The 57671-nt window shown below is 61.3% G+C and carries 50 protein-coding genes and 6 pseudogenes (1 of these 56 cut by a window edge); 15 read left to right on the top strand and 41 right to left on the bottom strand.

All coding sequences use genetic code 11. From position 1 onward, the window contains the following. Positions 1 to 427: 427 nt before the first annotated feature. Positions 428 to 2074, top strand: a complete 1647-nt coding sequence (locus NKH54_RS20080) for an MFS transporter (RefSeq protein WP_023704122.1) — start codon at positions 428 to 430, stop codon at positions 2072 to 2074. A 408-nt stretch (positions 2075 to 2482) separates the two neighbouring features. Here the strand turns inward: NKH54_RS20080 and NKH54_RS20085 are convergent. From NKH54_RS20085 to NKH54_RS20140, 11 genes and pseudogenes are all read right to left on the bottom strand, one after another. Next, positions 2483 to 2877: pseudogene (locus tag NKH54_RS20085) on the bottom strand (nodulation factor fucose acetyltransferase NolL); the annotation flags it as partial. A gap of 1289 nt (positions 2878 to 4166) precedes the next feature. Next, positions 4167 to 6134, bottom strand: coding sequence for a relaxase/mobilization nuclease RlxS (gene rlxS, locus NKH54_RS20095; protein ID WP_353028779.1), 1968 nt, complete (start codon positions 6132 to 6134; stop codon positions 4167 to 4169). A gap of 186 nt (positions 6135 to 6320) precedes the next feature. After that, positions 6321 to 7007, bottom strand: coding sequence for a lytic transglycosylase domain-containing protein (locus NKH54_RS20100; RefSeq protein WP_023704126.1), 687 nt, complete (start codon positions 7005 to 7007; stop codon positions 6321 to 6323). Continuing rightward, positions 6995 to 7543 carry a S26 family signal peptidase gene (locus NKH54_RS20105; RefSeq protein ID WP_023750576.1) on the bottom strand — a complete coding sequence of 183 codons (549 nt, stop codon included), beginning with the start codon at positions 7541 to 7543 and terminating at the stop codon, positions 6995 to 6997. The genes NKH54_RS20100 and NKH54_RS20105 overlap by 13 nt, the downstream gene beginning before the upstream one ends. After that, positions 7540 to 7809: a helix-turn-helix transcriptional regulator gene (locus tag NKH54_RS20110; RefSeq protein WP_023672373.1), complete on the bottom strand. Its 270-nt coding sequence runs from the start codon at positions 7807 to 7809 to the stop codon at positions 7540 to 7542. Before NKH54_RS20110 ends, NKH54_RS20105 begins: the two co-directional genes overlap by 4 nt. Before the next feature lie 171 nt (positions 7810 to 7980). Further along, on the bottom strand, positions 7981 to 8304 hold the full coding sequence (locus tag NKH54_RS20115) for a DUF736 domain-containing protein (protein ID WP_023747246.1): 324 nt from the start codon (positions 8302 to 8304) through the stop codon (positions 7981 to 7983). Positions 8305 to 8852: 548 nt separating this feature from the next. Beyond that, the gene (locus tag NKH54_RS20120) at positions 8853 to 9458 is read right to left on the bottom strand and encodes a hypothetical protein (RefSeq protein WP_353028780.1); all 606 of its coding nucleotides are present in this window, start codon (positions 9456 to 9458) and stop codon (positions 8853 to 8855) included. Continuing rightward, positions 9413 to 10573, bottom strand: coding sequence for a ParB/RepB/Spo0J family partition protein (locus NKH54_RS20125; protein ID WP_353028781.1), 1161 nt, complete (start codon positions 10571 to 10573; stop codon positions 9413 to 9415). The genes NKH54_RS20120 and NKH54_RS20125 overlap by 46 nt, the downstream gene beginning before the upstream one ends. A 79-nt stretch (positions 10574 to 10652) precedes the next feature. Further along, positions 10653 to 11071, bottom strand: a pseudogene (locus tag NKH54_RS20130) (DUF2958 domain-containing protein). 246 nt (positions 11072 to 11317) lie between these two features. After that, positions 11318 to 12280, bottom strand: a complete 963-nt coding sequence (locus NKH54_RS20135) for an ArdC family protein (RefSeq protein WP_023753774.1) — start codon at positions 12278 to 12280, stop codon at positions 11318 to 11320. A gap of 539 nt (positions 12281 to 12819) precedes the next feature. Next, positions 12820 to 13053, bottom strand: a complete 234-nt coding sequence (locus NKH54_RS20140) for a helix-turn-helix domain-containing protein (RefSeq protein WP_023708050.1) — start codon at positions 13051 to 13053, stop codon at positions 12820 to 12822. A 104-nt stretch (positions 13054 to 13157) separates the two neighbouring features. Between NKH54_RS20140 and NKH54_RS20145 the strand changes: the two genes are divergently transcribed. Then, entirely contained in the window at positions 13158 to 13439 is a 282-nt protein-coding gene (locus NKH54_RS20145) for a DNA -binding domain-containing protein (RefSeq protein WP_081726268.1), read from the top strand. Between the two features lie 94 nt (positions 13440 to 13533). Here NKH54_RS20145 and NKH54_RS20150 read toward each other — a convergent pair whose 3' ends face one another. From NKH54_RS20150 to NKH54_RS20210, 13 genes are all read right to left on the bottom strand, one after another. Continuing rightward, positions 13534 to 15444 (bottom strand): putative bifunctional diguanylate cyclase/phosphodiesterase, encoded by a 1911-nt coding sequence (locus tag NKH54_RS20150; protein ID WP_352539092.1) that lies wholly within the window; start codon positions 15442 to 15444, stop codon positions 13534 to 13536. Between the two features lie 293 nt (positions 15445 to 15737). Then, positions 15738 to 16919: a 5-demethoxyubiquinol-8 5-hydroxylase UbiM gene (gene ubiM / locus NKH54_RS20155; RefSeq protein ID WP_023808102.1), complete on the bottom strand. Its 1182-nt coding sequence runs from the start codon at positions 16917 to 16919 to the stop codon at positions 15738 to 15740. Between the two features lie 416 nt (positions 16920 to 17335). Beyond that, positions 17336 to 17452: a cbb3-type cytochrome oxidase assembly protein CcoS gene (gene ccoS / locus NKH54_RS20160; protein ID WP_352886926.1), complete on the bottom strand. Its 117-nt coding sequence runs from the start codon at positions 17450 to 17452 to the stop codon at positions 17336 to 17338. Between the two features lie 101 nt (positions 17453 to 17553). Next, positions 17554 to 18321, bottom strand: a complete 768-nt coding sequence (locus tag NKH54_RS20165; protein ID WP_352539093.1) for a CBS domain-containing protein — start codon at positions 18319 to 18321, stop codon at positions 17554 to 17556. 66 nt (positions 18322 to 18387) lie between these two features. Beyond that, complete coding sequence (gene ccoS, locus NKH54_RS20170; RefSeq protein WP_023697810.1) at positions 18388 to 18558, bottom strand: cbb3-type cytochrome oxidase assembly protein CcoS; 171 nt, start codon at positions 18556 to 18558, stop codon at positions 18388 to 18390. Next, positions 18555 to 20843, bottom strand: a complete 2289-nt coding sequence (locus NKH54_RS20175) for a cation-translocating P-type ATPase (RefSeq protein WP_352539094.1) — start codon at positions 20841 to 20843, stop codon at positions 18555 to 18557. Before NKH54_RS20175 ends, ccoS (NKH54_RS20170) begins: the two co-directional genes overlap by 4 nt. Next, the gene (locus NKH54_RS20180; RefSeq protein WP_352539095.1) at positions 20840 to 21337 is read right to left on the bottom strand and encodes a FixH family protein; all 498 of its coding nucleotides are present in this window, start codon (positions 21335 to 21337) and stop codon (positions 20840 to 20842) included. Before NKH54_RS20180 ends, NKH54_RS20175 begins: the two co-directional genes overlap by 4 nt. Continuing rightward, positions 21334 to 22893 carry a cytochrome c oxidase accessory protein CcoG gene (gene ccoG, locus NKH54_RS20185; RefSeq protein ID WP_352713632.1) on the bottom strand — a complete coding sequence of 520 codons (1560 nt, stop codon included), beginning with the start codon at positions 22891 to 22893 and terminating at the stop codon, positions 21334 to 21336. Before ccoG ends, NKH54_RS20180 begins: the two co-directional genes overlap by 4 nt. 128 nt (positions 22894 to 23021) lie before the next feature. After that, positions 23022 to 23885, bottom strand: coding sequence for a cytochrome-c oxidase, cbb3-type subunit III (ccoP, locus tag NKH54_RS20190; RefSeq protein WP_023707014.1), 864 nt, complete (start codon positions 23883 to 23885; stop codon positions 23022 to 23024). 2 nt (positions 23886 to 23887) lie between these two features. Then, positions 23888 to 24037: a CcoQ/FixQ family Cbb3-type cytochrome c oxidase assembly chaperone gene (locus NKH54_RS20195; RefSeq protein WP_023707015.1), complete on the bottom strand. Its 150-nt coding sequence runs from the start codon at positions 24035 to 24037 to the stop codon at positions 23888 to 23890. 11 nt (positions 24038 to 24048) lie between these two features. Further along, entirely contained in the window at positions 24049 to 24780 is a 732-nt protein-coding gene (gene ccoO / locus NKH54_RS20200; RefSeq protein WP_023716338.1) for a cytochrome-c oxidase, cbb3-type subunit II, read from the bottom strand. Between the two features lie 11 nt (positions 24781 to 24791). Then, entirely contained in the window at positions 24792 to 26402 is a 1611-nt protein-coding gene (gene ccoN, locus NKH54_RS20205) for a cytochrome-c oxidase, cbb3-type subunit I (RefSeq protein ID WP_023750566.1), read from the bottom strand. A gap of 554 nt (positions 26403 to 26956) precedes the next feature. After that, complete coding sequence (locus NKH54_RS20210; RefSeq protein WP_023708062.1) at positions 26957 to 27703, bottom strand: Crp/Fnr family transcriptional regulator; 747 nt, start codon at positions 27701 to 27703, stop codon at positions 26957 to 26959. Positions 27704 to 27855: 152 nt separating this feature from the next. Here NKH54_RS20210 and hemN point away from each other — a divergent pair, with 152 nt between their 5' ends. After that, positions 27856 to 29205, top strand: coding sequence for an oxygen-independent coproporphyrinogen III oxidase (hemN, locus tag NKH54_RS20215; RefSeq protein WP_023750565.1), 1350 nt, complete (start codon positions 27856 to 27858; stop codon positions 29203 to 29205). Between the two features lie 236 nt (positions 29206 to 29441). On the opposite strand, the gene queE is transcribed toward hemN, so the two are convergent. The 3 genes from queE to queC are packed head-to-tail and all read right to left on the bottom strand — an operon-like array spanning position 29442 to position 31227. Beyond that, positions 29442 to 30176, bottom strand: coding sequence for a 7-carboxy-7-deazaguanine synthase QueE (gene queE, locus NKH54_RS20220; RefSeq protein WP_023708064.1), 735 nt, complete (start codon positions 30174 to 30176; stop codon positions 29442 to 29444). Continuing rightward, positions 30173 to 30529, bottom strand: coding sequence for a 6-carboxytetrahydropterin synthase QueD (gene queD / locus NKH54_RS20225; RefSeq protein WP_353028782.1), 357 nt, complete (start codon positions 30527 to 30529; stop codon positions 30173 to 30175). The genes queE and queD overlap by 4 nt, the downstream gene beginning before the upstream one ends. Continuing rightward, positions 30529 to 31227: a 7-cyano-7-deazaguanine synthase QueC gene (gene queC / locus NKH54_RS20230; protein WP_023708066.1), complete on the bottom strand. Its 699-nt coding sequence runs from the start codon at positions 31225 to 31227 to the stop codon at positions 30529 to 30531. The genes queD and queC overlap by 1 nt, the downstream gene beginning before the upstream one ends. Before the next feature lie 561 nt (positions 31228 to 31788). Here queC and NKH54_RS20235 point away from each other — a divergent pair. Further along, a complete protein-coding gene (locus NKH54_RS20235; RefSeq protein ID WP_023673549.1) occupies positions 31789 to 32178 on the top strand; it encodes a hypothetical protein in 390 nt (129 codons plus the stop codon). A 56-nt stretch (positions 32179 to 32234) separates the two neighbouring features. Beyond that, positions 32235 to 32399, top strand: coding sequence for a hypothetical protein (locus NKH54_RS20240; protein ID WP_023708068.1), 165 nt, complete (start codon positions 32235 to 32237; stop codon positions 32397 to 32399). 186 nt (positions 32400 to 32585) lie between these two features. On the opposite strand, the pseudogene NKH54_RS20245 reads toward NKH54_RS20240, so the two are convergent. Next, positions 32586 to 33535, bottom strand: a pseudogene (locus tag NKH54_RS20245) (IS1380 family transposase); the annotation flags it as partial. A 96-nt stretch (positions 33536 to 33631) separates the two neighbouring features. After that, a pseudogene (locus NKH54_RS20250) lies at positions 33632 to 33733 on the bottom strand (LysR family transcriptional regulator); the annotation flags it as partial. A 573-nt stretch (positions 33734 to 34306) separates the two neighbouring features. Here NKH54_RS20250 and NKH54_RS20255 point away from each other — a divergent pair. Beyond that, on the top strand, positions 34307 to 34582 hold the full coding sequence (locus NKH54_RS20255; RefSeq protein WP_023673543.1) for an acyl carrier protein: 276 nt from the start codon (positions 34307 to 34309) through the stop codon (positions 34580 to 34582). Beyond that, entirely contained in the window at positions 34583 to 35788 is a 1206-nt protein-coding gene (locus tag NKH54_RS20260) for a beta-ketoacyl-[acyl-carrier-protein] synthase family protein (protein ID WP_031196279.1), read from the top strand. Here the strand turns inward: NKH54_RS20260 and NKH54_RS32525 are convergent. The 5 genes and pseudogenes from NKH54_RS32525 to bluB form a co-directional block, all read right to left on the bottom strand. After that, a pseudogene (locus NKH54_RS32525) lies at positions 35775 to 35939 on the bottom strand (LysR family transcriptional regulator); the annotation flags it as partial. The gene NKH54_RS20260 and the pseudogene NKH54_RS32525 sit on opposite strands and share 14 nt — an antisense overlap. 168 nt (positions 35940 to 36107) lie before the next feature. Beyond that, a pseudogene (locus tag NKH54_RS20265) lies at positions 36108 to 36982 on the bottom strand (IS1380 family transposase); the annotation flags it as partial. A 700-nt stretch (positions 36983 to 37682) separates the two neighbouring features. Further along, a complete protein-coding gene (locus NKH54_RS20270; protein ID WP_031197535.1) occupies positions 37683 to 37937 on the bottom strand; it encodes a helix-turn-helix domain-containing protein in 255 nt (84 codons plus the stop codon). A gap of 451 nt (positions 37938 to 38388) precedes the next feature. Then, positions 38389 to 40209, bottom strand: a complete 1821-nt coding sequence (glmS, locus tag NKH54_RS20275; protein ID WP_352498951.1) for a glutamine--fructose-6-phosphate transaminase (isomerizing) — start codon at positions 40207 to 40209, stop codon at positions 38389 to 38391. 881 nt (positions 40210 to 41090) lie between these two features. Continuing rightward, positions 41091 to 41726 carry a 5,6-dimethylbenzimidazole synthase gene (gene bluB / locus NKH54_RS20280; protein WP_023690605.1) on the bottom strand — a complete coding sequence of 212 codons (636 nt, stop codon included), beginning with the start codon at positions 41724 to 41726 and terminating at the stop codon, positions 41091 to 41093. A 2153-nt stretch (positions 41727 to 43879) separates the two neighbouring features. Here bluB and NKH54_RS20285 point away from each other — a divergent pair. Next, on the top strand, positions 43880 to 44635 hold the full coding sequence (locus NKH54_RS20285; RefSeq protein ID WP_023706251.1) for a Crp/Fnr family transcriptional regulator: 756 nt from the start codon (positions 43880 to 43882) through the stop codon (positions 44633 to 44635). A 538-nt stretch (positions 44636 to 45173) separates the two neighbouring features. Here the strand turns inward: NKH54_RS20285 and NKH54_RS20290 are convergent. From NKH54_RS20290 to panB, 7 genes are all read right to left on the bottom strand, one after another. Continuing rightward, positions 45174 to 46148: a hypothetical protein gene (locus NKH54_RS20290; RefSeq protein WP_023708080.1), complete on the bottom strand. Its 975-nt coding sequence runs from the start codon at positions 46146 to 46148 to the stop codon at positions 45174 to 45176. Positions 46149 to 46318: 170 nt separating this feature from the next. Further along, positions 46319 to 46729, bottom strand: a complete 411-nt coding sequence (locus NKH54_RS20295; protein WP_023673629.1) for a DUF2285 domain-containing protein — start codon at positions 46727 to 46729, stop codon at positions 46319 to 46321. A gap of 58 nt (positions 46730 to 46787) precedes the next feature. Continuing rightward, on the bottom strand, positions 46788 to 47162 hold the full coding sequence (locus tag NKH54_RS20300) for a transcriptional regulator domain-containing protein (RefSeq protein ID WP_352498917.1): 375 nt from the start codon (positions 47160 to 47162) through the stop codon (positions 46788 to 46790). Positions 47163 to 47184: 22 nt separating this feature from the next. Further along, entirely contained in the window at positions 47185 to 47817 is a 633-nt protein-coding gene (locus NKH54_RS20305; RefSeq protein WP_023707030.1) for an acyl-homoserine-lactone synthase, read from the bottom strand. Positions 47818 to 47909: 92 nt separating this feature from the next. Beyond that, positions 47910 to 48635: a LuxR family transcriptional regulator gene (locus tag NKH54_RS20310; protein WP_023673631.1), complete on the bottom strand. Its 726-nt coding sequence runs from the start codon at positions 48633 to 48635 to the stop codon at positions 47910 to 47912. Positions 48636 to 48728: 93 nt separating this feature from the next. Next, positions 48729 to 49592 (bottom strand): pantoate--beta-alanine ligase, encoded by an 864-nt coding sequence (gene panC, locus NKH54_RS20315; RefSeq protein ID WP_023740408.1) that lies wholly within the window; start codon positions 49590 to 49592, stop codon positions 48729 to 48731. Continuing rightward, entirely contained in the window at positions 49589 to 50449 is an 861-nt protein-coding gene (gene panB, locus NKH54_RS20320) for a 3-methyl-2-oxobutanoate hydroxymethyltransferase (protein WP_023707031.1), read from the bottom strand. Before panB ends, panC begins: the two co-directional genes overlap by 4 nt. 162 nt (positions 50450 to 50611) lie before the next feature. On the opposite strand from panB, the gene NKH54_RS20325 reads away from it, so the two are divergent. The 7 genes from NKH54_RS20325 to bioD all read left to right on the top strand — a co-directional run. Further along, on the top strand, positions 50612 to 51580 hold the full coding sequence (locus NKH54_RS20325) for an NUDIX hydrolase (protein WP_023673634.1): 969 nt from the start codon (positions 50612 to 50614) through the stop codon (positions 51578 to 51580). Positions 51581 to 51647: 67 nt separating this feature from the next. After that, positions 51648 to 52622 carry a quinolinate synthase NadA gene (nadA, locus tag NKH54_RS20330; RefSeq protein WP_023673635.1) on the top strand — a complete coding sequence of 325 codons (975 nt, stop codon included), beginning with the start codon at positions 51648 to 51650 and terminating at the stop codon, positions 52620 to 52622. Next, entirely contained in the window at positions 52619 to 54160 is a 1542-nt protein-coding gene (locus NKH54_RS20335; protein ID WP_023750561.1) for an L-aspartate oxidase, read from the top strand. Before nadA ends, NKH54_RS20335 begins: the two co-directional genes overlap by 4 nt. Then, positions 54160 to 55014 (top strand): carboxylating nicotinate-nucleotide diphosphorylase, encoded by an 855-nt coding sequence (gene nadC / locus NKH54_RS20340; RefSeq protein WP_353028783.1) that lies wholly within the window; start codon positions 54160 to 54162, stop codon positions 55012 to 55014. Before NKH54_RS20335 ends, nadC begins: the two co-directional genes overlap by 1 nt. Positions 55015 to 55102: 88 nt before the next feature. Further along, a complete protein-coding gene (bioB, locus tag NKH54_RS20345; protein WP_353028784.1) occupies positions 55103 to 56110 on the top strand; it encodes a biotin synthase BioB in 1008 nt (335 codons plus the stop codon). Beyond that, positions 56107 to 57258: an 8-amino-7-oxononanoate synthase gene (locus NKH54_RS20350; protein WP_023673639.1), complete on the top strand. Its 1152-nt coding sequence runs from the start codon at positions 56107 to 56109 to the stop codon at positions 57256 to 57258. Before bioB ends, NKH54_RS20350 begins: the two co-directional genes overlap by 4 nt. After that, positions 57255 to 57671: the 5' portion of a dethiobiotin synthase gene (gene bioD, locus NKH54_RS20355; RefSeq protein WP_023673640.1), read on the top strand. 219 nt of this gene lie beyond the right edge of the window; 417 of the gene's 636 nt are visible here — the first part of the coding sequence; it begins with the start codon at positions 57255 to 57257; its stop codon lies off the right edge, out of view. Before NKH54_RS20350 ends, bioD begins: the two co-directional genes overlap by 4 nt.

The raw sequence follows: 57671 nt of genomic DNA on the forward strand, positions 1-57671 counted from the left end.
GTCTCGGGCGTGGTGGTCGCCTGGGTGATGAACGTCTTCGGGTTTCCGGACGATGGCCACGCGCTCGACCGGATAGCGGAAATACCCAGATTTGCCGTTGACCTACTGCTGCTCGACCTCGTCGGAGATCGCGGTCAACAGATGGGATGGATGTGCTGGCACTACGGCAGTTTGACAAGCCGGCCATCGGGGCGCTAGCACCGTCCAAAGCCAAGAGTCGCAGGGCAGAACTGACCGCACCCAGCGGGCTGCGGGACCCATCAGCTAACGGCCAGGTTGGTACCTCAAGGCGCATCAGCACCATGGATGTCACATTGTCCTTGTTGCGAGCGCGATTTCGGAACTTCGTTGTGACGCAGTCTGTGCACAGAGCGCACCGCTGTAAGCAAATGAGCGGACGAACGACACCCAGTGGAGGAGAGAAGTGATGCGGCGTCAAGATCCTCCGCGCTTTGCGGCAAACACACTGATCCCTCTTCACAACCCGGTCTTTCGTTCTATCTGGACAGCCACGCAGATATCCAGCCTTGGCTGGCTGGTGCAGAGCGTGGCTATAAGCTGGCTCATGGCGACGATTTCAGCCTCCGATCTAATGGTTGCGCTCGTACAGGCTGCATCGACACTGCCCGCGTTCTTCTTGTCGATCCTTGCTGGAGCCATTGCAGACAGCTTCAGCCGCCGCGGCGTGATGCTTGCCGGACACTGCCTTATCGCACTGGCATCCACGGCGCTGGCACTCGCAGTGGGACTGGGCTTTGTTAGTCCATGGCTGATCCTGGGACTGAGTTTCTTGGCCGGATGCGGCTTTGCCTTGAACGATCCAGCATGGCACGCGTCGGTAGGCGATATCCTGGAAAAGCGCGACATACCCGCCGCAGTGACGCTGATGTCGGTGGGCTACAACGTGGTTCGGAGCATAGGACCGGCGCTGGGCGGTGTAATCTTAGCTTTGCTAGGCCCCCTTACGGCTTTCGCCCTCGCTGCGCTGAGTGACTTGGTCCCGTTGAGCGCTGTTCTGCGCTCAAAGTGGCAAGTTCGCTTTTCGCCTCTTCCGCGCGAGCGGATGACTACGGCCATTCATGATGGCATGCGATTCACGGCAATATCCTCAGAGATCAGAGTGGCGATTGTGCGTGCAACCCTATTCGGGCTGTCAAGCATCTCGATCCTTGCTCTGCTCCCCCTCCTGGTTCGCGACCAGCTGGCGGGAGGGCCAATTGTTTACGGGGTGCTATTGGCTGGCTTCGGCACAGGCGCCTTCATAGCCGGCATTGGCAGCAGCTACTTGAGACGCATTACGTCCCAGAACCGATTGATCACGCTCGCATCCGTTGCTTGCGCAACGTGTTGCCTTTTGATGGCCCTCACATCGTCGGTGGCTGTGGCGGCGATCGCGCTTGCAATCGGTGGCGCTGGCTGGGTTGTCACCTGGACCGGAACCGACGTGTGTGTGCAGTTGGCAAGCCCAAGGTGGGTCGTTGGTCGGACCCTGTCCATCTATTACGCCCTGACCTACGGCGGCATGGCAGCGGGCAGCTGGATCTGGGGTGCTGTCGCGCAGTACTATTCGCTGACGTGGGCTTTGGAAGGTGCTGCCGCGGCACTGTTGCTGGTCGCGGCTGTGGGAAAGCTATTGCCAGTGCGGCTATGGGAGGAATCGGATCAAGCGGCCGTCGACTTCAGGCCACCAGAACTGGCCCTCCCTTTGAAACCCAGGAGCGGTCCGATCGTGATCAAGGTGGAGTACTCGATACCCGAGGAGAGTATCGATGAATTTCTGAGCTGCATGCGCGAAAGGCGGCGCGTTCAGAGCCGCGCCGGTGCGCGGGACTGGACCCTCCAGCGCGACCTTCAGAAGTCGACGCTTTGGACCGAGACATTCCGCACGCCGACATGGACGGACTATCTTCGTCTAAACCATCGGCTGACGGTGAATGACAGGGAGGTAGGCGAGCGCCTTGCCGCTCTGCACATGGGTGATTCTCCGCCTCGCATCTCACTTTCAATCGAGCGGTCGACAAGCCCCGCCCCCGGCAGCCAAGTCCAGCCTGTGCCTTTTGTATCGCGCCCGTGAGATAACCAAGACTTGTCTGGGCTTGGACACGGAACGAGCTACTCCTTGATTTGTCGAGCCTGCCCGGATTGCAAATCGTTCCGGCCGGTTAGGCGAGCATGAGAATTCGCGCGGCAATTATGTCAATCACGGGTCCCATGTTCAGCCCGCCCCCCCTCTGCCGCCAGATCGGCTTGAGCACGGATTCAGGTCGCCCGTCCTTTGCATAGCGGCGGGCAACGAATAGCAAGGGGGCGGAGGGTATCCCCGTCTGCGAAGCGGGCAGAGGAGGAATCCGCAAGGCGGGTTGCTGGGGAGAGGGGTCGCGCGCCTCTTTCCGCCTCACTTAGAAAACGTGCGGCCAAGCACGTTCATGTCGGCCGTGGGCGGCCGCAACAATTGCCTACAAGGCGCAAGCGTCGTCACATATTAAGCGTAGCCGCGCGACAACCATCCGTGGTCACGCGCAATCCTGCGAATTGTCAAGCGGAGACAACGATCGCGGCACCAAGCAAAGTGGCGAACCCGATTCTGCTCGGGAGATCCCAAAGCTCTCCGAACCCTATTAGATCCATGAAGCGAAACACGGCGCCCTGAAGCAGGTAAAGCAGCAGTGTGCTCTGACCAAGCTCCACCGCAACAAAGCGAGCTACGCGAGTTGAATGGCCAACTCTCCAGCATAGGAACATAAGCTGCATTGTGACTGCAGAAGTTGCTACGGAGCCAATGAACATCAGCAACACTTGTCTCGCCGACTCTCCGTCGTAGATCGAAACGAGATTGTTGTAGACGTAAGTCTCCCTTCCCCAAACAAGAAAGCACACTCACGGCGTGCCGAGCAGCTTGGCCAAGGAGCCGCACTGGGGCCTCCGGAGTGAGTGTTATCGCTCAAGCAGCCACGTCGGCGCGGCCTAAAATCTTCGATGAGCGCGTCAGGAGAGCGTCGATCTCCACATTTCTTCCAGGAGATCGTCCCCACATCATCATGGCCACGGCTCTAACGGGCTGGTGCCCTCCCTTTCCCGTTTTTTGTCTCGATGCTCGGTTGCGCCGCCCGCCGGGGCAAGGCAAAAAAATCGTCGAGGCTGAGCCCCCACTGCGGCTTCGGCGAAATATTCATCCACGGGTTCGCATCACCGCGGGCAGCGGGCGAGTTCGTCGATAGGAGTGCGGATGGAAGTAGGCGATGCACATCGTCACCAGCGGCTCAGATTGTGTGAGGTCCACGGCTCGCTGGTTTCCGCCGACGACGGCGCGGACGGCATCGGTATGCGCAGAGCGGGTCCGTCGGCTTGGCGTCAGTTTCGGGGCAAGGGGCTATTGCTGGTCGCGCGGCGCTGAGTTGGGCGGAAGGATCGACGGCGCAACCCGGGGCTCCCGCGCGACGAGCAGGTTTTTCTCCCGGTCTGACCTGGCCTCGACTCCAGATGTCGCGATGACCGACGTGGCCGGCGCGATTGAACGGGTCTCATGCCCAAAGCTGCCTCGGTGCCCAGTAGCGGCACCGCATGACCCACCCGGCGCTGCTCGAAGTAAACCGCGGCCAGCCAACATCCGAAGGTGCGCCAGACCCGATGTCGCGGCGGCCTGATGGCTCCGGCGCCGTGCCGCGGCAGAAAGCTGCCGATCTCGTCTGGCATGGTCGCTGACCGCATCGTCACCCGGGCCATCGCAGCGACTTTTCTCCGTTACAAAGTCCCCGCGGGACGGACTGCCAGTTCACGCCAGGGCCAACAGCACCCGCAGGGGCGACCGCCGCGTCTGCCGGTCCTGCGAGTAGAATAAGATCGGGAAGTGCGGCTTCATCCTCGATGCCAGAGCTCGCTTCGCCGTACCGCGGCCGCCATAGCCCCTTGCGCTATCACGAGTCAGCCCACCTTTCTAGCTGGCAGCCATCGGGAGCCGATCCGCAACCACAGGGCGGCACCTGTCGGCCCGGCTTCCGTGTCAACGCAGAACATGATGCATATTCCCAGCGCTTTTTGACAGAGCGAACTACAAAATGCAGAACACTGACTCTCCGCCAAATGAATGCTGCGAGCAAGCAGCAGGCGGAGGAACTCCGTCTGGGCTGAGTACCTGTTTCAACGTGAACAAATAAATTGTAGCCAGTTCACGAAACGCCAGGCCCGCTCCTCTGCCGTCCGATCGTCCAGGAAATCCCCTCGGCGCGCACCACGCCAGACACCTCCTTGCCGATATGATGCTCAAGCACCGGCCGCCAGGGCACCAGCGTGAACTCGCGCGATTTCTCGATGACAGCGTATTTTCCGCCGGCGAGCTCGACGCAGCGGCGCAGCGTACCGTCTATTGGATTGCCATGCTGCGCTTCAGAATACGAGAGCCCGAGTTCGTCCGAGAGCTGACTGGCAACACGGTTCAGCTCTCGTTGGCGCAGCATTGAAAGCATGTTGGCGCGATAGATGACCCGATCCTGCGCATCATGGGCAAGACCTTGCGCGATCAGCCACTGCTGTCGGCGGGCCTGGACCTGACGTACTTCTCGACCGAAGCCAGAGTCGCGCAAGGACTCAGGGTGGGCTGATACCAGCTCCTGGTCGATCCAGGTGGCGCCGTCAAAGCCTACTTGGCTCTCCAGCGGCATTGATGAGAGCTTGTCGACGACAACAGGCTGGGCCCTCGCTCGTTGACGCTCGTAATCCGCGACGCGGTTGAGATGGTCGGGCGCGACTGTCCATGTGCCGTCCGGCTCGCGCTCGACGCCACCGGTCGCACGGCGGATCGCCTCCAGTCGCCGCACGTGCGTTTCGGCAAAGCGTTCGGTGGCCGAGGGGTCATGCTTGAGATGGATATCGATGCTGTAGCGCCCGTCGTTGACCGTGGCGATGCCGGCAATTGTGCGGTCGACTTTTCTTGGCCCGGTGTCCCTCGGCCTGATCCGCACTATGCAGCCTTCTTGTGTCGGTTGGGTGGCCTCGCCTTTGCCGATATCAAAATAGTGGCTTTTGCCGTCCACGCCGTCGACGACGAGGTAATGGCGGTCAGTGATTTCGTCGGCCAGCCCGCGCCCGACGACACGTCCGACCACGGTTTGGGCCGACCCGTCGGATCGATCGTGGATAAGATAGTCGGCGGCACTGCGGACGAGCCCCTTGCCGGTCAGCTCGCGATGGATGGTCTTGACAATGTCGCCGCGCTCGCCGATGCGGCGTAGCGTGGCTTCGAGATCATCCTCCAGGCGCCAGCGACCCGAAGGCATCTCCTCGGCGAGGCCCATCCGCTCGAGCTTGCGCAGGCGGCCCTGGTGCAGCGTCTGGCGAAAGGTGTCTCGGCTGGCTGGTGAGACATGCCCCTCGTCGCGCATGCGCATCAGCTGCCGGTCGATGCTGGTGAAGCGTTCCTGCTCCATCTCCTGGCGCAAGCGCTGCTCGATCTCGCGGTCGGTGCGCGGGCCAAGGTCGAGGCTAACCAGTTCGGCTGCGCGCTCGCGCAGGCCAGAGGAGATGTAGTCCCGCGCGATGACGAGGTTTTCGCCGTGATCGTCCCTGCCGCGCACGATGATGTGGGTGTGAGGATGGCCGGTGTTGAAATGGTCGACGGCCACCCAGTCTAGCCTGGTGCCGAGGTCTTGTTCCATTTGCGCCATGAGGCGCCGGGTGAGCAGCTTCAGGTCATCATACTCGATACCGTCTTCAGGGGCGACGATGAAGCGGAACTGATGACGGTCACCGTTCGCGCGATCGAGAAAGGCCCTGCCGTCCGCGTGGTCTTTGTCGGCAGCGTAGAGCTCGCCACGCTCGCCTTCCCGGGTGACGCCGTCGCGCTGGAGGTAGCGGAGGTGCGCACGAGCTCCGTCGACTCCCTTGCCGGCCAGCTTGACGATGCGTGCCTTGACGACTGCGCGCCGCTGCCGAAACGCCGCGTGGCGGTCGCGTGCTCTAAGAACGGCGGCAGCAGCCCCGCCGCGCCCCACCCGGCTTCCGATGAAGCGGCTGCCGCGTCCGCTCCTGCCGCCTGCTCGGTTGACCGCGGCCTGGACCTGGCCAGCGTAGCGTTTGCCCGCCTTCGAGCCGCGCGAGCCAATTTTGCCGAGCCTCGGCGTGAATTCGTCATCCTGCATGCGGCCTCCGATGAACCAGCAGCAAAATCAGAGGCTTGCGCGCCAGACCCTCCTGGACCCGCAGGCAACCTCCCGGGAAAACGATGTGCAGACAAACACTTCGCCGCCTCAGGAGGCGATGCCTTTATCTTGCCTTCCGCGGACCTGCCTCCCTGCCCCCCGCCCGAACCGCGGTAGCCGCTGCCCTCACCTGCGATCCGGCCGGCCTGACCTTGCTCGCTCCGATCCGAGCGGCACCAGGAGGTGGCCATTCGGGCCGGTCACGGAAACACCGTTTCGGAGGAAAAACAGCGACTGCCCGGAAGGGATTCCCGGCGCGCTTTTGGAACGGGATTTGTCGGTGAGCGCGTCCATATCGGCGGCCGAAATGCCCGCCGCCTTGACCTCTTCCAGATACGAAACCGTCTCGCTGGGCAGTGGCCGCCCACGCTGCAAATGCTGTTCGTAGCGCTCCGGCCCGGCGTTATAGGCTGCAAACAGGCCTGGAAATCCGAAGCGGTCATACATGGCGCGCAGATAGGCAGTGCCTGCCAGAATGTTGTCGCGAGGGTCGTGCGGGGCGGCTCCCAGGCCAAGCTCTGCGCGCAACTCCTCGTAGGTGCCTGGCATCACCTGCATCAGGCCAATGGCACCGGCGCTCGACGTGACCGGCCGTCCATTGAGCCTTGTCTGCCCCCGGCTTTCGGCATCCATGACGGCATAAATCCAAGTCTGTGGAATGCTGAAACGCCGGCTTGCTTCGGCTACGAAGGGCTGCCATCTTGCAAGCTGCGGACTATGGGAGATGACGACCGGCTTCGTGTTGGTCGCCGCGGAACAGGAGCATGGTGCGAGAGACACCATGCCCAGCATCAGGAGGGTCACTCGGTCCATAGCGGCACGAGCCTCCCGATGATATTTTCGGTCGGCACCGGCCCGAAATAGCGGCTGTCGAACGAGCGATTTTTATCGCTGCCGAGTAGGAAAACCTCGGCATCGGCGAGCTTTCGGCAGGCATTCCACCAAGGCAGCGGACGGTGCTGCGTGTCGGTTGCAAGCCGGCGCGCGACAATCTCGCCGCCGATGATGATGGCGTCGCCGAAGGCGCAGACATGCTCGCCAGGCAGCGCGGCAAGGTGCTTGACCATGGGCACGTTGCTGGGCAGATAGAAGCGTTCGGCGGCCAGATCGACGACCGGTCTTGGCGGGCGGACGAGTACGAGATCACCAAGAGCCGGCGATCCGGACGCGACGCGATAGAGGCCGACCGGCGCACTCGCCGAGGCGTTCCAGACCAGCCAGGGCGATGGTTTGCCGAAGGCGGCGAAGCCGATCAGGGCAAGGCCCATCGTGGCCACGGCGATCGTCTTGCGCGCCCGAATGCGCCGCAGATGGCTGCCGATCAGATGGATGGTGGGACGCCGGCTCATGAGCGGCCTCCCTCGCCGGCCGAGCCGGAATCGTGCCCGCCGTCCTCGGGCCCGGTCTCCTGCGCGTGCCCCTTCGACCAATCGTCGAGTTCGTCGATGTGATAGCGGACATAGCGGCCGTGTTTGCGGAATTGCGGGCCGCCGCCTTTGAGGCGCATCTTCTCCAGCGTGCGCTGGGACAGCCCGATATAGAAGGCCGCCTGCGCGGTATTGAGAAACGGACTGCCCTTCTTGGCGCGGGCTGCGCGTTCGTTTTCGTCGTCCATGATGATCCTCGTTTCGCTACGGACAAGCGAAGGCGAGGATCGGCGAGCGAGATCGTTTTGGGGACGGGCGAAGAGTAGGGGGGCGAGTTTTCGCCGCCCCCTTCGGCGGCCTCACGGGTCCTGAGAGAGGCCCCGCGCCGGTGGCGGCGCGGGGCTTTCCGGATCGGCCGGTCAGTCGACCGGGTTCCAGATGATGGCGTAAGTGTCGTCGTCATCCTGGCCGGCGGCGCGGCCGAGATTGGCGTAGAGCTTGCGGGGGCCAAACTCGGGGGCGGCAATCGACAGGCTCACATAGTCCTTGCCGGAGGTCTCGCCGGTGCGGATCCAGCCCGCACCCACTTCGATCCCTTGCGTCAGCACCCGGAAGTCGGGATGGGTGTCGGCGCTCTTTGCCTGATTGGGCACGATATCGATGTCGGCGCGGACGCTGAGCGTCTTGAGCTGGCCCTTGTAGCCGCCGTTTTCCTGTTTGGTGACGTATCCGATCGCGGTCATTTCCAGTCTCCTCTTGGTGCTCGCAGGGGACCATTCCCCTGCGATGGCGGACCGTGATGGGCGCGTCCGGACCGCCGGAACCGGGACGGCCGCAGCGATAGCGGAGGACCCGCGCGGGCAGCTTTTTTGAAGCGAAGCGGCGCGAGGAAGCCGCCGCAGGCGGCGGGGAAAAAAGCTGCCGGCGAAGGGTTTCGGGCGGGCCGGATCCGCCCATAGGTCGACAAGCCAGCCGCAGGGGAATAGTCCCTGAGACACAATGGAGACAGGTGGGGCGATCGGTGACACAAGAAGCCGGCGGCAATGCAGAGCGCCGGTTTCGCGGGCTCTGTCGGCAACCGGATCGGACAATTGGCCCCATGCGCCTTTGGCGCCTCAGCAAGCAACCCGGCGCGGTGCGGGGCTGCCGAAATGGGGCGAACTGGCGTCGGAATTTCTCGCGCGCGGCACTGGCTCGACAAGACGCCCAATCGGCAGCCGGCGTGGCCCGTAGCGGCGCGCGCGACCTGAGCGGCGGTAATCGAGAGAACCGCCGCTCGGGCCCTGATCGACTATTCGCGCACGAACAGCGGCTGCACCTGTGTCCACTGATCGGCGGTGCGGAAGCCGCCGCGGCTGGTGTAGCTTTCGGCCGGGAATTTCATCCAGCGCGGCAGCCAGGTCTCGACCCTGGGGCGGCCATTCTCGCCCGCCAGGAAGTCGCGGATGATGTTCTTTTGCGTCTTGACCTTCTCGGCGACATTGCCGTCCGCGACCAGCTTGCCGCCGACGTCGGCCAGCATCGAATTGGCGATTTCCTTGTCGCGCAAGAGGTCGAAGAAGGCATCGTCCGGTTGCCACCATATGCCCATGTCGACGTTCAGGTGGTTGCCGAGCGCCTCGATGACGGCGCTGCCGGCTGCAAGCGTCTCGGCCATGACAAGGGTGAGAACGCGCATGACATCGTCGTCGCAGAGCGCCAAGAGGCGCGCGAACACGCCGGCGATAGCAACGGCGTCGCCATTGCCGCCGGCGACCAAGCTATCCTCATCCGGTGATCCGAGCAGGGCCAATACCTCGCGCCGCTTTTTGCCGAATGCGGCTTCAGCCTTGCAGCCGGCAAGGCTGGCAGTCACCGTCTCGTTGGCTGCGCGCTGCGGCTCGGCCGCACCTGCCACAGGCCCGAACCGGTGATGGCGTGCGCCACCACGAGGCGCAGCGCCACGGCGGGATGGTCGAGCATGGCCGCGCGCACGGCGGCATGGCGATGCAGATCGATATAGTTGTGCATCGGGCCGGTGACTTCGGGGCGCGGCAGCTTGGCGGCTGTTTCTTCTTGCTCGCCGCCCTCGCGGGCGCGGCGGGCTTCCTTGCGTGACAGCCAGCCCTCGTGACACTCGACCTCGCCGCGATGCGAGACAGTGATGACTATTTTGCCGCCCTTCTTCTTCGGGGTCTTCTCGTGGTCCCATGCGTGGAAATACTGGCCCGGTTCCAGCAGCACAACCTCGCTCCAGCCCTCGTTGAGATAGGTGTCGCGTTTCGTGGCAATCGCTTCGTTCTGCTTTTGCCAGAACAGGTCGGCATCGGCGAAATAGCTGTCCTCGCCGAACAGGTCCGAGGTGATCAGGCCGGGATACTCCTCGATGGCAAACAGCGCCACCTTGGTGGAAATCGACTGGCCGCCGAACAGCCATTGCTTCAACTGATAGCCACGCGGCGCGTATTGATCGGAATCGGCACAGAGTGCCAGCCAGTCCTTCTGCTGCGCCTTGGAAGCCATGGTGAGATGGCGCACCGTCTCGGTATCGATCTCCTCGCGCCGATAGGCTTCGCGGATTTTGGGCAAGAGGTCGCCAAGCGCCAGAATGCGTTTGACCTTGAGATCAGTGATGCCGAAGGTCACAGCGATGTCGGGAACGGTGCGGCCTTGCCTGACAAGCCGCGAAAACGTCTCCCATTGCGATACTTCGTCAGGATCGAGGCGGGCGAGGTTTTCGATCAGCGAAGCTTCCAGCGCATCGGCGTCGTCACCGTCCTCCATGATGGCGCAGGGCAAGGGATCGCCTTCGCCGCGCTCGTCGGCAAGCGATTTCGCGGCGAAATAGCGCCGCCTGCCGGCGACGATCTCGAAGGTTTCCGGCTGGCCGTTCGGCCGCACAAGGAGTGGCACCAGCACGCCGCGCGCACGCACGGAGGGCAGGATGTCGGATATGTCGGGCGCGCGTTTTCCATGGCGCATGTTGAGCGCGGAAATGTTGAGCTGATCCAAGGGAATGTGGGCAAGCTGCATGGTTACTCTCCTTTTGCTTTGGTTAAGGTTGTCCCCGCCGCAGAGGCCGAAGACCGGCGCGGCGGGACGGTTTTTGCGCCTATCGGCGCTGCTGTTCCGCCGTGTCGGGCGGAAGCTCGGAATGGGGCTTTGATAGGGCGTCTGCTGCTTGCCGCAGCAGTCGCTCGGCCTCGCTGACGTGGCCGCAACTGCGGGCGGCTTCGGCATAGACGGAGAGCGGAAAGCGCGCTTGGAAAGCAGGTCGCGCTCTATGCCGAGGCCAAGCGGACCTTTTACGGATGCAAGCTCGGCCAGACTGACGCTGCCAAGTTCGGGGAAGCCGAAGCCGAGATCGCAAAGACCGAACAGAGTGTCGCCATCGGCGTCGAGTTCGCTCAGAAGCCAGGTCGCGGCACCTGTCGGATTAAACAGTTTCACAACGGGAAAATGGTCGATGTCGGCGCCGGCGGCGCCATGGGCGAGCAGTCGTGCGCGCAGTGGATTGGTGATCAGTATCATGGAAAGACTCCTTGTCAGAACGGGTCGCGTTGACTTCTTGCGTCCGGCGGGAGAAAGGTTCACCGGACCTTCCTCTGATCCGCCTCCCCATTAGAGACCGACCTCGAGCAGCTTTGCGCCGCGCGCGGACACATCGGCGCGTCCATCAGGAGGGTTTGCCCGCGTGGTGATCGGCTGGACGCCGGGAATGAGCGTCTGCTCCTTTGCGGCGTCGGCTCGGTCGCGGTCAGTTGAGGTCGCGCATCGTCATGCCGCAATGCCTTCTTGCGCCTCGCCTTCCGCATCGGCCGGAAGGCCAAACAGGAAATCAGCGGCCTTCGAAGCTAGGCTGGCGGCACGGAATATAGCGCGGTTGTCCTCGCGCAGCACCTTCAGCCATGAGCCGATGTAATCGGCGTGACGCACGGTCGGCTCGATGCCGAGATTGCTGCAGACGAAGGCGGCAGTGATTTCGGCGACCAATTCTTCACGCGCGTAGGCCTTGGAGCCGAACGAGCCGGAGAGGTCGCGAGCAAGCCGCGTCGGGTGGCCGGTCCAGTGGCCTAGCTCGTGAAAGCAGGTCCGGTAATAGTCGATCTGCTGATGGAACGCTGGCTGCGGCGGCACCTGAATGTGGTCGCTGCACGGCATGTAGAAAGCGCGATCGCCGCCGACCCTGAAATCCGCACCGCTGGCGAGAATGAGCGTCTCGGCCTGCGGCACGATCTCGCACTGTGGCAGCGGCTCGGCAGGGGCATGGAGGTGTTCCGGAAGATTGTCGCATTGCGCGACATTGAAGACGGTAAAGCGCTTCAGAAAAGGCACGGCCTGTGGTGCATCGCCCTCGTGGCGTGCGCGCTCCTTCTCGTTCTTTGGGACAAAGCGGTCGGCATGCACGATCGTCGTGCCGCGCTCGCCCTTCCTGACATTGCCGCCCAGGGCAAGCGCCTGCCGGAAGGTCAGCCATTTCTGGCTGGGATAGCTGCGCTCGATGACGGCGCCCCACAGGATGAGGATATTGATGCCGGAATAGGTGCGCCCCGTGGACGCATTCCTCGGCAGGCCGAGGCCTGCTTTTGCGCTGCCCCATGGCTTGACCCATGGCACGGTGCCGCGCTCCAGCTCGGCAATGATGCGGTCGGTGATCTCCTGATAGAGGCTTGCGCCTGGGCGCCTGCCCTTGCCTGCGCCAGCCTCTCCGCTGGTGGTACGCTTGCTGTTTGCACGCATGTGTTATCCTCCGCTCGCCAATCGCCGCGCCTTTCCCCGGAAGCGGGGTGGGCGGCGAGTCGCGACCGGAAAGGCCCGCCGTGGTAGGCGGACCGCATCCGAAGGACCGGAACGAAGAGGAGGACCCTGAGCGGCACGCGAAGGGTTGCGGGCTGCCGCGGCGGGTCTAGAAGGGAGTGCCGCCCGCCCCGCGCCACCGGGAAAGGCCAACAGACAAACCGCGCCGCCCGCAAGGGCGGCGGCCGTCACAGCCCGAAGGGCTGCCCACGCCAAGGGGCGAAGCCGAATGGCCGAGACCGCCTGAGCTTGCCGAAGAAAAGCGGGCTCGGTTCACGAGCACCTGGTGCGCGTCGTCAGGCGCGCGGGCGCCCGCCAAGTTTTTTCGCACATGGTCAGGCGCCGCAGTTACGTCGAGAACCAAAAGGCATCGGCGCCGTGCGCGCGGCTTCCTCCGAAAACCAGCGCTCGCCTTTCAACAAATTGAGGCGTTGTCCCACTCAATATTCCTGTCCGTGATCATGATAGATGCGGCGCGCCCGCTAGGACCGGAGGCTGGAGAGAATCTCGCACGGATCAGCGTCAAGGGCCGCAGTTATGTCGAGAAACTCGATGACATCGAGACGCCGCTCTGCGCCCTCGTACTTGGCCACGAAGGATTGGGGACGACCAAGCTTGTCAGCCAGCTGCTTCTGGGTCAGGCCTTTGGCCTTGCGCAGCAAAACCAGCCGGGCCAGGAACCGCTGGTGGCGGGGCGATCGAAGGGATTTGGGCATGGAGGCGAACCGGTCGGGTAAAGACCGGATCAGCGACTAATCCCGGTTTCGGATTATCCCATTTTGGGATATACTGCCTGCGCTCACAGGCGAGGTTCGCAGGCATGAATGGACCAATGGGAACGGATGAGACTCGAAGCTCAAGTTTGAGCGATGAAGTCCCCTGGTCGGAGAACCTCACGAGCTACGACAGGGAGCATTTCACGATCTACCTGCGGATCCTGGATGCCTGCGCCGACAATGCCAGCGAAAAGGAGATGGCCGAGCGCATTCTCGGCATCGACCCGTCCATTGACCCGGTCCGCGCCCGCAAAGCTCTTCGCAGCCATATCGACCGTGCGAACTGGATGGTGACGACCGGCTACAAGGAACTGTTCGCCGGCTGATGCACAACGCCCACTGCCACGTGTTTCGATCAGGCAAGTCTCTGTAGCCAAATTCGGCAGCGCACGGCCGCGACAGCCGGCGCGGCGGGAGCGGTCACAACTGGTTCGCGTGCTGTTTGACTGCCACTTCCAGTGCTTGCATCAAAGGCACAGCCTTGGAGAAGAGGAAGCCTTGAGCGGTTCGGCAGCCAAGCTTGTGCAGGGTTTGCCGATCCGCCTCTGTTTCGACGCCCTCGGCCATGACGTCGATCCCGAGCATCTCACCGAGTTCAATGACCGATTTGACAAGCAGTCGGTCCTCTCGGGACTTGGCCAAGCCGCGAATGAAGCCCTGGTCTATTTTCACCTTGCGTATCCGACGGTCCTTGAGAGATGCCAAGGTAGAAAAGCCGGTGCCGAAGTCGTCGAGCGCGATGGAAATACCGGCATGTGAAAGCCGTCCGAGCTTTTCATCCACTCTGTCCGGGTCCACCGGCGATTCTTCGGTAATCTCGATTTCGAACATCGTCGCAGGCAGGCCTCTTGCGGCCAGACCATCCAGAACCATGTCGTCGATATCGCCGGCTTCCAGTTCGCGCGGGGAAACATTCATCGCCACACGAATGTTACGACAGTCAGCTTTCACCAAGCCGTCGATAAAAGCACAACAGTCGGCGAATACGGTTTGCGTCAGCAGCTGAAGCATTCCGGTTTCGCGTGCGGCTGTGATGATTTCGGGTGGAGAGATGGCACCATGTGTCGGATGGGACCATCTCAGCAAGGCTTCAAAACCGACCACGGCCTCGGTGTCGAGTTTCACGATCGGCTGGAACCAAGGTTGCAATCTTCCCGTCTTTATCGCCGAATGAAGGTCCCGTTCGATGGACTGGCGGCGTTGGAGTTCCCGGTCGAGTTCGGCATCGAACAGGCAAAATTCGTTCCTGCCATGGCGCTTGGCCGTATAAAGGGCGATATCGGCCCGCAACAGCATTTCAGTCAGGCTCGACGTCTGTGCCAAGTATATCCCTATCGATGCCCCGACGCGCACGGACGCGACCCCGATATAGGGGCGAGCAATTTTGGCTATGATATTGGAGGCGAGATCACTGGCAGAAAGCGAAGCTCTCGTTGAGGGAAAAACCAGCACGAATTCATCGCCGCCAATACGAGCTAGCGTTGAGCCTTCCGGTGCTTCCTGCTCTATGCGGCGGGCGATCATGACAAGCAGTTCATCACCGGTCCTGTGACCGTAGGTGTCGTTGACAGATTTAAAGCCGTCCAGATCAATCAGCATTGCCACGAAGGGGCCATCCGCGGTCTTGAACCGACCGATGGCGTGTTCAAGGCCCCGCCTGTTGAGAAGGGCGGTCAAATGGTCCTCCCTGGAGTTGCGCTCCATTTCCGACGCAAGTCGCTCTGCCTCATGTCTCAGGCGGCTTGCTTCGCGGAAGCGCGCCTGCCCAACAAACGAAGCTCGGACCAAGCCGCCCATGAAGAGCAGAACGGTGAAAGCCAGAATGTAGCGTTCAAAATTGCCTTTCGCCAAAAGGCACGCCACCGTGATGAGGAGTGGAGGTGTGATGAAGCTGGTCGCCGCGGCGGCATACGAGCTGCCATATGTAACCGCACCAGCTGAAATGCCCGCCAGTATGACCAGATGCATCGGTGCTTGAGGTGTTGTGTATCCAACAGTCAGCACGGCCGGGAAGGACCAGGCAAACCCTGCCAGAAGGGCAAGGACGCCAAACATGCGAAGGCGCGGCAAAACGCCAAGCAAATCCTGATTGCGCCCCGTTTCCTTTAGCTGAAAACGGGCGAGTGCAAGCCGGGCGGCATTTAGCGCATTGACGACCAGGAACCAGCTTGCAGCGGCAAAGCCGCCGCCAGAAAGGGCCTGCACCCCGCAAATCAGGCCTGACAGGATCGCGCTTATCGGCATCGACACGAAGAGCCCGGCCCTCAGGTCAGCAAGCTGATCCTGACGGATTTTGGCCTCCAGCGATTCTTCTTTCTTTAGGGGTGCCATGAATGGACCAGCTTGCTTGCGTCATTGTTCGCGAGGACCAAACCTATGCAAGCCCACTGAAGGACGGGTTAACTACCCAGCGAGGGTAACCAGTGCGCTCACCATGCTTCGGGTCACACCTTTGGCTTAGCATTGCCGAATCATCAAGGTTTCGCCCGCGCGCGTGCCTTGATCCGAGTCATGCCATGATCGGCAACGTCACCAGGAAGCAGCCTTGCCCGCGACGCTGCGAGCGAGCAAGACAAAGAAGCCGCGCCGAGACAGCGCTCCAGAGCGGTAGCGCTCTGTGCGATTCACCGCCTGAGCATGGCCGAAATGCCATGGCGGACAAAGGGAAGATGTTGGGCAAAGCGGAGCCCAGCATGTCTTGCAAGCCGTGCCGCCGGGTGCTCGCTTGAGTAAAGACCGACAAGCATGTTGGTGGCATGATAGAGCGGCGCCGCCGACAGCCGCAGCCGGTTTTCGTATCTGCCGAGCATGTCGGGATCGGCAATGTCGCGGCGGGCGCGACATGCTGTCAGTATTTTATGAGCGAGTTGCTTCTGGCCGCTTAGGCCTATGTTGAAGCCATGCGCGGTCACGGGGTGCATGCCGATGGCAGCGTCTCCTATCAGTGCCGCACTCGGTGCCGAGAACTTGTGCGCCCAGGTCGTGACCAGCGGATAGGCATGGCGGGTGCTTGCCAGGGTCATCTGCCCGAGGCGTCCTCGACACCGGTTCATCAATTCCATGAGGAACAATTCGTCATCGAGAACAGACAGTCTATCGGCCTCGATTGAGCGCAAAGTCAGAAGCAGCGACGACACGCCTTCCATGAGCGGCAACATCGCTATGGTCTGATGGTGGTCGAACCATTCGACCGCGATCTGGTGATGGAAGCGCTCGTGCCTCACTCGGCAAATCAGCATGGAGTGGCCAAGCGGATGGATGTTGGCGCCAATGCCGAGCAGGTCGCGCATCGCGGACAAACGCGAATCCGCTGCGACGAGCAGCCGAGCGGCCAATTGCCTGCCATCAGAAAGCGCTATGACCGCCTCGTCGTCGCTGGTTGTTGCATTGACGACCGAGTTGCCGCACAGCAGCCGGGCATGATCCTGGAAGTAGACAACTTTGAACAGGGCATCGCGGATCCGACAATTTGGGACCAGAAATCCGAGTGGTTCCCCAGATCCGCTGGGAGTATCGAAGCACAGGGCGAAAGGGCTCGACCCGTTGAGCACGCGCGCGCCATGAAGCGGTGATTTGTCCGATGCGGGGATGGCATCCCAGGCGCCGAGCTCGCGAAGGATTCTCACTGATGCGTGGGTCAGCGCGATCTCGCGACCGTCGAAAGCCGGATTCGCCAGGCTGTCGAGCGACTGCCGTTCAACCACTGCCACCTTGAGTCGGCTCCGGGCGAGCGATGCTGCGAAGGCAAGTCCGACCGGGCCAGCTCCGACAACAATGATGTCGAATGTGTCGACAGAGCCGGCCATCAGCGTGCCGCCATAGCGGCTATCTGCGATACGAAGCGCTCTTGAAGCATCGCAATCACCCACGGTTTGCCGCTCATCTCCCCAGCGTCGATAGACATGCGTTCTCCGTTGGAAGCATGGTCAATGAAACCACGCCGACTAAGAGATAACGCTGATCTGGATCAACCAGGCTCGACAAACCCGGCAACGGCGGGTTCACGGTCGAGTGGTCGATTGCCGCGAAAACGTTTGCATGTCTAGGCATTCTGAATGGTCGGCTTCCCAATCGCGTGCCCCTCCTACCCAAAGGTTCGGCAACGTGTTGTGGCTGATCCGTTCTTCGCACGCGCGCCGATATCATCATGACGAGGCAATCCAGCTAAAGATTCGGTCGATGACGACCAGCATCCGCACAGTCGTTGACGCCGCCGACCGGTTCAGCCTCGCGGCTCTTCCCGATCGATAAGGATCCGCTGGGCGGAGCCGTCGAGATCTTCGTATTGGCCGCTCGTCAAGATCCACAGGAAGCCCCGGTCCAAGCCCCACCAAAACAGGCAGCGGCCATCGCATTCCCTCAGGACGGGCGTCTTCGCTGCCGACAGCGTGCTCGCCAACCATGACGGGCGCTATACGCCGAAGCAACTCGCCGACGGCCTCATGTCCAAGTGATGTGGGAAGGGAGCAGAACCAAAGGGACTCTGCTCCGCGTCCCCGCTTTTTCCGCAGCTATGAAACCGTCACCGAACGGATCCGTACTGAGGAGGAGGCCGTCCTTGACTTGCCCGACGCCGGCAACCTTCTCAGCCGCAACGATCGCAGCCTTCCGCTGACGCTCGTCGACAATCGCCCCGGTCAGTTCGACGAGGCCGTCGCTGACCCTAACATCAATCAAGTCACCACCGCTCCACGATTGTCCCTGCAGCTCGGCAAGTATGGCCTTGCGGATCAGGTCGTCATCGGGTGGCGTGGTGCCCTGTTTCGGCATTGCGCGGATCAGGACAGGCAGCAAATCAGTTCGCGTGATGATGCCGACGACCCTTTCCTGATCGACAATCGGCACATTGTTGATGCGGTGTTGCATCATCAAGTCGACAATATCTGCAATCGAGGCGCCAGGAGGCGCCGAGATGACGGGTGTGGTCATCACCTGATGGATGATCCGTCCGTTCGAGCGCACATAGTCTTCGGCGACTGTGCCCGGGCCAAGATCAAACTCCAGCCAGCGCGGACGCACACGCTGGGTCCCAAGTTCCTCTCGGCGCAAGAAGTCGCTTTTGCTTACAATGCCAACCAGGGCACCGTCGCTGTCCGTTACCGGGAGGCAGCTGACTTTGTTTGAAAGCATGAGCTCGGCCGCTTCGGCGATCGTCGCGTTCGCATCCGTCGTGATGACTGGCTTCGTCATGATGGCTTCGGCTTGCATCCTCACCCTCCTGATCTTACGTCGGACGACGATGGGGCATCCCGACGCGCGGCGCTTTGATCTAAGTCACTTGGAACGAGGAGGATTCTCCGCGCCGTCGTCGCGGTCGATAAGAATGCGCTCCGCCGCGCCATCGAGATCGTCGTACTGGCCGCTTCTCAATGCCCACAGGAAGCCGGACAGGCCGAGTGCGCCAAGGAACAGCGCCACCGGAATGAGATAGGCGAGCGTCGTCATGAGGATCGGGCCAAGGCGCCGGCCCGCGCGGGCCTGTCCTGCCGCGCAGTTTCGGACGACGCACCCGTTGGGAAGCCTTGCAGACGCATCGCATTTCCAATCACAAGCAATGACGAGGCAGACATCGCGACCGCCGCGATCAGAGGCGTAACATGACCCAGAATGGCGATCGGCACGGCCACAGCATTGTAAACGATAGCAATTGTTATGTTCTGTCGGATCAGGCTTCCCGCCTTGCGCGACACGTCCAGCGCCAGCGGGATCGCCAAGAGGCTTTCGCGCAGAAAAACGAAGTCGGCTGCATTGCGGCCAATGTCGGCGGCGGTGGCGGGTGCGATCGAGACATGCGCGGCGCTCAGCGCCGGCGTGTCGTTGAGCCCGTCGCCAACCATCAGAACCTTGTGCCCGTCTCTCGCCAGGCTCTCGATGCGTTCAACCTTGCCGGACGGTAGCAGGCAGGGAACGAAGTCATCGACACCAAGCACGTCCGCAACCTCGGCGCAGCCTTTGGCGGTATCGCCCGACAGCATTTCCACGCACATACCAGCGTTGCGCAGTTGATCGATCGCTGCCCTGGTGTCGAGGCGCAGCGCATCCTCGAAAACGAAGGATGCCACAATCATGCCGTTTTTCGTCAGGACTGTTCCGCCGTAGCCATGTTTGCCTTCGCCGCCGGTTCGAGCCTTCCAGCCAGCCCATCCGCGTCGACCCAGCCGCCAGGTGATACCGGCGGCGGTGGCTTCGATCCCGAAACCCGGGTGCTCGGTCACCGCATCGAATTTGTGCTGGCTGCTGCTGACGGCAAAGCCGGCAATGGCCTTTGAATATGGATGACGCGAATGCGCGGCCAAGTCGGCAGCGATTGCCAGCATGGCGGGATCGATCGACGACGTGTTGACGAGCCTGGGCTGGCCAAGCGTGAGCGTGCCGGTCTTGTCGAACACGGCTGTATCGATCGTTGCCAGGCGCTCCATGGCCGAGCCGTCCTTGACCATGATGCCGTTTTCGAACAGGCGCCGCGCGGCCACCACCTGAACGATTGGAACGGCGAGGCCAAGCGCGCACGGGCATGTGATGATGAGAACAGCGATTGCGATCGTCATCGCCCGGTGCCAGTCGCCAGTCACCGCCATCCAGCCCAGGAAGGTTGCCAAGGCGGTGAGATGAACCACGGGCGCGTAGAGTGCCGACACGCGGTCGGCGATACGGCGATACCGGGCGCGACCACCTTCGGCGGCCTCCATCAACCGAACCATTTCCGCCAGGAACGAATCCTTGGCGGCCGCTGTCGCCTCAATCGTCAGCGGACCGGTGAGGTTGAGGACACCGGCCTGCACAATCTCCCCTGGCGCGACGTTTCGCGGCGTGCTCTCGCCAGTGACCAGTGAGCAGTCAAGATCCGACGCTCCATGAACGATCGTGCTGTCGACGGGGATTCTCTCGCCGGCTGCAATGAGCAGTTGCATCCCCGGTTCGATTTCGCCAACCGGCAAATAGTCCCGTGCGCCATCGCCGCGCAGCACCATGGCGCCACGCGCAGCCAACTGTGACAGGTTCTTTACCGCGGTCCGCGCGCGTTCGCGCATCACGTGATCGAGCGTGCGGCCGATCAACAGGAAGAACAGCAGCGATACCGACGCGTCGAAATAGGCGTGGTCGCCATGGGTGATCGTCTCATAGAGGCTCATGGCGTAGGCCAGCGACACGCCGACGGCGATCGGCACGTCCATGTTCATGCGGCCGTGGCGCAGCGCAGTCCACGCCGATTTGAAGAAGATCCCGCCGGCAAAGGCGAGGGCGGGAATGGCGATGAGCGCCGAGACCCAGTGGAACAAATCGCGCGTGGCGCCTTCGGCGCCGGACCAGACCGATACCGAGAGCAGCATGATGTTGCCCGCCGCAAAGCCGGCAACGGCGACGGCGCGGATGAGCTCCGATAACGTCCTGTCCTTCGCATCGGTGTCGGCTTCGAACAGATGTGCCTGGTAGCCCAGGCGCCCGAGCACTGCGACCAATGGTGGAACCTCATCGCCGCGCCACTGGACCGAGACCCGCTTCGTTGAAAGGTTGACGCGGGCGGCCTGGACGTGATTGAGCTTTCCCAACGCGGTCTCGATCATCTGGATGCAGGCGCCGCAGTGAACCGTCGGTACCGACAGGTCGGTCTGATGAAGGTCATCGCCCAGCGACCGGCTCGCCAGCCTGACCTCCTGGCTTGACGGCAGGACCGAAGCGGGGCTGACCAGATCCAGCGCCATTTCAGCGCCCGGCGCGCAGCAGCTCATTTCAGCACCCCTTGGGAAATCATGACCCTGCGCACGTCGCGATAAGGTCTTGCCAGGCCGGCATCGGCGTCTATTTCGATGATCCAGACACCATCCCTTGGCACGTGTTGTGCTGCAAACTCCTGGCCAGAGACCAGGGCGAGCGTGACGGACTCATCCTCTTTCTCGTAAGCCGGATGGCGAAACAGCACCTTCACGCCATGCAGGGAAACCGGTTTGCCCGCGGCGTCGATGATGCGATAGCGGACTTCGCCCCATGCGATGGTCAACTGGCCGGTCCAGCCAAGCGCTGCCTGCGCACGGCCTTCCTCGGCCTTCTTGTTGAATTGTTGGCTCGCCACATAGGTATTTTCGACGACAAGGCCGGTCCAGCTTGTGTTGGCAAGCGTCGCCATCGTCACATTGACCGCGATGACCACGCCGAAAAAGGCAAGGATCGTGGCCAACATGTGCCTGCCGGTGAACTCGCGGGGGTTTCGCGTGGTGGCGTTCATCTGGCGATCTCCGGCGAGTTGAAGGTGGCGGTGTATTCGTTGGACTCGAAGCTGACCTTGTCTTCGACCCGGAATGTGAAGGTCTGCGCCTGGCCATGAATCTGGTCGGCGGGCAGGCGCACGAAAACCTTCAACATCTTCAGCCGGTCGGGTTCGACCTGGACTGCAAAGGAGCGATCGGCGGGGAGATCGACGCCAACGATGCTCATCTCCGCGCCTGGCAAACCCCCGAGGGTGACGATAATCGTTCTCGGTTCGGGGATCATGTTCAAGAGCTTGACGGTATAGCCATTGCGGATCGAGCCGTCCGAGAGCGTCACGAATTGCGGGTTGCGGTCGTGCAGGACATTGATTTCGAGCCGGTCGCGCGTCAGCAGCGAAAAGAGCAGGCCCAGCCCGATCAGCGACCACATGGCCATGTAGACATAGGTTCGTGGCCGAAAGATCTTGCGGATATGGAAATGCGCCACCCTGTCCGAAAACACGCCGTCATCCGTCCTGACCAGTGATGGATCGACCGAGCTGGCGCCGCCTGCGGTGGCCAGCATCATGTTGGCGTTGTAGTCGGAGAGCGTCGCGTAGGAGATCAGTCCTCGCGCTTTGCCGAGCTTGTCCATGACGCCGTCACAGGCATCGATGCAGAGCGCGCAGGTGATGCATTCGAGTTGCTGACCGTCGCGTATGTCGATCCCCATCGGACAGACGGCGACACAGGCATTGCAGTCGACGCAATCGCCGACGGGATGCCCTGCGGCAAGAACCTTCTTGGCGTGACGCGTGCGCGGTTCGCCGCGCCAGTCATTGTAGGTGACGGTGAGCGAGCTCTCGTCGAGCATGGCTGCCTGGATGCGCGGCCATGGGCACATATAGGTGCAGACCTGTTCGCGCATCAGCCCGCCAAACGTGTAGGTCGTCGCCGTCAGGACCGCGACGGTGATGTAGGCGACAGGCGCTGCCGTGCCGGTGAAGAGTTCGCCGAGCAGCGTCGGCGCATCGGCGAAATAGAAGATCCATGCGCCACCAGTCGCTGCGGCTATGACCAGCCAGATGACGTGTTTCGATGCCCGCAGCACAAGCTTACGAGTGGTCCAAGGACCGGCATCGAGCTTGATGCGTGCGTTGCGGTCGCCCTCGATCGCGCGCTCGACGACCAGGAACAGATCGACCCATACGGTCTGTGGGCATGTGTAGCCACACCAGGCACGGCCAACAGTCGATGTGATCAGGAAAAGACCGACGCCGGCCATGACCAGAAGGCCGGCGACATAGTAGAATTCCTGGGGCCATATCTCGATGAAGAAGAAATAGAAGCGCCGGTTGGCGACATCGAGCAGCACGGCCTGGTCCGGGCTAAACGAGCCCCGATCCCAGCGCAGCCACGGCGTCAGATAGTAGATGCCGAGCGTGATCGCCATCACGATCCATTTGAATCGGCGAAAGCTGCCCGAGGCCCGCTTCGGGAAGATCTTCCTGCGCGCGGCATACATTGGCTGGCGCACCTTGGCGGAGTTGAACGTCGTGGGTTCGATCCGTTCTATTTGCGTGTTATCGAGCACGAGAAGCTCCAGTCACCAGCGACGATTTCGCCGGAAGCCGACTCATCGGTTCTGGATGATGCCGAGGCCCGGCTTGCGCCGGGCCTCGTCGCTTAGCGGGAGGGGGAGGACGAGAATAGGCTGCTTTCCTATTCTCCGCCGCCAAGCGAATGGATGTAGACCGCCAGTTCCTTGACCTTGATCTCGCCGAGGCGCGCGCCCCAGGCCGGCATCACGCCGTGTTTCGGTGCGGTTACCTGGGCGGCGATGGCCGCTTCGCCTGACCCGTAGAGCCAGATGGCGTCGGTCAGATCTGGAGCGCCGAGTTCCTTGTTGCCTTTTGCATTGTCGCCATGACAGGCCACGCAGTTTTCGGCAAAGACCTTTGCGCCCGGCGCGACCAATGCTTGATTGACGACGGCCCCCGACAGACTGGCGACGTAGGCGCTGACCTGTTTGATCTGGTCGGCGGTGATGATGTCGGCAAAGGCGGGCATTTCCGACAGGCGCGTATCCGGATCGGAGGCGAAGCGAATGCCATGGGTGATCGTCTGCTGAATCTGGTCCGCCTTGCCGCCCCACAGCCAGTCGTCGTCGTTAAGGTTGGGGAAGCCCTTGGAGCCCTGGGCGCCGGAACCATGGCACTGCACGCAATTGAGCTTGAACGCGGCACCGCCGGCGGCGACGGCGAATTCGCGCAGCGTGTCGTCCGCCGCGATCTCCGAAACACTTTTCGCTTCTATCGCGGCGACATATTTGCCCTTGGCTGCTTCAGCCTTGGATAACTCGTTCCCGACATCGTTGCGACTGGAATAGCCGAGCACACCCTTGGTTGTCGTGTGTAGCAGAGGCCATGCCGGATAGGCGATCGTGTACCCGATCGCCCAGACTATGGTGATGTAGAACGTCCAGACCCACCAGCGCGGAAGCGGGTTGTTGAGCTCCCGGATGCCGTCCCACTCATGACCGGTGGTTGAGATGCCGGAAACCTCGTCGATGTGATCGCTGCTCATGATCAGTCCTCCTTCAGAGGAATTTGAGCTGCTTCGCCGGCTTGCCTGCGGCTTCCGGGACGAACTGCAAAGGCAACAGATCCGATGAAGAAAAGAGCCATGGCAAGTAGGCCCCAGCTGTCGGCAATTTCCCGCATGAAATTGTACGTCATGGCCATTGTCCTCAGCGGTAGCCGGCGGTCTCATCGTAGTTCTTGAAATCGACCAGCGTGCCCAGCATCTGGAGATAAGAAACCAGCGCGTCCATTTCGGTGACTTGCTGCGGGTTGCCGTCGAAGTCGCCGATCTTGGCCTTGGGGTAGCGGGCCTCGAGGCCGGATGTGTCGGCGTTGGGATCAGCCTGCGCCATCAAATCGGCATTGGCGTTGGCGATCATGTCGTCGGAATAAGGGACGCCGACGCGCCTGTTGGCGACCAGATGCGTCGAGAAGTCCTTCACCGCGATCGGCTTGTCCTTCAGGAAGGCATAGCTCGGCATGATCGATTCCGGCACCACGGACCGTGGATCTGTCAGGTGATCCACGTGCCACAGGTTGGAATACCGGTCGCCAACGCGGGCGAGATCCGGTCCGGTGCGCTTCGATCCCCACTGGAAGGGGTGGTCGTATATCGACTCGGCCGCCAGGCTGTAGTGGCCGTAGCGCTCGACCTCGTCACGGAACGGCCTGATCATCTGGCTGTGGCAGAGGTAGCAGCCCTCGCGGACATAGATGTTTCGCCCGGCAAGTTCGAGCGGCGAGTAGGGGCGCATGCCTTCCACCTTCTCGATCGTATTATCGAGATAGAAGAGCGGCGCGATCTCGACGATGCCGCCGATTGTCACGACCAGCAGCGACCCGAGGAGGAGAAGTGTAGCGTTCTTCTCGATGACCGCGTGTCTGTTCATCAACCTCATTTTCCGTCTCATCATCGCGCAAGCTGGAGGGCGGGGGTGGAGCGCGGCATCGGATCCTGCTCGCGCCGGTAGCCGAGGATGGTCATGGCGATGTTCCAGGCCATGATCAGGGTGCCGGAGAGGTACATGGCCCCACCGATGGCGCGCATGATGTAATAAGGGTGCATAGCGGCCACGGTTTCGGCGAAGGAGTAGACCAGGAAGCCCTGCTCGTCGTATTCGCGCCACATCAGGCCCTGCATGATGCCGGACACCCACATCACCGCGGCGTAGACAACGATGCCGAGCGTCGCCAGCCAGAAATGCCAGGTGACGAGCCTGAGCGAATAGAGGCGTTCACGGTTCCAGAGCTTCGGCACCATGAAGTAGATCGCGCCGAACGAGATCATGCCGACCCAGCCGAGTGCGCCGGAATGGACGTGGCCAATGGTCCAGTCGGTATAATGCGACAGCGAGTTGACCGTCTTGATCGACATCATCGGGCCTTCGAAGGTCGACATGCCGTAGAAGGCGATGGCCATCACCATCATGCGGATGATGGGATCGGTGCGCAGCTTGTCCCAGGCGCCCGACAGCGTCATCAGGCCGTTGATCATGCCGCCCCATGACGGCATCCACAGCATGATCGAGAACACCATGCCGAGCGTCTGCGCCCAATCGGGCAGGGCGGTGTAGTGCAGGTGATGCGGCCCGGCCCAGATGTAGAGGAAGATGATTGCCCAGAAATGGACGATCGACAGGCGGTAGGAATAGACCGGCCGGTTGGCCTGCTTGGGCACGAAATAGTACATCATGCCGAGGAAGCCGGCGGTGAGGAAGAACCCGACGGCATTGTGGCCGTACCACCACTGCGTCAGGGCGTCCTGGACTCCGGAAAATGCGGAATAGCTCTTGGAGCCGAGAAAGGAGGCCGGCATCGACAGGTTGTTGATCACATGCAGCATCGCGATGGTCACGATGAAGGAAAGATAGAACCAGTTGGCGACGTAGATGTGCGGTTCCTTGCGCTTCAGGATGGTGCCCAGAAACAGGATCAGGTAGCCGACCCAGACGATGGTCAGCCAGATGTCGACATACCATTCGGGTTCCGCATATTCGCGGCTCTCGGTGATGCCGAGCAGATAACCTGTCGCGGCCATGACGATGAAGAGCTGGTAGCCCCAGAACACGAACCAGGCGAGATCGCCACCGAACAGCCGAGCGCGGCATGTGCGTTGGACGACATAGAGAGACGTGCAAAGCAACGCATTGCCGCCGAAGGCGAAGACGACGCCCGAGGTGTGCAGAGGCCGCAAGCGGCCGAAGTTGAACCAGGGCTGGATGTTGAGATCGGGATAGGCAAGCTGCAGCGCGATGACCACCCCGACCACCATGCCAACCACACCCCAGAACATGGTGGCGATGGCGCCGTAGCGGATTGGCCCGTCCATGTAAGCGGACGGGTCGATCGGAGCGGCAGGCTTGAACTCAGTGTTACGCAGTAGGATCGCAGTGAAGCCAGCCAAGGCGAAGAACAAGACCCACATATGCTGGCGAAAGGGTTCATCCACCCCAGCGCCAGCCGCCACCAAAGCCGCGAATGCGAACAGGCTTAGAAGCACGATTTCTTTGCCGAATTTCATCGCAAGCCCCGATTTCCAATTCCGGCGGATGCCAAACCGCGGTGCCTTATTGCGCAGCCGTCGCCTGCTCGCCCTGATCCATGTCAGAGCCGCACCATTTTGCTCGAGCAGCATCGAGTTCGGTGCGATCAGACTGCGACGATCGAATGTGGAAGCGCACCACCGGCCGCCCGTTTATGGATGGGGCCTGGCGTCCCCGGTCGGGCCCCGGGTGCGGAGGCGACCGCGGGCGTGTGGGGGAGCGCACCTTCTGCGACGCTGGAAAGCAGGTCGACGCCTTACCGAACCCCGCGTTCAATGCCTTGGAACAGCCAGCGCCAGCGTTACGCTGCCGTCGTGACATTCATGGCTTGGGGAGACGGCGATTTTCCCCTGCGGATGAGGCGTATTGACTTCGGCCAAGTGTGGATGCTTCGCCGACGAGCCGAAAGGCAACTGGCGCATACGATCGGATGGAGAACGGGCTGTCGCTACGCGACTTCTTCTGAGCCCAACGCGAGCATGCCCTGCCCCGAATGAAGTAAGTGACGGGGGCCATGCAGCTTCTGCGTCATTCAAACGGCTGTAGCGCCTCGGCCGCCGCAGCGCCGTTCCAGCCGGCTCATGCTGTCCACGGTGACGCGGCGGTTGTTCTCGATCCGAATCACGCCGTCCATTCTCAGGCTGGTCAGCTGACGGCTCACGGTCTCGTTTGTGATTCCAAGGAAATCAGAAATGTCGGCACGCGTCATCGGCAGCTCGAAGCACGTCGAGCTAGCCGTCGGGTCAACATTGGAGTCGATGTTCCGGGCAATCATGAGGAGAAAGCTCGCCACCTTCTCTGGTGCGGTCTTGCGCCCCAGAGTCACCATCCATTCGCGTGCCTCGTCAAGTTCGTTCAGCGCCTGCTTGAGCAGGCGATGCACAAATTCGGGTGACTGCTTCATCATCCGTTCGATGGCCGCTCTGGGAAACGAGCATAGCGAGACAGCTGTTGCCGCTTCCGCATTAATCGCACTTTTCATCTTGAAGGGCCGACCCAGAAAATCCGGGGCGAACTGCAGGCCGACAATCTGTTGGCGTCCATCTGACAGGCTCTTCGTGAGCTTCACCACGCCTGAAAGCACGTTCGAATAACAGTCGACCGCCTCGGCGTCGCCGATCAGTTCGACCCCCGGCTCGATATTGTGCCGCGACGACGTCTTGGCGAGCTGAGCCAAATGGTCTGGCTCTAGCGCGCCACAGACACCGCGGCGCCGTGCCTCGCAAGACAGGCAAAGAACGGGGATGCCGGAACTGTGAATATCCTGCCGTAATGTCATTCGATCGCTCTACCGCTCCGTGCGGGCAGGATAGCATCCACGGTAGAAAAATCCTTGCGGCAGTTTGTCCGTGCTGAAGGTTGATCGAAATCAGGGCTTAGGCTCATCCAAGCATCCACAGTTCGGGCGAGGCAAACACGGTGGACCACGACATGCGACAAAAGCTAGTTGCCAGATTTGGCGAGAACGTCCCGCGCTACACGAGCTACCCGACCGCGCCGCATTTCAATGCAAGCGTTGACGCTACCGTTTGTCGTGGCTGGCTACAGCGGCTCGATGAGGGCGACGAAATCTCGCTCTATCTGCACATCCCATACTGCGACAAGCTTTGCTGGTTTTGTGCCTGCCATACCAAGCAGACACGCCATTACGAACCGGTGACGATCTATCTCCGCTCACTGCATGCCGAGATCGCTACCGTCGCCGGTCTTGTTGGAGGCAAAGGTCGTGTGCGTGCCGTCCATTTCGGCGGTGGTTCGCCGACCATGCTCAAGCCCGAAGATATGGTGGCGCTGGGAACCGCCCTGCGCAACAGCTTCGGCTTTCTTCCCGGCGCCACGATCAGCGTTGAAATCGAACCCAACGATATGGACGATGCCCGCCTCGATGCGCTTGCCGAAATCGGCATGACCCGTGCGAGCCTCGGCGTTCAGGATTTCGATCCGAAGGTGCAAAAGGCGATCAACCGCGAGCAGAGCTTCCTGCAGACCAAGACGGTCGTCGACGGCGTTCGTTCGCGCGGCGTCGAATCCGTCAATCTGGACCTGCTCTATGGTCTGCCGCACCAGACCAGGGAAAGCGTCGCTTCTACGGTCACGCAGGCACTGACCCTGGAACCGGATCGGATCGCACTGTTTGGCTACGCGCATGTACCGTGGTTCAAGAAACATCAGACGATGATCGACGAGGCCTGGTTGCCGGGTCCCGCGGAGCGCTTTGCCCAGTCGCAACTGGCTGCACAGGCGATTGTAGACAATGGATACGAGGCAATCGGGCTCGACCATTTCGCCAAACCAGGCGATGCGCTGGCGATTGCGGCACACACCGGGACTTTGCACCGGAACTTTCAGGGCTACACGGACGATTGCTGCGAAATCTTGATCGGGCTCGGCCCGTCATCCATTAGCCAGTTTCGGCAAGGCTATGCGCAGAACATGCCTTCAACTAGCGAATATAGACGCATGGTTGATGACGGCGGGCTGGCCGCTGTTCGGGGTATCGCACTTTCCAACGACGACCGCGTTCGCGGCTGGATCATCGAACGTTTGATGTGCGACTTCGCCTTCTCGGCCATCGATCTGGTGGAACGCTTCGGCGAGGCCGGCCAGAGGCTCCTCCTTCAGTCAAGTTCCATGGCCCTCCACGATCCGGTTCGATTGCTTGAACTTGATGGCGACAGATTCGTTGTGCCGGCTGAAAGTCGCCCTTTCGTCCGAAGCATCGCGGCCAGGTTCGACAAATATTTCGAAGCTGGAACGGCCAGGCACTCGGCGGCAGTCTGAGCACTCAGAGGAACGGTCATGCCTCTCAGTCGATCATGGACCGCGGTACGTTTGTTGATCGGCGACCGTCTATCGAGACAAGATTCTGAGCGGACCAGACGCGTCTTGGCGCAGCGACGATATCGTCCGCTCGAGCCCTGCCTGTCGGATCATGGTTGTCGGCGACAGCTCCCTTCGACCTGAACCACCCGTTCACCCGAATTCTGCCGGCGCAGTTCCAGTGGAAAGGGCCTGGGCTAGACGGCTCTCTTGTTACCCCAGAGCACAACGTGCAGCTGCGGCAGCACGCGGGCCTCGAACCATCTGTCGCGGGTCACGCTGTCAACCAGCCACTCCATGCGCTTCAATATTCCGTCAAGGTCGACAGGCGCGTCATCATTTGTGGGGTGTGGCGGCGTGTGATTGCCGGGCTGCAGATAGATCGGAAGTTGCGGAAATTGCGCAGCGGCGTCTTTCGCGTAGGTGTAGTCCCTTTCGTCGAAAACAATGAGCTTGAGCACGACTTGGGGCTTGCCTTGTGCCGCCTGGAGGCACGCCTCGACAGCGGCCCAATCTGTCGTCATTCGGCTTGACGGCGGCTTTGGGCTGAGGATCAGCACGTCAAGCTGCGCAAACCAGTCCCTGGCAAGCGACCCTTGGGTTTCCAGCGCAAAACGGTAACCGTCACCATGGCCCCGGTCGATGAGCGCGCCGAGCGGCTGGATGGCCGGATTGCCGCCTGATAGCGACACCATCACCGGGCGGCCACCGGAAAGGGCAAGCACATTTTTCCACACCGCCCCAACGGACATCATCTCCCATTCATGCCGGAATTGATTGTCCACAGCATGGAGGCTGTCGCACCAGGAACAGCGATAGTCACACCCGCCGGTTCTGACGAAGATCGTCGGCAAACCTATGAGCACGCCCTCGCCCTGGATCGTCGGCCCGAAAATCTCGCTAACGCGGATTGCGGGATGAGTATTCGTCATGGCCGGTATTCCGCCCAGGTTTTCGGCGTTTCGCTCACCCGCACGGCCGCGGTTTCGCTCAGGCGTGCCTTGCACCAGTCGTAGAAATGTCTGGCCAGATATTCCGCCGTGACTTGCTCGTGTCCCAGCACGTCGTTGAGATGCCGGTGGTCGAAGCTCTCGTCGATGTAGCGTTTGAATGGCGCCAAGTCGTTGTAGTCGCGCACGAAGCCGTGATCGTCCAGTCCATCCGCTGAAAGCTCCACTTCGACGATGTAGTTATGTCCGTGCAGGCGCGCGCATTGGTGATCGGGTGGCAATGAGGTGAGCTGATGCGAGGCTGAGAAGTGGAATTCCTTGGTGATGCGGAACATTACGCGGTGGTCCTTCGCAGCGCTCCGAGCCAGAAGTCGGAGTCCTCATACTCGGTTGGGTCCGGGTGCCCAGCGATGTGAAACGCCTCACGCCGCTCGACGCAGGTCCCGCACCTCCCGCAATGACGCTCGGCGCCCTTGTAACAGGACCAGGTCTGCGCAAACGGCGTGCCGTATGTGGCTCCATCCATAACAATGTCCGCCTTCGTCAGGTTCACATAGGGTGCATAAAGGCGAATCTGCGCGTAGCCGTCGAGCGCGTGGTCCTGCATCATCTGGAAAGCGTCGATGAAGGCCGGACGGCAATCGGGATAGACAACGTGATCCCCACCATGCACGGCCGTCGCCACTGCGTCAGCGTCTTGCGCTGCGGCGAGGCCGAAGGCAATGGCCAACATGATGGCGTTCCGGTTGGGCACCACCGTTATCTTCATCGTGTCTTCCGCATAGTGCCCGTCGGGCACGTCCACATTGTCGGTCAGCGCGGAGCCGGAAAGGTCGCCGCCGATCTCGTGGATATCGATGATTCGCTGCGGGACACTCAGGCGCTCCGCGCAAAGGGTGGCGAAGCCCAATTCCTTCCTATGCCGTTGGCCGTAATCGAACGATAGCAGGCCGGTCAGCTGGTGCTCCGCTGCCACCTTGTGGGCAAGAGTAACGGAATCCAATCCGCCGGAGCAGACGACGAGAGTCTTCATCGTTGGATCCTTGTTTTAACCGGGTAGGCTGCGACCGGAGATTTCTCTGCGCTCCAGTACTTCAGGAAAACCATTTTGTGAAGTGAACGGAGACCAATTCGTGCGCTTGCGTGCGATGCGCAAAAAGCCATCGCGGTGAGCTGCAAGGACACTGACTGGCGAGACGTCACCCTTCAGCGGAATGCTCAAAGTCGAACGCTTCTCGGGGACAAAGTTCTCGACGAGCAGAGCCTGTCGGTCCCGAGCGCCGAGCGACTCCATTGCAACGGTTTCGGAGTACAAAGCTGAGATGGGCTTGCCGCAAACAGCTCACTTACCAGGGATGTTCAGCGATGCCGAAATCCAGATATCGGGGTGGATTATGAGATCAATTGTCGCGACAGCTTTGGCTGGCCTGCTCCTCGCGCTTCGTAGATGCAGCGCATTCCACGTCAGGATCATTTTGATGAGCACGCCCTCAATGGATAACCGGCGAACCCTGAATAACCGGTCGTGAGCCGACATCTGTGAACAAGCGGTGTGGTCGATTGCAATCACCCATGTCTTGCGCACAGGTACCTTATGGCAGTGGATGAACTGAACTTGATGGTTTTACAGATGGCAGTCGAAAGCGTCCGCTCGCTCTCGTTGAGCTTCGCTGAAAAAGCCGCCGAGATAGCCACCAGGAGCCGCGGCAGCCTGCTTTTCAACGTGCGGATCGACGGTGACGCGCAGGTCCAGAGGGTCGCAGCCATCCGATATCACGGCGGCCAATTCGGCGTGCTGGCGTTAGACGGACACGGCCTAGTTACCCACTATTGCATCGTTAACGGTATGTTCTCACATTACATTGCGGCCTTGGAGAGCTGGCACAGGATGCCCCTGTCGATGCAGGCCAAGATGGATGCCAACGGCAATGCCCGTCTCTTCGTAGCGGCGTTGCGGGATGCCGGACATATGCTGGGCACCTAGCATTTGGCCAGAGTGCATCTCTGAATTTGCAAGTGCATCACTGCGATGGCGCCGGCATGATCGTCATGCTCGAAACGGGCTGCGGCGGCCGCGGCAAAGGGGTCGCCGCGATGATGGTGTCAACGGCGTTGCATCGATGCGAGCGTTTAGAACAGAGGTCTCCTCCTGGCATCGAGCGTATGCAAGGAGCTACGCAAGCGCAAATGTATCAAGTATTTTGAAGGGACGACCCCTCATGCATACTTAGCTGCGATGCTCGGGCGGCATAAGCCTCGTTGCCATCTAGCCGCCTTGATGCACGGCGATAAGCTTTTGACGGCCTGAAGCGACGCTGTGGTCGCCGTTGCGGTGCTTTTCCACGCGCCTCGTCAGGCGCCGGGATTGCTCCGGCGTGATGGCAGGCGGGGGACGAAGCGGATATCGCCACCGTGGGCGCCGACCTCGACCCGCGCGATGATGCGCTCGACGCGGCTCCAACTAGCGGCGCCGTCAACGAACTTCTTGAACCTGCGGACCTTGCCTCTCTTGGCCGACGCTTCGAAGCGTGCTGTCGTGCTGGCCTCCAGATCCGCCACATGCTTGCGCAGGGTCGTGGTGGGCGCGAGGCCAAAGATGAAGTCGACGCGCAGCACCAGTCGATGACCTGGGTTGCAATAATGGCTATCCCCGCGGAGCAGGATTCGAATGTTCGGCCAGTTGATCCGGATCGCCCGCACCAGACGGCGCAGGTGGGGGCGGATCTCAGCCCCACTCGGCCGCTTGGCCGGTCGCAGGATCGCGCTGACGAACCGTCCCGCACCATCGAACACGACGATCGGCTGGAAGCCGTACTCGTATGGTGGGCATTGAACAGGCGAAGCTGTTGGCCTCCGTGCACACCGTCGAAGGTGTCGTCAATGTCGAGTACGATCCGCTTCGGCACTTGCCGGAACGAGGCGCAATAGAGATCGACCATCGCCCGTCCCATCGCGACTAGCTCCCGCACCCCGGGTAGGTTCTCCAGCCGGCACAGCGTCGATTGCGACGCCAGATCCCGACCCGACGGCAGCGCATCCTGGGCCATCTTGAAGACCGGATCGCGGCGCAGCCGGTTGGCGTCGTTGCCGTCCTCGTAGCCGGCGCCGATCATCTTCATGCGAAAGTCGATCATGTCCGCCAGGCTGTGGACGACCTGGTCCGGGCAGCGCGGATCGTCGATGCAACGCGCCAGACGCTCGGCCACCCGCAACCGCTTTTCCACCTCGGCCAAGGCCAGAACGCCGCTGTTGGACGACAGCATGCCGCCGTCGAAACGGGCGACGACGGACTAGCCGCCGACTGATGACAAACCGCTCAGCGGCAGCGCAAGATCGTTCATGGTGGGTGTGGTCTCCGGGAAATTTCGGATCGGCTTAAGCAACCAAATCCTACGTCATTTCAACGGGCTTGCGCCACATCCACCAACCCACATGAATTTGGTTAGGTTGATGCTGCGTGCCGCCGCCGTGAGGCCGCGCTCGCTAAGCAGCGCGTCGAGAACGACGAGAAGATTCAGATCGAGCCCTTTGAAACGCATGTCTTAGCTATCCATAGCGTGGATGAATTTGATTGAAACAAACGATTTTACCAATTTTCCGGAATGTCGCATGGACCTGGCAGGACCTCACGTGCGCCGATGACTGCCTCTATCGCGTGGCGAGTCCCTTGAGAAGAGCCCGAAAGAGGAAATCTGTCGCGTGCGGTGGAGATTGTACTGGGAATGAGAGGCAGCGCTCCAAATCATGTCGAACTCTCCGACGAATGGCGACCGGTACATAGTTGATCGCAACTGGTCCGGAGCTATGAAACATCTCGATTACATATGAGGTGCCGAGTGAATACGCTGACAGCACCCACCGTCGCAGCGTTTAGCTGACGTTTGACGACGGTTCCTATCCATTTACACGCAGATTCTTGATGTGCTGGCGCAAAAGCGGGAGGCCGGCGACTTTTCTTCGTCATCGGGCTGACGCCGCAGAAGCCGGAACTCGTCCGGTTGCTATGGGCATTGGGCTTGGTCGGCGCACAGGCTCTATGAGGGGCAATTTTGGCAACGCGACGCGACTCGGGTTTTGAACGACGCCGAAAACGCAAGCTGGAAAGGAACAAGATGGCAGATCAACTCGCCAACGAAATAATCGCAATGATCAAGAAGCGCGCCGCGTCGGAGGGCGGCATAGCGCCTGCCACGGGCGGCGAAATAACGGCTGCCACGGGACTGACTTCGCTCGGTATCGATTCACTGGGATTGGCGGACGTTCTCTGGGACCTGGAGCAGGCCTACGGCATCGAGATCGAGATGAATACGGCCGAGGCATGGTCGGATCTCCAGAATGTTGGGGGCATGGTGGAAGCCGTGCGCAGCTTGCTCCCTACGGGGGTGTGAATGGACAGGCGCGTCGTGATTACTGGGATTGGCGGAATTTGCGGGCTTGGAACCAACGCCGCCGCCATTTGGACAGAGATGCGAGAAGGCCGCTCCGCCATCGGCCCAATCGTCAACTCCGAGTTCCATGAGTTGAGGGTCAGGATCGGTGCCGAGATCAAGGCCCTGCCGGAGCATGACATCGACAGCAAGCAACTCATCTCCATGGACCGCTTCAGCCTGCTCGCTGTGCTTGCGGCGCGCGAAGCCATGCGTCAGGCCGGACTTTCCTCCAAAGAGGGAAATAGCTATCGCTTCGGTGCGGCGGTGGGCGTTGGCGGCTGCGGGTGGGATGCGATCGAGCAAACCTACCGCGCCATCCTTCTGGGCGGTAAGCGTGCCGCTCTCTTGACTGTACCCAAGGCGATGCCGGGTGCCGCTGCCGGCCAGGTCAGCATGAGTCTCGGCCTGCGCGGGCCGGTCTTCGGCGTCACGTCCGCCTGTTCCTCGGCAAACCATGCGATTGCCTGCGCGGTGGACCAGATCAGGCTCGGCCGGGCCGACGTGATGCTTGCCGGCGGCAGCGAAGCGCCGCTCATATGGGGTGTGCTGAAGGCATGGGAAGCGATCCGCGTGCTTTCGCCCGATACTTGCCGGCCATTCTCGGCCGATCGCCAGGGCCTGTCGCTTGGTGAAGGCGCCGGCATGGCGGTGCTGGAAAGCTACGAGCATGCCTTGGCTCGGGGCGCCACCATCCTTGCCGAAATTGCCGGTGTCGGCCTTTCCGCCGATGCGTCCGGCATCGTCGCGCCGACTGTCGAGGGGCCGGAGGCAGCAATGCGGGCCTGCCTTGCCGATGCCAGGCTGGACGCCGAGGATGTCGACTATCTCAACGCGCACGGCACCGGCACCAAGGCCAACGACCAGATCGAGACGGCGGCGATCAAGCGCGTCTTCGGTCAGCACGCCTTCTCAATGTCCATTTCTTCTACCAAGTCCATGCACGCGCATTGCCTCGGCGCGTCCGGCGCGCTCGAGTTGATCGCCTGCGTGATGGCTATCCGCGAGAGCGTCGTCCCGCCGACTGCCAATTATCGTGAGCTGGACCCCGATTGCGATCTCGACGTCACGCCCAATGTGGCACGCGAGCGCAAGGTGCGCGTGGCACTGAGCAACTCCTTCGCCTTTGGCGGCACGAACGCGGTTCTGGCGTTCAGGCAGGTGTAGAAGCCATGAAAGATGCTTCCGGCAACATTATCTCTCGCATCCAGATGCTTGCCGGGATAACCTTGTGAAGGGCGGGTCATTGACCGCCTCGGCGAATGCGGGAAGTGGCAGCGGAAGCTCGAGGATCCGGGGGTATCGTCTTTGCGAAATTCTTAACTGTTGAACCGGCTTGGACGTACCGCCGCCCCGTAAAAGGTAAGCGAGGCCATGCGGGCTCGGCTTGAGGGTCTGAAGCTGTACACGACAATGTCTGGAAGCCGCAGGGTCGGCTCTGCGCCCGTTATAGTCGCCTGAGTGCTGCCGGCCCGGCCGCGCCGCGGGCGCCGTCAATGAGCTCCTTGAACATGCGGACCTTGCCTCTCTTGGCCGACGCTTCCAGGCGTGCTGTCGTGCTGGCCTCCAGATCCGCCACATGCTTGCGCAGGGTCGTGGTGGGCGCGAGGCCAAAGATGAAGTCGACGCGCAGCACCAGTCGATGACCTGGGTTGCAATAATGGCTATCCCCGCGGAGCAGGATTCGAATGTTCGGCCAGTTGATCCGGATCGCCCGCACCAGACGGCGCAGGTGGGGGCGGATCTCAGCCCCACTCGGCCGCTTGGCCGGTCGCAGGATCGCGCTGACGAACCGTCCCGCACCATCGAACACGACGATCGGCTGGAAGCCGTACTCGTATGGTGGGCATTGAACAGGCGAAGCTGTTGGCCTCCGTGCACAGCGTCGAAGGTGTCGTCAATGTCGAGTACGATCCGCTTCGGCACTTGCCGGAACGAGGCGCAATAGAGATCGACCATCGCCCGTCCCATCGCGACCAGCTCCCGCACCTCGGGTAGGTTCTCCAGCCGGCACAGCGTCGATTGCGACGCCAGATCCCGACCCGACGGCAGCGCATCCTGGGCCATCTTGAAGACCGGATCGCGGCGCAGCCGGTTGGCGTCGTTGCCGTCCTCGTAGCCGGCGCCGATCATCTTCATGCGAAAGTCGATCATGTCCGCCAGGCTGTGGACGACCTGGTCCGGGCAGCGCGGATCGTCGATGCAACGCGCCAGACGCTCGGCCACCCGCAACCGCTTTTCCACCTCGGCCAAGGCCAGAACGCCGCTGTTGGACGACAGCATGCCGCCGTCGAAACGGGCGACGACGGACTAGCCGCCGACTGATGACAAACCGCTCAGCGGCAGCGCAAGATCGTTCATGGCGGGTGTGGTCTCCGGGAAATTTCGGATCGGCTTAAGCAACCAAATCCTACGTCATTTCAACGGGCTTGCGCCACATCCACCAACCCACATGAATTTTTCAGGCTGGCAGAGAGGGTGCTTGCGGTGCACTCACTGACACGAGATCGCAAATGGAGGCGCGTGACCACCAGAACTGGCGACACCCAAGGTGGTCCGCTGGACCCGCAGGAGGAACCACAAGGTGTCAGCGGGCAGAGCGCAAGCGAGTCCCTACTTCGATCTTTCTAGAAGCGCGCCGGCAGCCTGGGCGGGGGGCTTGGGGGTCAGACTGCCGGCGCACGCCACTCACGAAGAGCGGCCCCTTTTCCTGGTTCGAACGCCCATAGTCAACCCGGAAACGTCAGGATGCCCGCCATGTTACTTTCAGAGCGGCGCGACTTCGCCATGGTGGACGATTCAGCCTAGGAGTAGCCACTCTCGTAGGCCGAGTTGATGCTCAAGCCAGCATCGCCTTGCCGAACTAGGAAGAGTTCGCCGTTAGTCCTTCGTCGCGAGCCGATGCCGTCGTGCACGTTTCGTAGCACTCCGGGCGGCTATATCGCTTTGTTGTTCGGCGAGCTGCGCCAGAAGGCATCGCATCAATCGAATCAAGCGTCGACATCAGCCGCAAGCTTCACATCACAACAGCTAGTCCACCCATTGCAGATCATCCGACTGTTCAGGCGGCGTCCGAAATGTCCAACTCCGACTCAAGAATTCCCACAGGTATGGAAAGCGATTTCGCTATCCGATCCCGATAGCCCTTGCTGTACCTCAGACCTCGCTCGATGTTTTGGATTTCCTCAGCGGCCAGCCCGCACGCGACGGCCAGGTCGTCGATCGAATATCCAAGGTGCTCGCGATAAGCGCGGACGATGTGGGTTCCCTGGGACATAGCCGTCAAGACTGGTTCGGGAATGCGCGAATCCTTCATAAACATCTCCAAGAACTGGGAGCTCCCTCAGAGATTCCTCCCGAGGCGCACACCTAGCAAATAAAAAAAATGGTCGTCCATTCGGCCGAACCGGCCTCATGCATGGGATGGGCCGCTGAATTGGCCGGGCCGGAATATGGCGGCTCACCTGCTTCTGATCAAGTATCAAGACTGCCCGTGCTGAGAGCCTGGTCGGCGTAGCGCATGCGACCTGCGATCCTTCGTGGACCATTCTCGCCGATGGCTTTCTTGAACAGCAACTCGAACTTTCGGCACGGACACTGCTTCCTTCGGCAATCTCCACCGGCGAGGCAGCGAAGGACCCGCTCGTAACCGCTACCGAGTTTCACAATTGCAGCAAACAATGGTCATCTGGTTTCATCCGGGCTTCGGATCCAGACAAGGGGTACCGCTTTCCTGGAGGCGCATCGCCACCTGTACAGGTTCACAATCATTCGACCGTGACCGATTTTGCGAGATTGCGCGGCTGGTCTACATCCGTCCCCATGAAGAGCGCCGTGTGGTAGGCTAGAAGCTGTATCGGGAGCGAGAAGATCATTGGCGCGATAATCTCGTCGACAACCGGCAGCACGAGCGTGTGCATGGTTTCGAGTTTCGATACGGCTGCCCCTTTTTCATCGGTGATGAGGATAATCCGCCCTCCACGGGCAGCCACTTCCTGCATGTTGGAAACGGTCTTGTCGAAAAGACGGTCATGGGGCGCGATGACGATCACTGGCATGTTCTCGTCTATCAAGGCGATCGGCCCGTGCTTCAATTCACCCGCTGCATAGCCCTCGGCATGGATGTAGGAAATCTCCTTGAGCTTCAGCGCACCTTCCATCGCTAGCGGGAAGCTGGTGCCACGGCCGAGATACAGGACGTCACGACACTTTGACAGTTCGCGCGACAAGAACTCGATTTCCGGCTGGATGCACTCGAGTACGTGGCCCATCACGCGCGGCAATTCGGCGAGGCTCCTGACGAGCGCCTGCAGCTCGTCTTCGGGGACGGTCCCGCGGGCTCTGGCCGCGCCGATGGCGAGTGCTGCTAGAACGGCAAGCTGGCAGGTAAAAGCCTTGGTAGAGGCGACGCCGATCTCCGGTCCGGCAAGGATCGGGAAAACCGTATCGGCCTCCCGAGCGATGGTCGATTCGCAGGCATTGACGATAGCGCCAATTTTCAGCCCACGCTCCTTGCAGTACCTCAATGACGCAAGCGTATCGGCGGTTTCGCCGGACTGCGAGATGAAAAGAGCCGCCGACTGCGGCGGCAACGGGATCTCGCGGTAACGGAATTCGGACGCAACGTCGATTTCAACCGTCAGGCGCGCATAGCGCTCGAACCAGTATTTTCCGATCAGTCCGGCGAAATAGGCGGTCCCGCAGGCAGAGATCGCCAAGCTCGGGACCTTGGCGAAATCAATGCCAGGAACCATGTCGCGACTGTCTATGATGTTAATGTAATGACGGAGAGCATGGGCGATGACCTCGGGCTGCTCGTAAATCTCCTTCTCCATGAAGTGGCGATGGTTGCCCTTGTTGGCCAGATCGGCCGCGGCCGTGGAGATATGGCGCGGACGCTCGACGGGACGGCCGTCGACATCGAAGATATGGGCGCCCGAATTGCCGACAACGGCCCAGTCGCCGTCGATGAGATAGGTAATTTCATTGGTGAAGGGAGCAAGGGCGATCGCGTCGGAGCCCAGGAACATCTCGCCGTCGCCGTGACCGATCGCGAGCGGTGGTCCGTTGCGCGCCGCCGTGATGGTCGACGGTTCATCTTCGAAGAGGATGGCAAGCGCATAAGCGCCCTTGACGCGTTTCAGCATGGCACGCGTGGCCTCTTGCGGCCTCATGCCCTCTCGGCGGTATCTTGCCAAGAGATGCCCAACGACCTCGGTGTCGGTGTCGGTCTGGAACTCGGCGCCATCCGCCGCCAATTCGTCCTTCAGCTCGGTGAAATTCTCGATGATGCCGTTATGGACTACGGCGACACCGTCGCTAAAGTGCGGGTGCGCATTGCGTTCGGTCGAGGCCCCGTGGGTTGCCCAACGCGTGTGGCCGATGCCGACGTTGCCGCTCAGCGGCTCTTCCTTCAGTCGCGTCTGGAGATTGACGAGCTTGCCCTCGGCGCGCCGGCGGTGCAAGGCACCCTCGATGATCGTCGCAACGCCGGCGGAATCATAGCCGCGATATTCCAAACCCTTCAACGCGCCGATCAACCGATCCGACACCGGCTGTTGCCCAACGATGCCAACAATCCCGCACATGTTCGTCTCCGCATCTTTGCGGGCAGCACCAGCCCACGCGAGACGGATACCCGTCCGGCCGCTTTAAGTGGCGGCCTTGTAGTAGAATTCCATAATATTGGTAAAATTGATTGTTGTGATAACTACCATCCACCCGATGGATAGGTCGGCCGCTGTGGAGCCACGACCCAAACTTCTATTCGCGCCTGACGCTCTTATGAGGATCGCAAACTCACACCCGCGGCAGGATCACGGCCTCGGAAAGGCCAGGAGGCCTTAGACGGTGGACGGACGACGGGCCTGCGACCCCTTGTCAGGCAGTCGGCATCTAGGAGCATGGTGCCGCCGACTTGGGCATCGGCGATGGTCTGTCTTGGCGACAGCCTGAGTTCGCTTCAGGACCGTCGTCGTCTCGCGCGGCTGCCGGTGTCAGTTGACGATAACAAATGTCCGCCGGGGGCGAGCGCCTCGCGCACGGCACGTGCCAGCCGCGGTCGGTCCGGGACGCCGTCGAGGCGTTGGCCGTGAAGACTCGACGGGGCGTGACACCAGAGTAGCGAGTTCGTAGCGCGTAGCCGGCGACGAATTCGCAATTGGTCGCGCCGGCGCCGGTCAGCCGGCGCTGCGCGGCCTCCAGTTGGTCGGCGTAGTGCGACGACATGGCGGGCGATCGTGGCGATCGGCACAGCCGCCCCGCAACAGAGGTCGACCACCTCCATGCCCGGCTTCAGCCCGGTTGTCGCAAGCGCCATCTTCGCTGCGGTCGCGCTTGTCATGCTGCTCTTTCCTGGCCTTTGCAAGAACACGAACCTCGGCTTCGGTCGGAATGGCAATGTGGCGAAGGGCGACCCGATCTGCGTCAAGCTCATCGCCAAGGAAGAGGCGAATGATGGGCAGCCCCACTACCGCCTGATCACCACCGGCGGCCGCCGATGTTCCCAGCATTCGCGTTCCAAGGTCGGTATGTCGTGCTCCTCGCTGGCATAGCCGAGGCAGAAATAGCCGATCAGCGTCCATTCGGGCGGCGTGTCGAGAATTTCGGCCATCTCGGTCGCATCGAGGATCGACACCCAGCCCATGCCGATGCCCTCCGCCCGCGCCGCCACCCACAGTGTGTGCACTGCCATGACGGCCGAATAGTCGATGGTCGCCGCCATGGTCATGCGACCGAGCCCATGGCCTTGCCGGGTCGTGCGGTCGGCGAAGACCGCGAACTGACAGGGCGCCTCGTCGAGCCCGGCAAGCTTCAGCCGGGCATAGAGTGCGGCGCGCTCTCCCGAAAAGCGCGTGAGCGCCTCGGCATTGCAGCGCTCGAAGCAGTCTCTCACGGCAGTGCGCCGCTTGAGGCTGTCGACGACTACGAAGCGCCAGGGCTGGCTGAGGCCAACGGAGGGCGCAGTGCTGGCGAGCTCGAGCAGGCGTTCCAGCGTACCCTCCGGCAGAGCCGTCGGCTCGAAGCGCCGCACATCCCTGCGCCAGCGCAGCAGCGTGATCAGCCCGGAGCGAAAATCGTCGGTGAAATCTGGAGGTGACGGCATGGCGGTCTCGTTAGGTATGTATTGGACACTAGGGAGTACAGTGTGGACAGCCTACTGCCCATTGCCAAGCTGGCTTGTTGCGTCCGACAATCGCGTCATGCGGCCCCAACCGCAAACGATAGAAAAATGTTTCCTGGTGGGCGGCGCTATTACGATGCAATCGACCAAGCCCGTTTCGATCAGCTCGCACGGCGGTGAATCGCGTACCAGGCCGTTGATAGATGCGCCATTGACACTCAGGCGCACCCGTATCGCTCACCAGGCCTCGGAATGCGGAGAACGTCGGCCTGGAACGCGGAGACTGCGACAGGCGTCTCAGCTTGCATATACTCGTCCTGCCGCACCGCCTGCAACTCAGTTTGCTTCCGACCACGTCGGCCTCGACGTCCCCGAAGATTCCCCAGGTCATTCGGCCGATACCATCGTCTGACATCATAGCGCCGCAGCGGACAGCACCAGCTGCCCAGTTTCATTTGGGGCATCGCTGAGCTTCCAGTCGCCACCGCAATTTCGTCTTCCACCAGCGTCAGGCCTGACCCAAATTGCAGCTCATCCCTCTCACAGTCAATTCGCGCTTGAATTATCTGTTCTACTTTCGTTCACTGTTCGGACGACACATTAGAAAGAGCTGGAATGGAATCTATCATCAGCCCCTCGATAGCCGCCAAAGGTGGCCGCTGTTCAAGCCCGCCGAAAAGATTGGATGCCGTTCACAAGGAGAGAGCATCAGTGGGACCATGCCGGCACCATGGATGGGCTGGTGCCGTCATGAAGTTGGAGGGCGACTTGCCTCCTCTAGCCGTTTTCGCAACCTATTCCGTCGCCGTCTCGGTCAAGATCATAGATATCGGTGCCTACGACAGAGACCGGCCCGTGTACGTATGCGGGACCATTGCCCTTTCCGGAGGAACAGTCGACATCGCTGGCGATTGGAACACAGGCGCCTGTGTAGTTAGGGTCGCAGGATTCTTGGCCATGAGCGCTGCTGATGAAGGACGCCAGACCCAGAGCGACCGCGCCTAGACGATGAAACCGCATCAAACACCCGCCAGCTAACACCCAAGAAATCTTAGCGGGCGTTTTAGCTCCATGCAATATTAGCGCTGGCTTGGGCGCCTATATATCACCACCAAGCTCCAAAGAGATAAGTTATTGCCCCACTGCAATGATCAAGATCGCGTTGAGGGCGCACGATGGCGGGCTACTTGATTTCGGTTTGGCAGATGCGTGGCCAAAGACCGACGCGTGCTGCCAGGCATATGCATCTTCGGCGGGGTTTGACTTTTGATATTGCTAGGCAGGAAGGTCGCTAGCCGTACAGACCAGCTTATTACCGAGGTCGAGAATCCTAGTACCGATCGCTGGTAGTGCATCCACAGCAGTCTGATTTGACAGCCGTCGTCGAGCCGGAGTTCGCATCGCCCTCTGCGGTGAGGCCTCCGTAAGCGTCTGCGACGACCGACAGAGTCGACAAGCACGCGCTTCGTTCAGCGCCCCGAGGTGATCATGGCTGAAAGCGGCCCTACAAGGGCGGCCGATAGTAGCCTTCAAGGCCTACAAGAGGCAAACGCTGTGGAATCGTGTGCAGGGCGAGGTCGGCGGCCCGGTCCCGAAGGAGCATAAGAAGAACAAGGCCGAATGGCTGAAGCCGGGACTGGTCCGCCGGTCACGAGGTCGGAGGGCGAAGAGAAGCTGCGCCTCGCGAGGCTACGGATTTCTGGGAGGATAACCAAAGAGCGCGGCCAGTCTTAGGTATATTGTACGATTGTTACCCAAGCGGCGGCCGCATGGACTCTCATCATCTTGGAACTACATTGCCAGAATGGCACAGCTCTTTGAATCCGCCCCAATGAGCGCTTCATTTCAGATGATCGTGGACCACTATGAGACAGCGGTTTCACTCCAGGAGCGCATTGTAACTCGCGCTCGACAAGTCGGCTTGGCGACCAAAAGCGATGACGAATTTCTGGAGCATCTGAATGCCGCGTTAGAGCGGGTGCGCCAAAGCTTGGCTCGGGCCGATTAACGTAATTGATTAAAAAATGGGACAACCGCGGTCGGCAGGCATACAGTGTGCCATCGACGGCAACTCTAAGGGCGTCCGTCGGCTGTGAGCGATCAACATGCTTCCGCCCCAATAGGGAGAGGGAGCTATGACAGACTCCAGTTCACGAACTCACACTGCCGCGCAATGCGACACCCGCCAAAATTCCATCTATCGCAATTCGCTGCTGCTTCGAATGTGCTCGGCAGATTTGGCCTTGCTGCAACCTCATTTGGAAAGCGTCTCCCTTGGACTGAAGACGCATCTCGAAGTGGCGGGGTCTCCAATCAGAACCGTGTACTTCTTCGAGAGCGGTCTCGGGTCAGTGGTGGGCGAACTGCGGCCTGGTATTGAAGCTGAGATCGGAATCATAGGTTGTGAGGGTATGACCGGCTCAGCGCTTATCATGGGCGATGACCGGTCAACGCACGATTGTTACGTCCAATTAGAGGCCCGAGCCTTTGTTATCGATGCGGGCCTCTTCACCAAGGCGCTTTTGACAAGCCCAACCCTGCGAAGTTTTCTGCTCCGCTACGTTCACTACTTTCACCTCCAGGCAAGCTTCACCGCGCTCAGCAATGCCCGGATGAACATAGTCGACAGGCTCTCAAGATGGCTGGTGATGTGTGATGATCGCGTCGACGGGAACAGCTTTGCGATTACGCACGAGTTCTTATCAGTTATGCTCGGTGTCAGGCGGCCCGGCGTCACCATAGCGCTGCAAACCTTGGAGGGCCAAGGTCTGATACGCTCAATGCGAGGAGAGGTAGTCATTCTTGATCGCGCGCGTCTAATTGCGCTGGCAGATGGGTCATATGGCAGGGCTGAAGCCGAATACGCTCGGCTAGTCGGCAAACTGCATTGATCGCAGGCGCCGCGGCGTCCGTAGCGCCGCGACGGTGATCGCCAACGAATGTGCTCGAACAGGAGATGGTCGATCTCCTGCATTGGAGTCACGTAAGCCGCCTAGACAGAGCCTTCACCGCCGACGTTGCCGAGCATCGGGATCCACGACGAAGCTGTCATGCCGGCACCGCTGCATGCGCCGCGCGAGGAACAAACCGCCCCTCGCCTTCGTTCAGGATCCCGAAGCACGATACGGCTGTGCACCACCTTCCGGCCACTCAAAGGAGACCCGAGACGACTCGGTCCGTAAAGGAGGTTTTCGAAGAGCATCTGAGGCTTCGCGCGGCAGGCGATATCGAGGAGGATCTCTTGGGCGCACTGCCATCTAACCTCGATTAAACAGGCACTGATGCGCTGGCTGGAGCAATGGCGAGACTCATTGCACCAGCCAAGTTCAGGGCATATGCAGACAACCGCTTTTGGCCCGGAACAGATCGATTGGCGGCATAGCCTTATCTTCCCTCACAACGGGAAGGCTGTTTCGGGACTTTTCGAAATCAGCGGATCACAGGCTCGCCATGGAAGCGGCGGCGCGATGGAGGAGAAACGCCGAAGCCAACTTCCATCATCAGCCGTGGCCTGTGCGACGGCACGGTGCCCATATGGAACCCGAACGGATCCTCGACGAAACCGAAACCGGCCTTGCCGGTCAGCGTGACCGGACTCTGCTTGCCGTAGACGTCCAGAATCTCTTGCGCTGGATGGCCGACGACAAGCGTAAATTGGTGCTTGAGGGCGCGGCGATCATGGCTGCCGCGAACATAGATATGCGGGCCGGTCCCCTCGTCGACGGGCACCAGATAGAAAAAGAACTTCAGCATCCGCCAGTCGTCCAGGTCGAAGTGGTATTTGCCGAGCGAAGCCAGGTTCTTGTCCGCGTCCGACGCCTGGCCGGTCGGGAAGCTCCACCAGACGCGCGTCGTGATCAGCGTCGCCTGGCCGCCGAGATAGTGCGCCGCGATATCCATGAGCAGCGGATCGTTTTGGATGGCAACGGCCGACTTACAGCCCAGAATGCGCTCGAAATAATGGCCGCTGAGCAACGGACGGCCAAATCGCGCCTCAGCCTCCGCATGCTCCGCCGGCATGAACTCGAGTCGGCGATCGAAATTGCCGAAACAAGGTGTGCACCTGGCGAATGCGGCTACATCTTCAGCCACCATTGCAGGCAGGACAAGGCCGGGAAAAAGCCCATCCATCCGCAGCGCGTCGACAACGTCGTGGCAATTGACACCGGCAAACATCGTGTCCTGGGCTCTTTGCGGCCTTCGGACCGGCTTTGCACCGCGCCAGTGCATTCTCCGTGCCGGCATGGTGCGCGCCAACATGAACATGGGCAGCCACGCCGGGTTCTCGCGAATATCCGACAGGTAGGTCGGAATGCGTACGGCTATGCGACGCAGCATGCTGCCGTTTCGCGCGATTGTCTCAAGGCTTGCAGCGCCGGCTTTGTCGGAGTTCATAACGGTCATCGGGGTCCTCAGGTCATGAATGCACTTATCGACGAAGTTGGGTCCCGGTGTTTCGCCGAAACCCGATTCGCCGCGGAAGAACTAGGCGCTTGCCACGTTTTGTGCAACGCACCATTGCAGTGAGAAAATGGAGGTTGCGCGTTCGTATAAGACAATCGCAACCACTCCAATTACCTCAGGAACTGTCTGTAGCCGCCGCCCATCAGGTAGCGGCCGCGTTGGATGGCGCGACGTACCTGATCGCGAAGATGGCCGCCTGGATGACGCCAATCTTCTTCGACACGGCGTCTCCCGAACAAGGCAATGGCGACCTCCTGATGAGATGCTCCCGCCAGCGAGCCATCCAAAGCCTGCAGTACAATACGCAGACGCGCTCCGCGGTGTTCCGGCGGAAAGCAAGCAGCTGACACGCGGCGGCAATCATTGATGTCGTTCAGGAACTGAAGGGCAGCGACATGGAACTTGAGGTGCTGCGGCTGAAGGATCGCGTCGACATATAGCCGCAACGGGCGGAGTACGGACGCACCGGAAACGGCGATCTGCAGACTCCGGCAGTTCTCCCTCAGCAGCACGTGCTGCATGCCCGCAGCTGTCAGCAGGATGTCCTTGCAGCATGAGAGCGAAGAAAGGTGAAGCGGTTCAAAATCGTGGTCGAGCCCCAGCGGCTCCGCGGCCGCTCGTAGAATACAGGCGCAATCGCGCGGATCCCAAAAGACCCTCGCCGATGTAGCGTCCGACTGTGGCGCGTCCGCGAAAAAGGAGGCTCCATTGTCTTAGGAAAGCTGATTCTGTCGTCAACTCGATTATCTTCATGTCGGCCTGGGTTCCGACAAAGCAGGCGGACGGTGCCATTTTGGCGTGGTCGCGCTGGAATTGTGGATTGCGCCGAAGAAACTCCCAGGCCCAGCCAGTGCGTGGCAATCGTCTGGCGTAGTGGTAAGCGTCCTGGCGACGCCAGTCCGGCCAGCATACAAGGCCGACCGTCGCTTCCTTGGACAAACCAGCATCCTTCATGGCACAGGTGTCCACAATGGCGCTATGCTGACGGGCCTAGAACCGGTTGCCACAGTACCGGTCCGCTCAGACGTCCCCTGCTGCGGATGCGCAAAAGGCTCGCGTGGGAAATCTCGAGAAACCCAGCCACCGCCTCCGTTTTGCCGACGCACTTGGGTTCTCCGATGCGCGACAATGGCCACGTAGCAAGGCGGAGGATCCGCTCCATGCGCGTGTCCGTCACCGTTACGATCCGGGTCAGATCCTTGGCCAAGCCGAACTCGATCATGCCCGCGAAGAGCTCGTAGGTCGCCTGAGCCAGCCCGCCCGCTGCCTTGGGCGCCGACGGAGGAAGATCGAGCGCGAAACGACTGCTCTCCCATATGTCGGTGGTCGAGGGCACGACGTCAGCACCCAGCAGCACCGGGAAGGTGTCGCGCAACATTGTGGGTCCGGTGCTGGGCAAAAGACGCACGCAACCGCGAATTCGCCAGTCGGATCCTTTGAGGAGCAGATAGACAGGCTTGAGAGCATCAAACGGATCGGATTCCATCTGGTCTTCGGTATCAACTTCCCAATCGAGCCTTTCCTTGAACACCCGAAACCTGAGCCCGTGCATCTCTTTGAGCTCGCCTGCAAAATCACTGTAAAAGTCTGGTGCTATCAGTTGCATCATGGTCGCCTCCATGTGGGATGTGTTCCCGCCATCGAAGGGCAAAGCTGACAGCGATGCAGCCTGTAGAGGTTTACAGGTATCGTGGCTGAGAATCAGGATCTCGTCAGGCCGGAGGCAGCCATTCGTGCAACGGCTTGGTTGATCGTTCGAACGCCAAACTTTGCCTTGGCGTTTTCCAGATGAAAGGTCACGGTGCGCTTTGAGACGCCGAGAAGCTGGCTAGTATCCCAAGCCGACTTGCCGCGCGCCGCCCATTTCAGACACTCGAACTCCCGCGGGGTGAGCGTTACACCATCCACCACGCGATGATCGGCGAGCCTTCGCCGGACATGGATATGAAAGTTGATGGCCACCAGCTGCAATGCTTTTTCGTAACGTGCCAGTGACCGCAACAGAGGCGGACGGGACTCGTCGGAAGCAAAGGTCAGGGCAGCAAACCGGCCGAGATGATCATGCATGGACATCGTCAGGCCGCCGCAGATGCCAAACTCAGCCGCACTCTCTAGAATTTGTTGCTGCGAATTCGGCAGACCGTGCCGAGCGCGATCCACACCCCAATCGAATGTATCCCAGCCTTGCAGCCCGCGCAGGATGACCGGATCGAGACTGTGGTACCGCTGTTGCAGATAACGTGACGTCCAGGATGAAGGATAGTTTGAAATCAATTGGGGGGCGTCGCCGGAGGCTGACGGGTAGGTGAAATAGGCGAATAGCGGGAAGTCGAAGCCGGCTGCAGCGGAGGCCATTGCCTCACAGAGATCGGCAGCATCAACACTTGCAGACAGTTGCTCGACGAAGTTCTCAAACACGCGATGCATGTGTCCTGTGCGTAACCTCCGTAACGCTCAATGCCAGGCAGAGACCTTGTTTTAGATGATCCCGGACGAATACGGCGCGTGCCGAGAACGTGGCTAATCTGTTGAACCAATCCGAAATAGTCTGACGTTGTCTATGAGCCGTGTGCCGCCGAGCCAGGCGGCGGCAAGCAACCGTGCCGGTCGATCGAGGCTTGTTATCGGGTGCAGATCTGCCTCATCGCGAAGTTCCAGGTATTCGACCTCGCGATAGCCTGCAGCCAGAATTGCTGCGCGAGATTCTGCAAGCGTTGGCAGGATGGGTGAGCCGCGCTCAAGCCGCTCAGCCGTCTTGAGCAGGACCGATGATAGCTTGGGAGCAACAGCGCGTTCCGCTGGCGAGAGCCGCACATTGCGCGATGATAACGCAAGACCGTCGGCTTCACGGACTGTCGGACAGGCAACAATGGTGATTGGAATATCCAGATCCCGGGCCATGCGCCTGACCAGGTGAATTTGCTGAAAGTCCTTTTCGCCAAAGAAGCCGAAGTCAGCGCTGGTCTGCAGGAAGAGCTTGGCGACGACGGTCGCCACGCCGTCGAAATGCCCCGGCCGGAATGTACCGCACAGGCCTTCGCTGACACCGCAAACCGAAACGGTGGTGGCGAAGCCCGCCGGATACATCTCCTCTGCATCTGGCGCATAAAGCAGGTGCGCGCCAACCGGTGCCAGTTTGGCGGCATCCTCGTCCTCGGTGCGGGGATACGCGGCAAGATCGGCCTGGCTGTTGAATTGCTTCGGGTTGACGAAGAGCGTCACTATCACACGGTCTGCCTTCTCGAGTGCAGCGCGCACCAGGCTGAGATGGCCCTCATGCAGGACGCCCATCGTTGGCACCAGGGCTATCCTCACACCTTCGCAGCGCCATGCGGCGACGCTTTCGCGAAGCTGGTCAACGCTCCTGACGATCGGCACGCTCACGCTGCTTCTCCGCTCTTGGTGGCGTCCGTGTCGGCGGGCTTGGGCGCATCGGCAAACACGTGCTCTGCGGCGGGAAACTGGCGCTCCTTCACCTCGCGCGCATAGGAAGCGATCGCAGCCGCAGCCGCCTCCCGGAGTTCAGCATAGCGCTTGACGAACTTGGGCCGGAAGTCGCCGAAGAGGCCCAGCATGTCGTCGACGACGAGAATCTGGCCGTCACAGGCTGCCGAGGCACCGATGCCAATGGTCGGGGTCGCCACCTCCTTGGTGATCCGGCGGGCGAGCGCCTCAGGAACCTTCTCCAGGACGACCGCAAAGGCGCCCGCTTCGCCCACCGCAATTGCGTCGCGCCTGATGCGCTCGGCATCCCCGCCCCTGCCCTGTACGCGGTAGCCACCGATGGTGTTGATGGCCTGCGGCGTCAATCCGACATGGGCCATGACGGGCACGCCGCGTGCGGCGAGGAAGCCGATCGTCTCTGCCATCGCTTCGCCGCCTTCGAGCTTGACGGCCGTGCAGCCGGTCTCGGCCATGACGCGCGCGGCATTGCGGAAAGCCTGCTCTGGGCTTTCCTCGTAGGAACCGAACGGCAGGTCGACCACCATCAGCGCCTGCTTGATGCCACGGCGCACCGCCTGGCCGTGCGTGATCATCATCTCCAGCGTGACACCGAGCGTCGAGGGCAGGCCGTGGAGAACCATGCCGACGCTGTCGCCGACGAGCACCACATCACAATGGGGATCGACAAGCCGGGCGACTGGGGTGGTGTAGGCGGTAAGGCAGACGAGCGGCGTCCCACCTTTGCGCGAACGAATATCCGGCGGTGTGATCGCCCTGGTGTCACCATAAGCGCTCATGGGACCCTCCTTCCCCTACGTTACCAGCTGCGGCTGTCGCCTTTGGCACATTTTTGTGCAGGTGCGAAGAGCAAAAAAATGGCCATGCAGCTGCGGGGTGTTGACGTGCCAATTGGCACGCTTACACTAAATCGATTAAGGTGCCCCCGAGTTGGCCAAATAATGGACGATCAGGCAATAGGACTCAGGAAAGACAGAGCCGCCGGCAAGGCCGACAACGTCAAAGTGGACTTGATCGCCTTTGTGGTCGCCGTAAACGGCAGTCAACCCTGTGTCCTCACCATCGGCCAGGCGGACACCTTGCCCTCCGGTCCCTTTGCGCTTGAGCACCGATCGCTGCAATCCGGCTTGAGGGGGTGGGTCGAGCAGCAAACCGGCCATCGGCTGGGGTACATTGAGCAACTCTACACGTTCGCGGATCGGGATCGCATCGGCGCCGAGCGCCAGCAGCGCGTCATCTCCATCAGCTATCTGGCATTGACGCGCAAGGAACAGGCAGCGGGCTCGCCCAAGTGCGGATGGCAGAGTTGGTATGAATATTTTCCATGGGAGGACCACCGCTCCGGCACGCCTGCGGTCGTGCTGGACGTTCTGCGGCCGCGCCTGATCGAATGGGCAAACGGGGTTGGCGATTCGGCCACGCGACGTGAACGCTGGCAGCGGGCGACGATAGCCTTTGGCTTCGACGACCGCCTTTGGAACGAGGAACTCACGCTTCAACGCTATGAGTTAGTCTACGAAGCAGGCCTGGTCCAAGAGGCCGTAAGAGGGCGGGACGCAGGACCCCCGCCGCTGGTGCCCAGCAAGTCCATGGTCGCCGATCATCGCCGCATCGTGGCGACCGGCATTGCGCGGCTGCGCTCCAAGATCAAATACCGCCCAGTCGTCTTTGAGCTGATGCCGCCGGTCTTCACGCTTTTGCAGCTGCAGCGAACCGTGGAGGCGCTCGCCGGCAGGCTCATCCACAAGCCGAACTTTCGCCGACTGATCGAACAGCAGGAGCTGGTCGAGGAGACCGGAGAGGCCACCACTGAGACCGGCGGCCGGCCAGCGAAGCTTTTCCGTTTCCGCCACGCCGTTCTCGACGATAGGCTCATCGCCGGGACAAAATTGCCGCTGGCGCGGGGTTGACATCCCTTATACTCACAGCAAGTATATGCTGGTTATTTTCAGTTAGAGTATAAGCGGGAGGGGGTCGATGGGCGCCATGCTGCCTACGGCCGCGTTGCTCTACGAGCGCGTCCGACGAGTGATCCCGCCGATTGAATGGCCGGCTTTCGCCGAGGATATCGAGGCGATCCTTGCGCTGAAGCGCGAGCGCAACGCGATCATCCTGGCGCACAATTATCAGACGCCCGAGATCTTCCACTGCGTGGCCGACATCGTCGGCGACAGCTTGGCACTAGCCCGCACGGCTGCGACGGTCGAGGCGCAAGTCATCGTGCTGGCCGGCGTCCATTTCATGGCCGAAACGGCCAAGCTCCTCAATCCGGGCAAGACCGTGCTCATTCCGGATCTCAGCGCCGGTTGCTCGTTGGCGGACTCAATCACGGCAGAAGACGTGCGCTTGATGCGCCAGCGTTATCCCGGCGTTCCGATCATCACTTATGTAAATACGTCCGCCGAAGTGAAGGCCGAGTCGGATATCTGCTGTACATCCGGCAACGCCAAGGCGGTCGTCGAATCCCTTGGGGTTCTCCGGGTGATCATGTTGCCGGACGAATATCTGGCCCAGAATATCGCCGCTCAGACAGATGTGCAGATCATCGCCTGGAAAGGGCGTTGCGAGGTGCATGAGCGCTTTACACCGGCCGACATCCGCGAGTTGCGCGAAAGCCATCCCGGCGTGGTCGTGCTCGCCCATCCCGAATGCCCGCCCGACGTCGTGGCTGAAGCAGATTTTTCCGGCTCGACGGCTGCCATGTCCGACTATGTCGAAAGGCAAAGGCCGCCACGTGTCGTGCTGATGACGGAATGCTCAATGAGCGACAACGTCGCGTTAGCGCACCCAGAGGTCGAGTTCATCCGGCCCTGCAATTTGTGCCCGCATATGAAGCGGATCACGCTTGCCAACATCCGCACGGCGCTCGAGCAGAACCACCATGTCGTAACCGTCGAACCCGGGATCGCCGGGCGCGCGCGGCTAGCGGTCGAACGGATGCTGGCAGTTTGAGCGCCGACCTCCGCAGCTTCTTCGGGCGGCCCATCATCATCGGCGGCGGCATCGCCGGACTGATGACCGCGCTTCAACTGTCGCCGGAGCCGGTGCTTCTTCTGTCAAGGTCGCTGCTGGGAGCTGACAACTCGAGCACCTGGGCCCAGGGGGGCCTGGCTGCAAGTTTCGGCGAAGACGACGATCCGGCAATGCACCTGGCCGATACGGTTGCCGCCGGGGATGGTCTCTGCGACAGAGACGTGGCGAGCCGCATCCTCCAAGCCGCGCCCAAGGCCATAGAGGGGCTTGCGGGCTTTGGGGTTCGCTTTGACCGCACGCCGGAAGGATCACTGTGCCTCGGATTGGAGGCCGCACACAGCCGACGTCGCATCGTTCATGCGCATGGGGACGGCACCGGGCGTGAGATCATGCGTGCGCTGATCGCGGCTGTGCGTTCCACTCCGTCGATAGTTGTCGTGGAGGGCGTGGAAGCGCGCCGGCTCGCAGTGCGAGAGAATGCGATCCGAGGCGTCTGGGCGAGCTGTTCGATCGCACCTTTCTTCTTCGGCTCACGGCGGGTGGTTCTCGCCACCGGTGGCATCGGGGGACTGTTTCTCGACACCACGAACCCTTGGGGCAGTTGCGGACAAGGCCTTGCGCTTGCGGCCCGCGCTGGAGCTGTCCTAGCCGACCTCGAATTCATTCAGTTCCACCCGACCGCGCTTGACGGCCCAGAACGCCCTATGGCGCTGGTCAGCGAGGCTGTGCGAGGCGAAGGTGCTGCCCTGATCGATGAAACCGGCCAGGCTTTTCTCCAGAGCGTGCCCGGGGCGGAACTTGCGCCTCGCGATGTCTTGGCCCGCGCCGTGTGGAACCATCTTGCGGACGGCCACCATGTTTTTCTCGATGCCCGACAACGGCCAGGCCCGGCATTCGCTCGACATTTCCCGACAATCGCATCAGCCTGCCTTGGAGCCGGCATCAATCCCGCGCGCGATCTCATCCCCATTCGTCCGGCCCAACACTACCACATGGGTGGCGTTGCCGTGGACAGCTCGGGCAGGACCTCCGTCAAGGGGCTGTGGGCCTGCGGCGAAGTCGCTTCGACAGGACTGCATGGCGCCAACAGGCTCGCCAGCAATTCCTTGACGGAGGCAATCGTGTGCGCCCGCTGGGTCGCTGAAAGCGTCGCCGGAACGCCTGCGCGCAGAACAAGGCCTGCGTTTGCGAACGTTTACCCACCGCCCGCTCCGATAGCCGTGCGCGTTTTTCTGTCGCGCGCACTCGGCATCGTCCGGGATGGTCAAGCGTTGAAAGCAGCCGCGCGTGCCTTATTGCCGCTCGCCGAAAGCAAGGATGCGGTCTCGGATCCGGCGGCTGTCGGGCTAATGATTGCTGTTGCCGCCTTGTTGCGCGAAGAAAGCCGCGGCGCTCATTACCGGACAGATTTTCCTCATCATGCGACTGCCGCCCGACGGTCCGAAATCACGCTCGAAGCCGCCTTGGCGGCTGCGCGGGAACTCGGACACTCGCCAAGCTCCGAAGGTGCAAAGTGATGATGCTCTCACCGCTCCCCACGGTCCTGCTTGAGCCGCTTGTACGGGCATCTCTTCTTGAAGACCTTGGCAGAGCCGGCGACTTGACCACGGACGCCATCGTCCCGAAGGAATACCAAGCGGGAACCGTGTTGGTGGCGCGACAGTCCGGAGTTGTCGCCGGCATCGATCTGGCGATGCTCGCTTTCGGCTTGATTGATCCTGGTGTCGAAATCTCCGTGGAGCGGGCAGACGGCTGCAATGTCGTGGATGGAGAGGTCATTGCATCAGTGGTTGGCCCGGCCCGGGCCATTCTCACAGCCGAAAGGACGGCACTCAATTTTTTGTGCCATCTGAGCGGCATCGCCACAGCAACGGCATCGATCGTCGCTGCGGTTCGTGGATATGGCGCGAAGATCGTCTGCACCCGCAAGACGACGCCCGGATTGCGGGCAGTCGAAAAGTATGCCGTGCGCGCAGGTGGCGGGTCCAATCACCGCTTCGGCCTGGACGATGCAATTTTGATCAAGGACAACCACATCGCCATCGCAGGCGGCGTCCGGCCAGCGCTCGAGCGAGCACGAAGAGCGGCCGGTCATCTCGTCAAGATCGAAGTCGAGGTCGATACTCTGGCCCAGTTGGAGGAGGTACTTGGCTTCGCTCCCGATGCGGTTCTGCTCGACAACATGTCCCTCCCCGATCTTCGCCGCGCCGTCGCAATGGTCGGTGGCCGCGCTATCACCGAGGCTTCTGGCGGGATCACGTCGCATACAGCGCGAGCGGTTGCCGCGACCGGCGTTGATCTGATTTCGGTCGGCCGACTCATCCACAGCGCGCCGATCCTGGATATCGGCCTCGACCATCGGGGCTCATGATTGTCTGAGTAACGAACAGGATTGGGTCAACTGTCCTTTCCGATCACTAGTCAGATAGCAAAGACCCGCAAGTCATACCGGAGGAACTATGCAAACGGCAAGTTCAACGCAGACATCGCCACAAGCTCAATCCCCTGACCCCCCTGACCTTGGGGCGTGGACCTTGGAGAAGGCTCAGGCACTTTACCATGCCCCCTTCAACAATCTCCTCTTCCTGGCGCAAACGGTGCACCGCCAGAATTTCGATCCAAACAAGGTCCAGCTCAGCCGGCTGCTCAGCATCAAGACCGGAGGATGCCCGGAGGATTGTGGCTATTGCAGCCAGTCGGCGCGTCACGAAACCGGGTTGGAGGCGTCCAAGCTGATGGATGTCAGGCGCGTCATCGCCGAAGCGACCAAGGCGCGTCATGCCGGCGCCACCCGTTATTGCATGGGCGCGGCCTGGCGAAACCCCAAGGCGCGCGACATGGATGCGGTGGTGGCGATGGTCGAAGGCGTCAAGGCGCTGCGCCTGGAGACCTGCATGACACTCGGCATGCTCGATCTTGAGCAAGCCGCTCGACTGAAGCAGGCGGGTCTCGACTACTACAACCACAACATCGATACGTCAAAACGCTACTATAGCCAGATCATCGGTACGCGGAGCTTTGCCGAGCGGCTCGAGACGCTCGAGCACGTTCGCAAATCCGGCATCAAGGTCTGCTGTGGAGGCATTGTCGGCATGGGCGAGGAGCCGGTGGACCGGATCGACATGCTGGTGACGCTGGCCAATCTGCCGGAACATCCGCAAAGCGTTCCGATCAACATGCTGATCCCGATCGCCGGTACGCCGCTTGCAGACGCCAAGCCCATTGAGCCGATCGAATTCGTGCGCGTGATCGCGCTGGCGCGCATCATGATGCCGAAATCGCATGTCCGTCTGTCCGCCGGCCGCACCGCGATGACTGACGAGATGCAGGCGCTGTGCTTTTTTGCCGGCGCCAACTCGATCTTCTTCGGCGACACGCTGCTGACGGCGGACAATCCCGGTGAGGACAAGGATACCCTGCTGTTCCGGCGCCTTGGCATCGATCCGATGGAACTCGAGGCGCAATGAACGGGGCGCCGCTTGCCCGTTATGATGCGACCTTGCAGGGGCTAGCGCGCAAGGACCGGCTGCGGACGCTTTCGCCCCGCGCCGGGCTGGACTTCTCGTCGAACGACTATCTCGGGCTGGCCGCGTCCAGAAGACTTGGCGATGCGGTTGTGGCGGCGATTGCGCGGGGCACGCCGGTTGGCGCCACCGGGTCGCGGCTGTTGCGCGGCAATGCACCGGAACACGAGCAGCTCGAGGCAGACGCGGCGGCATTCTTTGGAGCCGACCGCGCGCTGTTCTTCGGCAGCGGCTACATCGCCAACTTCGCTCTGCTGAGCGCCCTGCCGCAGAAGGGCGATCTTTTGGTTGTCGATGAGCTCGCCCATGCCAGCATGCATGAGGGTGCGCAGGCCGGGCGCGCACAGTTCGTGCTGGCCGCGCACAACGACGCCACCGCTGTCGAGGATGCGATTACACGTTGGCGCGTCGCAGGCGGCATGGGATGCGTCTGGATCGCGGTGGAAAGCCTTTACAGCATGGATGGCGACTGCGCGCCTTTGGAGAGCCTGGTCGCACTTGCCGATCGGCACGGCGCATTCATCGTCATTGATGAGGCGCATGCCACCGGCGTCTGGGGACCGGATGGCCGGGGGCTTGCCGCCGCTTTCGAGGGCCGCGACAACATCATAGCGCTCCACACCTGCGGCAAGGCGCTCGGCGCATCTGGTGGGCTCGTCACCGGGCCGAGGGCACTGTGCGAATATCTGATCAACCGTTGCCGGCCATTCATCTACGCAACCGCGCCATCGCCACTGATGGCGGTCGTGGCGCGCGAGGCACTCGCAATGCTCGCCGACGAGCCTATGCGGCGTGTTCAGCTGCATGAACGCGTCGCCAGCGCCGGCCGGTTGGTCAATCGCTGGGGTGTGACACCAAGTGGCTCTCAGATCCAGCCCTTAGTAATCGGCGATGTAAGGCGCACCATGGCAGTGGCGGCGCGCCTGCAGGCCCGCGGCTTCGACATACGCGGCGTTCGTCCTCCGACCGTGCCCGAGGGCACGTCGCGGCTGCGCATCTCACTGACACTCAATATTGGCGAAGCCGACATTTCCGCCATGGTCGAGGCGCTGGTCGAGGTGTTGGCCGAAACATCACCGGAGGCGATATGACCCAACGCATCGTCATCACCGGAACGGATACCGGAGTTGGCAAGACCGTGTTTGCGGCTGGGCTCGCCGGTTTGCTGGACGGCTTTTACTGGAAACCGGTGCAATCGGGCCTCGACGGCGAGACCGACAGCGAGGTTGTCGCGCGGCTTGCCGGCTTGCCCTCAGAGCGCGTGCTGCCGGAAGCCTACCGCTTGCGGAGCCCGCTGTCGCCGCATCGTTCGGCCGAGATCGACGGCGTGGCGATCAAGGCTGCCGATCTTGCTTTTCCCGTCCTACCGACGCCGCTCGTCATCGAAGGCTCCGGCGGCCTAATGGTGCCGCTCAACCGGCGCACAAGGTTAATCGACATCTTCGCTGAATGGCGGCTGCCCGTTATTCTGTGCGCCCGCACCACACTCGGCACCATCAACCAC

The sequence above is a fragment of the Mesorhizobium sp. M1004 genome, assembly GCF_040318795.1.
Taxonomy (GTDB): domain Bacteria; phylum Pseudomonadota; class Alphaproteobacteria; order Rhizobiales; family Rhizobiaceae; genus Mesorhizobium.

Coding starts and splice junctions, on each gene's coding strand:
- nadC (WP_353028783.1), top strand. CDS start 54,160: ATGATGCTCTCACCGCTCCCCACGGTCCTGCTTGAGCCGCTTGTACGG.
- NKH54_RS20165 (WP_352539093.1), bottom strand. CDS start 18,321: ATGCAAGCCGAAGCCATCATGACGAAGCCAGTCATCACGACGGATGCG.
- nadA (WP_023673635.1), top strand. CDS start 51,648: ATGGGCGCCATGCTGCCTACGGCCGCGTTGCTCTACGAGCGCGTCCGA.
- NKH54_RS20285 (WP_023706251.1), top strand. CDS start 43,880: ATGACAGACTCCAGTTCACGAACTCACACTGCCGCGCAATGCGACACC.
- queD (WP_353028782.1), bottom strand. CDS start 30,529: ATGTTCCGCATCACCAAGGAATTCCACTTCTCAGCCTCGCATCAGCTC.
- NKH54_RS20325 (WP_023673634.1), top strand. CDS start 50,612: ATGGACGATCAGGCAATAGGACTCAGGAAAGACAGAGCCGCCGGCAAG.
- ccoP (WP_023707014.1), bottom strand. CDS start 23,885: ATGAGCAGCGATCACATCGACGAGGTTTCCGGCATCTCAACCACCGGT.
- queC (WP_023708066.1), bottom strand. CDS start 31,227: ATGAAGACTCTCGTCGTCTGCTCCGGCGGATTGGATTCCGTTACTCTT.
- NKH54_RS20195 (WP_023707015.1), bottom strand. CDS start 24,037: ATGACGTACAATTTCATGCGGGAAATTGCCGACAGCTGGGGCCTACTT.
- rlxS (WP_353028779.1), bottom strand. CDS start 6,134: ATGCAGGATGACGAATTCACGCCGAGGCTCGGCAAAATTGGCTCGCGC.
- ccoN (WP_023750566.1), bottom strand. CDS start 26,402: ATGAAATTCGGCAAAGAAATCGTGCTTCTAAGCCTGTTCGCATTCGCG.
- NKH54_RS20270 (WP_031197535.1), bottom strand. CDS start 37,937: ATGAAGGATTCGCGCATTCCCGAACCAGTCTTGACGGCTATGTCCCAG.
- NKH54_RS20350 (WP_023673639.1), top strand. CDS start 56,107: ATGAACGGGGCGCCGCTTGCCCGTTATGATGCGACCTTGCAGGGGCTA.
- NKH54_RS20310 (WP_023673631.1), bottom strand. CDS start 48,635: ATGCATCGCGTGTTTGAGAACTTCGTCGAGCAACTGTCTGCAAGTGTT.
- NKH54_RS20110 (WP_023672373.1), bottom strand. CDS start 7,809: ATGGACGACGAAAACGAACGCGCAGCCCGCGCCAAGAAGGGCAGTCCG.
- NKH54_RS20080 (WP_023704122.1), top strand. CDS start 428: ATGCGGCGTCAAGATCCTCCGCGCTTTGCGGCAAACACACTGATCCCT.
- panB (WP_023707031.1), bottom strand. CDS start 50,449: ATGAGCGCTTATGGTGACACCAGGGCGATCACACCGCCGGATATTCGT.
- NKH54_RS20105 (WP_023750576.1), bottom strand. CDS start 7,543: ATGAGCCGGCGTCCCACCATCCATCTGATCGGCAGCCATCTGCGGCGC.
- NKH54_RS20115 (WP_023747246.1), bottom strand. CDS start 8,304: ATGACCGCGATCGGATACGTCACCAAACAGGAAAACGGCGGCTACAAG.
- NKH54_RS20150 (WP_352539092.1), bottom strand. CDS start 15,444: ATGGCACCCCTAAAGAAAGAAGAATCGCTGGAGGCCAAAATCCGTCAG.
- ccoO (WP_023716338.1), bottom strand. CDS start 24,780: ATGAGGTTGATGAACAGACACGCGGTCATCGAGAAGAACGCTACACTT.
- NKH54_RS20240 (WP_023708068.1), top strand. CDS start 32,235: ATGATCGTCATGCTCGAAACGGGCTGCGGCGGCCGCGGCAAAGGGGTC.
- NKH54_RS20125 (WP_353028781.1), bottom strand. CDS start 10,573: ATGCAGCTTGCCCACATTCCCTTGGATCAGCTCAACATTTCCGCGCTC.
- NKH54_RS20145 (WP_081726268.1), top strand. CDS start 13,158: ATGAATGGACCAATGGGAACGGATGAGACTCGAAGCTCAAGTTTGAGC.
- NKH54_RS20100 (WP_023704126.1), bottom strand. CDS start 7,007: ATGGACCGAGTGACCCTCCTGATGCTGGGCATGGTGTCTCTCGCACCA.
- NKH54_RS20210 (WP_023708062.1), bottom strand. CDS start 27,703: ATGACATTACGGCAGGATATTCACAGTTCCGGCATCCCCGTTCTTTGC.
- NKH54_RS20255 (WP_023673543.1), top strand. CDS start 34,307: ATGGCAGATCAACTCGCCAACGAAATAATCGCAATGATCAAGAAGCGC.
- NKH54_RS20295 (WP_023673629.1), bottom strand. CDS start 46,729: ATGCAGCACGTGCTGCTGAGGGAGAACTGCCGGAGTCTGCAGATCGCC.
- NKH54_RS20235 (WP_023673549.1), top strand. CDS start 31,789: ATGGCAGTGGATGAACTGAACTTGATGGTTTTACAGATGGCAGTCGAA.
- NKH54_RS20260 (WP_031196279.1), top strand. CDS start 34,583: ATGGACAGGCGCGTCGTGATTACTGGGATTGGCGGAATTTGCGGGCTT.
- glmS (WP_352498951.1), bottom strand. CDS start 40,209: ATGTGCGGGATTGTTGGCATCGTTGGGCAACAGCCGGTGTCGGATCGG.
- ubiM (WP_023808102.1), bottom strand. CDS start 16,919: ATGGCCGGCTCTGTCGACACATTCGACATCATTGTTGTCGGAGCTGGC.
- NKH54_RS20140 (WP_023708050.1), bottom strand. CDS start 13,053: ATGCCCAAATCCCTTCGATCGCCCCGCCACCAGCGGTTCCTGGCCCGG.
- hemN (WP_023750565.1), top strand. CDS start 27,856: ATGCGACAAAAGCTAGTTGCCAGATTTGGCGAGAACGTCCCGCGCTAC.
- NKH54_RS20305 (WP_023707030.1), bottom strand. CDS start 47,817: ATGATGCAACTGATAGCACCAGACTTTTACAGTGATTTTGCAGGCGAG.
- NKH54_RS20300 (WP_352498917.1), bottom strand. CDS start 47,162: ATGAAGGATGCTGGTTTGTCCAAGGAAGCGACGGTCGGCCTTGTATGC.
- bioB (WP_353028784.1), top strand. CDS start 55,103: ATGCAAACGGCAAGTTCAACGCAGACATCGCCACAAGCTCAATCCCCT.
- NKH54_RS20290 (WP_023708080.1), bottom strand. CDS start 46,148: ATGACCGTTATGAACTCCGACAAAGCCGGCGCTGCAAGCCTTGAGACA.
- NKH54_RS20135 (WP_023753774.1), bottom strand. CDS start 12,280: ATGCGTGCAAACAGCAAGCGTACCACCAGCGGAGAGGCTGGCGCAGGC.
- bluB (WP_023690605.1), bottom strand. CDS start 41,726: ATGCCGTCACCTCCAGATTTCACCGACGATTTTCGCTCCGGGCTGATC.
- NKH54_RS20175 (WP_352539094.1), bottom strand. CDS start 20,843: ATGAGCTGCTGCGCGCCGGGCGCTGAAATGGCGCTGGATCTGGTCAGC.
- ccoS (WP_023697810.1), bottom strand. CDS start 18,558: ATGACGACGCTCGCCTATCTCATTCCGGTGGCGCTGTTCCTTGGCGCA.
- NKH54_RS20180 (WP_352539095.1), bottom strand. CDS start 21,337: ATGAACGCCACCACGCGAAACCCCCGCGAGTTCACCGGCAGGCACATG.
- queE (WP_023708064.1), bottom strand. CDS start 30,176: ATGACGAATACTCATCCCGCAATCCGCGTTAGCGAGATTTTCGGGCCG.